The following is a 53,829-nucleotide window of genomic DNA, read 5'->3' on the forward strand; positions in this document are numbered from 1 at the left end:
CGTCGGGCAGGAATTCCTATGATAGTCAAATTCACCCGTATGCCAGACCATTCAGGTACACGCATTTCTAAAGAAAGTGATGATCATGCTCCGCCCATAAAATCCATTCAAGTCAAACATAGTATTATTCTGATTTCCATTGATACATTAAATATGTGGCAACAAGTTGGTTTTTTAGCCGATGTATTTGCTGCATTCAAAATGCATGGGTTTTCTGTGGACCTCCTCTCTTCATCAGAATTTAACGTGACACTTTCATTAGATAGTAATGCCAAACTGCGTGACCGTCAGGCACTAGATGCTTTACTCGCTGATCTGAATTGTTTCGGTCGCGCTAAATTAATTGAACCATGTAGTGCGGTTAGTCTTGTTGGTCATCACATACGTACCGTTCTTCCCCAATTAGGACCTACCCTTGAAGTATTCGATGCCCAGCAAATTTACCTCATGTCCTTAGCCTCAAATGATTTGAATTTAACCTTTGTTGTTGATGAATCACAAGCTGATAAATTATGCCAAAAACTACATAGCCTGCTGATTGAAAATAACCCGCAAAGTTTCTACTATTCAAAAAGTTGGCAGGAAGAGTTCGGCAAACCAGAATTGAAAAAAGTACCCTGGTGGGAAAATGAACGCCAGAAATTGCTAACAATCGCAGCAAACAATTCGCCTTGTTATGTCTATCATAGTCCAACACAGGCCAATAAAGCGGATGAATTATTAAGTTTAAAATCGATTGATCAACTCTATTACGCGATAAAAGCAAACCCACATCCAGCTATCTTGCACACTCTTTATAACAAGGGAATTAGCTTTGAATGTGTTTCTATAGATGAGCTAAAACATGTCTTGAACTTATTTCCCAAAATCGACAAAGAAAGACTGCTTTTTACACCCAACTTTGCCGCAAGAACAGAGTATGAATACGCGCTTGCGCTAGGTTGTCACGTTACTGTTGATAATTTATATCCTTTGGAAAATTGGCCAGAACTCTTCACCGAAAAACGCATTCTATTACGCATCGATCCGGGTTGTGGTGCAGGACATCATAAATATGTTTGTACGGGTGGTAATGAATCCAAGTTTGGCATACCACAGCATGATCTCCCTCAAGTTATTCAGCTGGCTGCCCAACACCACATTAAAGTCATCGGTTTACATGCTCACTCTGGCAGCGGGATTTTAACCCCTGAACTTTGGCAGCAAACCGCATTGATGCTCACAGCATTAACCGAGCAATTCCCAGACGTATCTGTCATTAATCTGGGGGGAGGCCTAGGAATCGTTGAAAAACCTGGACAACAGCCTTTGGATTTGGCAGCCCTGGATGCGTCCTTAATGGCAGTAAAAACCCGTTTTTCTCATTTGAAATTTTGGCTAGAACCTGGACGCTTCTTTGTAGCCGAAAGTGGTGTCATCCTCGCGAAAGTAACCCAGTGCAAAGAAAAAGGCAAAGTCCGCTTTATTGGTATTGAAACTGGGATGAACTCGTTGATGCGGCCTGCTCTCTATGGTGCCTATCATGAAATAGTCAATTTAAGTTGTCTTCACCAGGAAAAGATCGGCTTTGCGCATGTCGTTGGACCAATTTGCGAATCAGGAGATACCTTAGGCTATGATCGCTTGCTACCAGAGACCCAGGAAAATGATGTAATCCTCATTGCTAATGCCGGTGCCTATGGTCATTGCATGAGTTCCAATTATAATCTCAGAGCACCAGCGCAAGAAATTATTTGGGATTAATCATCAAATGCTTAAGGACAGCCAACAACGTCTACAAGCCACGGACCCTCGCCAGTCCTTTATTGTACAAGCACCGGCAGGTTCTGGTAAAACTGAAATACTGACGCAACGCTATTTAAGGTTGTTAGGCAATGTCAACGAGCCCGAACAAATCGTTGCCCTTACCTTTACACGCAAAGCAGCCAGTGAAATGCGAGAGCGCATTATCCTGGCTTTACAGCAAGCTGCTTCCGGTACCTTACCTGCTTCTTCACATCAACAACAGACATACGGTTATGCTGTCGAAGCACTAAACCGCAGCACAGAACGAGGGTGGCAGCTTCTGCAACAATCAGGACGTTTAAGAATTATAACTATCGATTCTTTGTGCCAAACACTCTGTCAGGCAATCCCTCTGCAAGAAAAACAAGTCCCCTATGCACAAATTAGCGAATACCCAGAGCGCCATTATCAAGCAGCAGCAAGAGCCTGTCTTGCGCACGCTCTTAGTGATAAAAATTTACATCACCCCTTAAAATGTTTGTTACAACATTTAGACAACCGTCAGGACAAGCTTTTAGAATTATTGGGGGGACTTACTAATCAATCGCGATCAATGGTTAACCCCTTTATATTTTGCTCGTGAACAAAGCCAAACAAGTTATGAGCAGATGCTTGTCTTTATTGAACAACATGAACTAAACCGTTTTAAACAAAGCACGCCTATCAATTGCCAGGAAGATTTATGTCAGCTTGTTCGTCAATTCGCTAACCTTGAAACAAATCCGGAATCATCCCGCTATTCACTGCGTAACTGGCATAGCTTCACACAACTGGATAGAGAATTAGTAACCAATCTGGCTGCTTTACTTTTAACCTCTCAGGGACATTTGAGAAAAAGTTTTGATCATCATGTCGGCCTGAAGCGCGGGATCTGTGAGGATAGCTTATATAATCATTTAAAAGAAAATAGTAAAGAAATTCTCAGCCAACTTGATAATGCACCTGATTTTCTTGAAGCCTTGTTGCGAGTACAGCATCTACCTGCGCCTCACTATGACCCTGAACAATGGGAAGTCCTACAAGCTTTATTTACTTTACTTCCTTTGTTAGTTGGGCATTTACATTTGATCTTCAGTGAACAAAATGAAGTCGATTTTGCTGCCATTTCCCAACAGGCTTTGCTTGCGCTCGGTAATGAAGAGACCCCTACTGATTTGACACTTCATCTTGATAACATCATCCACCATTTATTAGTCGATGAATTTCAAGATACGTCTATTCAACAGTTTCAATTGTTGACGAAATTAGTCCACGGTTGGCAACCCGATGACGGTAAAACTCTTTTTGTAGTTGGTGATCCTATGCAATCCATTTACCGTTTCCGCCAAGCAGAAGTGGGCCTTTTCCTGAAAGCAAAACAGCAAGGAATAGGTCCTGTTCGATTAACACCCTTGGAGTTGTGTTGTAATTTTCGCTCTACTGCAACCATAGTCAATTGGGTAAATAACCAATTCCGTACTATTTTTCCCCAACTCGATGATATGGAATCCGGTGCCGTTTCCTTTCATTCATCAATGAATGTTCTACCTACTGATGAAAACAGCTACGTCAAAGCCCAACAATTTTCAGATCGCCAGCAAGAAGCACACGCGTTGATAAAATGTGTTGTTACAGAATTACAAGTCAATCCCAACAGTGATATTGCTATTCTGGTACGTTCACGTAATCAGCTCACTGATATCATGCGACTATTGCGCGAACAACAAATTAGTTTTCAGGGTGTAGAGATTGAATTACTAGCTAAGCTTCCTCATTTGCGCGATCTTTGGTCATTAACCCAAGCCTTACTCAGGCCAGCAAATCGGCTGGCCTGGCTGGCATTACTCAGAAGTCCTTGTGCTGGACTATCTTTGGCTGATCTTCATTTACTAGCCAATTTCGACAAGAAAAAATCCATTTATTATGCGTTATCACAGTTAGACGATATAGTTGCACTAAGTGAAGAAGGACGTACACGGGCTCGCTTTGTTTATACTGTGTTACAAGAAACCTTGGCTTGTCGCCATCAACAATCATTCTCTGACTGGGTAGCACAGTCTTTCCGTCAATTGCATGGCGATAAAATTTTAACCGCCACAGAGCAAGCTGACCTGGAACAATTCTGGCTCTTGATTGATCGATGTACTCCCAACGGCCAATTACCTGAATGGGATCATTTTAACAGCGAATTTAATCGATTATATTCTCAACGTACCAGCCCTTCCCGTTTACATGTGATGACGATTCATAAATCCAAAGGACTAGAATTTGATTCTGTAATTTTGCCAGGCTTGAGTTCTAAAGCCAGAAACCAAGATAAGCCTTTGTTACGCTGGTTAAAATTACCCAGTAAAAAACATGGTGAATTATTACTTGTTTCCCCTATAAAAGCTGCGCATCGAGAACAATGCTTGCTTTATGATTATCTGGGTAAATTGGATAGCGAAAAAAATAATTATGAATTACAGCGCTTACTGTATGTTGCAGTTACGCGTGCTAAAAAAGACTATTCCTTTTTGACAGTAGCGAAAAAGAAACCCAAGGAACTTTCCGCAGCTTTTTAAAACATGAAGAATTTCTTGCCCAGGAAGAAAGATTGGAATCCATTATGCCTCCCGATAAATTGCCCGAACTTTATCGGCTGCCTTTAGCTTTCTATCCTGATTTACCATCGATGTCTATCTCCAAAGTACCGACAGCCACTCTTTTGCCTACAGATAGTAATGCACGCCAACTAGGAATAGTTACCCATGAATTACTGCAATGGATTTGTGATCATCATCCCAGCACCGATGAAAATCTACCCTGGTCGCTTGTCATAAATCAACTTAAACAGTTAGGTTTGGATAAAACAGAACAAGACAAAGCGTATGAAATGCTTCGTCAGCAAATCGCCTCTTTGTTTCAAGATCCAATTGGTCAATGGCTAATACAACCTCACACGGAAGAGAAAAATGAATACGAATTGCTGGTTGGCGAACAAGGAACTGTTAGCACCAGAATTATTGACAGAACCTTTATCACTCAAGAGTGTCGTTGGATCATTGATTTCAAAACTGGTAGTGAACAAATGGAGGCCAAAAAACATCACCAACAACAAGTCAATGAGTACGCTCGTCTTTTGGCCGAACTAAGCAGTCAACCTATTAAATGCGGACTCTATTACCTGACTAGCGGTCATTGGATACAATGGGACTATGTCAGTCCTTTAGCAATATCATCTGCCGAGTCAAAATAGTGATCAACCCTCTATAGGACAGTAAAAGGTTAAGGTTACCGAAATAGGCGTTGTTTTAGATAGTAGTATTATCTATAGTTTAAATATATTTGGCAGATAATTGATGTTAAGCAGGAGTTGTTCAATTTAAGGATGATTAATAATTCATACAATAATGGCATCTTAGTCATGATGCCCAAATTATTTGTAATCCTTATCCTAATGGTAATTATATTACCAACATTGGGGATATTGTTTGGCTTTAAATTAGCAATTCCTAGCTGGTCGCATAAATCGGTAATTATTTACCATGCTTTATATTATTGGTCTATTTCGATTATTGCGGCAATAGTTGCTTTACTTGCATTCACTCATTATAGATTAACAAAAGATAATGTAGCGCTTAGTTTAAGTTTCGCTTATTTATTTGCGACCTACTTTAATACCACATTTACCTTGGCTAACGAATGGGTATCTCCCTTAAGTGAAAATATTGAAAATTTACATGCCTATGTTTGGGTTCTTTCAAATATTTTCACAGGAATCCTATTAGCAGTGGGCTTAACGAGTTACTTACTAAAAAATTTAAAGCAACAACACTTGATAGCAAGTTTATTCATTTTAACAATTCTCTTTATTCTTGGCAGCGGTTATTACTGTACATATTGGCTCCCACGTGTAGAAAAATTTCCTCGAATTATATATCCAGGAAAAACCATTATGCACCCTTTTGGTTTAATAAATTTATTCCTGTATCTGTATTTGATATTCGCTATTTATCCTCAGTTAATTAAGAAAAAATTCTCTATCTTGCCTTTTTCTATTCTTTATATTGCGATCGCTCAAATTGTCATATCTTGTTATATGATCTTTGGTTCAACGCATATCTATAATACCGTTTATCTGAGTGCGCTATTAATACAATTGTTAATCTATTTAATTCCCTTTTTCGCATTGATATTAAGTTATCTTTCTAGTTATGATTTCGCTCTTGCAAGCCAAAAAGAATTACAGCAACAAAAAGAGAAATTTGAACAACTATCTACCTATGATCCTCTAACTCATTTACTGAATAGACGGGCGTTTGAAGAAACCACCAATAGAATGATCGAAAATGCTAAACGCTATAATTATAACTTTACTCTTTTATACCTAGACTTAGACAACTTTAAATCCGTTAATGATTCAATAGGACACGATATAGGAGATGCTTTAATTAAAGCAGTTTCCCTACGCTTAAAAAAGCCATACGAATGAGTGATTATTGTGCCAGATTAGGTGGCGATGAATTTGGAATCATTCTTACAGAAGTTAATTTGCAACATGATGCTAATCTCGTAGCACAGAAATTAATTACTATCTTGAATAAACCATTCCGTATCAAGGGCAAACAACTTTATACTGGAGTCAGTATTGGCATTGCTATCTATCCATCAGATGGAAATACCTACCATGATTTATTAAAAAATGCTGATACTGCAATGTATCGAGCTAAAACATCAGGTAAAAATACCTATACACTCTATACAAAAAATTTATCGGAAATTTATTTACATGAATTGGAGATAGCAAACCAATTACGTAACGCTCTTAAGAAAAATGAATTTTACCTTAGATATCAACCTATATATAACTTACCTACCAGACAAATTATTGGTGGCGAAGTGCTTTTGCGTTGGGAAAATAAGCTTTTGGGAAACATTATACCTCAAGATTTTATTCGTATCGCAGAAAAATTGGAAATAATGATTCCTCTTGGTAACTGGGTATTAGAAAATGCTTGTCAACAAATTAAAATTTGGAATGATAAATATAAAAAACCCTTACAATTTTCGATCAACTTATCACCGGTTCAACTATCCACTCCGAATTTTATACAAAAATAAAATCTATATTAAGAAAACATCACATTAAGCCTGACACATTAAATTTGGAATTAACAGAAACTGCTTTGTTAGAAAATCGAGCGAGCATTGAAAAAATATAATCGCTTTAGAGAAAAATGGCCTTCATTTATCTCTTGATGATTTTGGCACAGGGTATTCATCTCTAACACGTTTGAAAAACCTACCGATTAATACCTTAAAGATTGATAAATCATTCGTCATGAATATTGAAAATGAAAGTAATTCTGCAATCATAATTGAAGTCATTATCCATCTGGCAAAAAACTACAAAAAAAGTGATCGCTGAAGGAATCACCACAGAGAGTCAATTAAAATTCTTAATCGCCAATGGATGTCATTACGGCCAAGGTTTTCTATTTAGTAAACCATTATCTGCAAATCAATTTGAATCGTTAGTTTATAGAGCCTCTTCCAGTTAACGAATACTATTTATCTGTTGTGAACAAATGCGATCGATTTTAATTGCTCTTAGTGTTTCCGGATATATTTAACAACTGTACAAGATACCTCATTAAAACTTATAATTCTTTCAATATGCTAACTAATAAATCAACTGAATTAGCCAGTGCTATTTGCTCCTCCCTAGCTAAAGTCTGCAGACTTTCATTCAAGCGGTTATGGAGAAGATAGGGGGAGGAACAAACAAATTCTTTTCCTTTTTCGGTGATATCAATAAAAATAATACGGCGATCTTTTGAATCCCTGGCGCGATTAACGAAACCCTTTTCTTCCAAGCGATCAATAACACCCACCAAGGTACTGGTAGATAAATAAACTCGCTTTGACAATACTGAAAGCGTCATAATGCCTTTTTCATAAATCTCATACAAACATATAATTTGAGGGACAGTAAGCCCATAGCACTTATTTAAACGTCTAGAATGGTGATCCATCTGTTGCATCATTTTGCGCAAGGCAAGCATGATCATTTTTGATCGCTGCTCGGATTGCACATCGAGCTGAGTTTTTTCTAACACATTATTGTCAAAATTGTTCATGAATAAGTCTACTAACTCGTCTAGGGTTGAAATGAGCTGCTTAAACTATTAGTATGAAAAAGTAGTTTGTGTACTAATCATTTCAACAGCTATAGATTTTTAATAAACTATCTATTGTACTCAACTATTCCATACAACTGTAGGAGCCTTTGTAAATATAGTGAGGACAAACAAGTTATCTCCCACAAATCTGAATCGAAGAATTCATGATACCTAGTTTTTTAAATCAAAATAATAAAAAGAAGGATTAACTGATGCAAAATCAACTCTATGAATCCTTATTAGCATTTCCTGAGTCCGAATTCTCTGCTGCACCAACAACGATAGCCTCAGCAGAAGAAAACGAAATTTATTTTCGTAGCGATGGTGTTCTTACCTTGGGAGTAGAAGTTGAATTACAACTCATGGATGCCACTCATTATAATTTATGCTCACGCGCAGAAGAAGTATTAGAAGCCACCACACATCTGGGAAAAGTTAAACCGGAATTTTATTTAAGCACCATAGAAATTAACACGGATAAATGCTATTCAGTACAACATGTTGAAGAGGATCTCTACAAAACATTCACTGACTTACAACCTGTCACAAAAGAACTAAACCTTTTACTTTCAACCACAGGTTCTCACCCTTTCTCCAAATATTCCGACTGGATAATTTCTCCGACCGCTCGCTATCAAGAATTAATTGATCGTAACCAGTGGCTGACGCGTCGCATGAGTGTTTTTGGTTTACATATTCATCTGGGTATGTCCAGTGGTGAAGATTGCATTCGCTTTAATAATTTTTTATGTATTTTTACCTCATTTGCTAGCATTATCTTCAAGTTCTCCTTTTTGGCAAGGAATTGATACCGGACTATCCTCGTGTCGGCCAACTACTTATGAATCATTGCCAACAGCCGGCCAACCCTATCATGTGCAGACATGGCAAGATTTCGAATATCTTTATAAGACACTCAAATCATGTGGCTCGATAAAATCACTAAAAGATTTATGGTGGGATCTGCGACCAAGCCCTAGTTTTGGCACACTGGAAATTCGGGTTTGCGATGGCACAGCTACTCTTTCTGAAACGTTAGCAATTGTTGCATTTATCCATACTCTCGCTCACTGGTTTAATGATAATGGCAGTTGGCTTGAATCAGTGTCCTATCCAACCCACTGGCTATCACGGGAAAATAAGTGGCGAGCTATTCGATATGGTTTGGATGCTGAGTTGGTCATGAATACGGATGGCAAAATAAAGCTGATGAGAAATGACTTAGAAGAATGGATTGAAAAACTGCAGCCTTATATTAATCAACTGAATTACCAACCTTATTTTTCAACCCTGCAAACTATTCTAACTCGTGGTACCAGTTCTGAACGGCAAAGAAAGGTCTTTGCGCAGACTAATTGCTTTAAAGAAGTAACCAAACATAATATCAACGAATTTTTACAGCAAAAACCACTCTATTAAAACAGCCTAAATTTTTATTACCTCCGAATCAAGAATTACCTCTCGTGCGCAAGGAATTTCTATCCTTCGCGAGAGAGGAAAATGAATCATTAATGACATGTCCTTGAGCTGCTGTCGCACTGTATTATCAAGAATCACGGAGTTACATAAACCCGTTGCCATTACGCAATAAAGGCAACACCTCCGACAACGGCCGCTCAGGTAATTCCAGTAAAATCTGTTCTTGCGGACCTACAATTGCCAATAAGTTGATTAAGCTATTGACGCCATGACAAACAGCATCAGTACGAACTGTTTGTGTTCTAAAGTTGGTAATAAAGCCTCCTATCGCTCGCGCAGGATTTTTGACATTGTAAGTATTTTCTTTGGTATAAGCATTTTGCAATAACCAGCGACTTGATAAGGTAATAGCCTGTCTATACTGTTGGCAATCCGTCAAATGGTTTGATTTACAAAACTCGTAAAACACGCCCATGACTTCATTAATCCAACCATTGCCACTAGCTGACATAGCATCCAGATAACGGCCATTGTTATAGATATCATCCATATTGGTAATCTGGCGGGATAAAATTTTACTACCTACACGTTGGATCGTATCCCGATAGACCGGTGTATTATCTACCTTGGCAAAATCAATCAAGGACATCATTACCCAACTTGTAGAGATAGAATTCGCCGGACGGTAATTATCACCGACTAAAGGACCTTGGGTATTCACCAAATCGACAAAGCGTTTAGCAATCTTGGTTGCCCCTGCACGGTAACGCTTATCCTGTGTCACTGCATAAAGTCTCGATAGGGCAGACAAGACTTGTCCAGAATACAGAAATGATTGTTTTTCATTATATTGCCAACTACCACGATCACAACGAGCAATTGGTTTTACCCTGCCATCCTGCTCTACCATCGTCAATAACCAATCCCCTGCTTTTTTAGCTGACTGTATATACTTCGGTTCATCCTTGTAGAGTTGAGCAAGCTCCAACAAGGTAAAAATAGTTTTCGAAGTAGTCCCTACCACAACCACGCACGTTTTCTGATTCGTATTGGGATCAAAGCCATAATAAAAACCACCGGCATTAGGCCCCTCTGTTACCTGATTAGATAGAATAAAATCGGCGATTGGTTTAAATTTCTGTTGTAGTTGGGGATCTTTGTTTAAAGCGTAAAGTTTTAACAGCGTATATAAACTGGATGAAGAATAAATAGTCCTTAATAAACTTTCTTGTTTGTCGTCACGTGCATTATAAAACTTAAAAAACCGTGCAATTGTGGATGCATTGTTTCTAACAAATAGTGTTCACTATTTTCTATTTGCTGCTCAACCGCCTTGGTATCTAACTTTCTAATGGCAACACGACTACCCACCAATTCAAGTCCCTGATCATAATATTCAATAAAGGAATAAATTTTTGCCGGATAATAGTCAAAATCAACTTTAAAACGGTACTCCTTAAGCTGCTCTGGTGTTAATTTATCAGCAGCTTGCTGACTAAGTGCTAAAGCCGTTGCCTTTTTTAAAGTATCCGTTAACCGTGCGCCATGGGCACACCCCTTCCCCACCTGCTTTCCTTGATAATAGGCAGTGATTTTTACACTCCAATCCATTTTTTGATAAGGATTACTCCATGTGGCATCCAAATCATTCAGTTTAGATTGTAAAATTTTTGCGTTTTGCTCAATTGCTGCTGCACGAATAAATTTAATCACTTGATCGCGAAATACTTGATTACTTACCTCAGGAACAAAGCTATGTTTTACTTGTTCATTACGAGGTTCCCAAACAGCATAAAGAGAAAAAGAATATAGAAGGCAAAACAGGAGTGTGGTTATTTTACGCATATTGCTTATCTTCCTGGTGCAATGAAATAGTAGTAATATCGAAGTTAGAGTTTATTAATAAAGGCATTCCATTAGCAATCGGATCTTCTCTTATTATGTGGTGAGTTGCCTCTTTAACTCAGCTGCTTGTTTCATAGTTACCTTAACCTATCCAATGCAATAAATGCGGTGAACTATAATAAAGAAAGCGCAAATCTGAGGTCGTAAAAATGCCTAAGTTAAGCATGAATTATGAATATGCTAAAGTATTCTCTGATGAAATATGGCGATTTTATATTGACTATTATCGGCAAATCACAACAGATGGCAAACAAAAAGGGGCTCAGCTATTTGATGTGGAAGAGCCGGGTTATATGGCTGCTATGCTTAAAGCACATCGGTTACTGAATGACACCTTGCACAAGAAACTCACTCCACAACTTATCGTGCAATTATATAGAGCTGCTTTAGAAGGTGTAAGCAAAACAAACTTAGAGGAATTCGATCGCTTTGATCGTTTTCGATCAAATGACTTTAGTGGTTTTTGGTTAAAACTAAATACCTCTGATGGAAACGAAGGTAATGTTTCGAGAGAGGGATTGCGAGAATTTTTACAAGAAGTGATTGCCAATAAGAATGAAAATAAATTTGAAATTTTGAGTAATGACCGCGTAGATGTACTAGAAGAAGCCTTATTACAGTATGAAAAAATTTTGATAAAAACAAGGGATTGAGAATGCTTTAGATTTTTTAGAAGATAAAATAAAAATACAAAATGCAGGTTTGTTTCACCCAGAATGACGCATAAAGTCATCGAGGAGAAGATTAATCGCTATCTTCTGCAATATGAAGAAAAACTAAAGCGTGTATCCGGCGATCAAAACAAAATGGATGTCATTATTGAACTAGTTCAAAAATAGAACGACTGCATCCTTTTATTGACGGCAATTGCCGAACATTGGTGATGTTAGTTCTAAATAGAGAATTAATTAGGAATGGCTTTAAACCCACGATGCTATGGAACCCAAATCGCTTTGACTTTTTTGCAATTGAACAATTACGCCAAGACATTATCGATGGGTGGATTATTACGAACAAATATCAATCTGGAATAGCTATCTTGAATGCGTACAAAACATTGCATGAGTATGTGGATAAATTATATGCGGCTGCTGATAAGAGTGTATTTCATAAAGATAAAATAATAGAGAAAGCAGGAAGACTGGAAAAATTATTGCAAGATATAAAAGCAAAATCCCCACACGAAGGCCTTGAGCTTATTCAAACGAACTTGAGAACATTTAAAAGCAGTAGAGGGTTAACAACCCGCCTCTTTGGATTGGAAACAACAACTGAAAATTTATTAAAAGACTTAATGAACGCCCTTGAACATATGCCATTATCAAGTATTACAATCGATGTGAATACTTAAGATATCACGCTTAATCCGATCTGCCATCCAAAATAACCTCCTGAAAAATAAAATTTTCATTGCAACTACAGAATAAAACGGTGAGGTTACAGGATCAAGGCTTTCCTTTTCCTTTCTGCCAAAATTATTCACAATTCGAGACTCATATAGACTAAAGTAAACTCTATTTTCTTCCTAATATACCCACCACTCTGTAAGCTATATTTACTGTTTCACTCCGAGTCCTGACTGCTTTTTACATTCATCGAATTAGCAAGCTTCCCGAACTTGCAATCGTAGGCTATCATGCCAACTCGACAAAAAGTGGGTTAAACGGCGATGAATGTAGAAAAAATCATAGTTGACATCCTTGCGGCTACCTCTGACAAGACACTTGGCTTGACGATACCTCAATTAGGTTTGCAGTCCAAACTAACTATAGAAAATAATCAAATTAATTTGACCTTGGCAGCAGGTTTCCCAACCAAATTGTTAGAAGACAGCCTCATACCCCACCTTAGCGAGAGCTTGCAACAAGCGTTGCCAAATTATCAAATTCAGGTCTCAATGGATTTTTATTAGAGCTCATCGTACTCAATTAGCTGGCAAAGGATTACGTGGTGTTAAGAACACCATCGCTATTGCCTCAGGCAAAGGGGGTGTAGGCAAATCCACAGTTACCGTTAATTTAGCAGTTGCTTTGGCTCGTGCCGGAGCGAGAGTCGGTATTCTTGATGCTGATATTTATGGGCCTAGTATTCCCTTAATGCTCGGCAAAACCAAACCGGTAGAAATCAGTGGCAACCATTATTTACCAGTATCTGCGCATGGAATACAGGCTATGTCCATTGGTTATCTCACCGATAATGAGCAAGCCCTAATCTGGCGTGGCCCCATGCTGGCAAAATCACTGTTACAAATGTTAGATATTACTCTTTGGGATGAATTGGATTATTTGTTGATTGACTTGCCTCCTGGAACCGGTGATATTCAGTTAAGTTTGGTACAAAAGATCCCTATAACTGGTGCCGTTGTAGTAACTACTCCGCAAAATGTAGCTACTTTGGATGCACAAAAGGCTATGAAAATGTTTGCTAAAACAGGCATTGACGTTCTTGGTCTAGTAGAAAATATGTCTTTACATATCTGCAGCCAATGTGGTCATCAGGAAGCTATTTTTGGTACGGGGGGCGGACAAAAACTCAGTGAAAGTTTTCAAACAACGTTATTAGGCCAATTGCCTTTGAACAGCCGCATTCGCAGCCAATGTGATGAAGGTTGCCCTATTGCTGCCCAAGGTAATGACGAGTTAGCGAAAACGTTTATCAAGACAGCCATGCAAACAGCAATTACTTTAGCTAAAAACCTTTAAATTATGCAGATAAGTTTCCTCCTATCGTAATTGAATAATAAAATATCAATCTGTGTTTAATATAAACTTAAACGCAACGGCTTTTTTCGTGTTAAACTAAAGATATTTTTACAAATAAGTGATTATCCATGTCTGAAAATTACACAGCTGAAGCGATCGAGGTGTTAAGCGGTCTTGAGCCAGTGCAACGCCGCCCTGGCATGTACACCGACACAACCAGACCCAATCATTTAGCACAAGAGGTGATCGACAATAGTGTTGATGAAGTAATTGCCGGCTTTGCCAATCAAATTATTGTCACGCTACATGAAGATGGCTCCATCGAGGTAGAAGATAATGGCCGTGGTATGCCAGTTGATCTACACCCGCAATTAGGCTTAAGTGGTGTCGAAGTCATTATGACGCGTCTGCATGCCGGTGGTAAATTTTCCGATAAAAATTACAGCTTTTCTGGTGGTTTGCATGGTGTAGGCGTCTCTGTAGTCAATGCCTTATCTGAACGGGTTGAAGTCATCATCAAGCGCAATGGCATTATTTACGGCATGAGCTTTGCCAATGGTGACAAGCTAGAAGAACTCAATGAAATTGGTGTCACCAAAAAACGTGATACTGGGACAATTATTCGTTTCTGGCCTAATGCTAGCTATTTCGATACAACGAAAATGTCTATTAAGCAACTGACTCATGTTCTGCGCGCCAAAGCTGTTCTTTGCCCTGGCTTGTCCATGACCTTTATTAATATGGCAACGAATGAACAAATTCATTGGTGTTATGAGAAAGGTTTGGCAGACTATCTACTGCAATCCTTAAACAGTGATTATTTCCCTGATGAACCCTTCACTGGTGAATTTGCCAGTGAAGAAGCAACTGTGGACTGGGCTTTAGTCTGGTCAGCCACATCTGGCAACAGTAATTTAAATGAAAGTTATGTAAATCTGATTCCTACCGCGCAAGGTGGAACTCATGTTAATGGTCTTCGAGCAGGACTGTATGATGCCCTGGCTGCTTTTTGTGAATTACGTAATTTACTGCCACGTGGAGTGAAATTAACTGCAGATGATCTCTGGGAACCTTGCCAATATGTACTATCAGTGAAAATGAAAGAGCCGCAATTCGCCGGGCAAACCAAAGAGCGTCTAAGTTCCAGACAAACAGCAGCCTTTGTCAGTAACGTGATTAAAGATTCTTTTGCTCTTTGGCTTAACCAGCATCGTAGTCAGGGTGAGATGATTGCTGCTTTTGCCATTGAACGTGCTCAAAAACGTTTACGTCAAGCAAAGCAAGTTGCTCGTAAGCGGGTTAACCAAGGTCCTGCCTTACCAGGTAAATTAGCTGACTGTCTGCAACAAGATTTAAGCCAGGCTGAATTATTCCTGGTTGAAGGTGATTCAGCGGGTGGTTCAGCTAAACAAGCTCGTAACAAAGACTTTCAGGCTATTCTACCTCTACGAGGAAAAATCCTAAATTCCTGGGAAGTAGAATCTAATGAAGTATTAGCTTCACAAGAAATTCATGATATTTCCGTTGCTATTGGCGTTGATCCAGGCTCAACCGATTTGGCTGGCCTGCGTTATGGTAAACTCTGTATTCTTGCTGATGCCGATTCAGACGGAGCACACATTGCTACGCTGCTATGCGCACTCTTCTTACGTCATTTTAAACCACTCGTTCAAGCAGGTCATGTGTATGTTGCCATGCCGCCTTTGTATCGGATTGATGCGGGTAAAATAGTACATTACGCTTTGGATGATGAGGAAAACAAACCATTATCGCGCAGCTTTCCCAAACCACGAAAGCGAGGATTAACGTTCAACGTTTCAAAGGCCTGGGAGAAATGAACCCTATGCAATTGCGAGAAACTACTATGGATCCCAATACCAGACGTCTGGTCCAACTCACTCTTGATGATGAATCTGCCACCATAGCCATGATGGATATGATGCTGGCTAAAAAGCGGGCTTCGGATCGCAAAGCCTGGCTGGAAACCAAAGGAAACCTGGCTGAAGTTTAGCCAGGTTTCGCAGTTTCTTTTAAAAGATCACCACCTTAATACAGGGATTAAGTTGGAATAATCATCCGTCCACAATCGACTTTCTTTTTCCGCAACAAAACGCCATCCGTCATTACGCATGAGGCGAATTGCCAAGGGTTGATTAGTTGTAAGCAAGACCCATTCTGATTGAAATTGTCCTAATTTATTATTACCGGAATGCCCATTATGTAGCACCAACAACTCAAGATCACGCCCAGCTGCGGTCAGCACCGGCAACAGATTGAGATGGCGATTACTGATATTCACCAAAATAACACCATCAGAAGTAATTTTTTGTTGGTAAAGTCTGAATGCCTCTATCGTTAGTAAATGAGTTGGAATGGCATCAGACGAAAACGCATCGACAACTAATAAGTCCGTAGGCTTGTCTTTATCCTGCAATATTAACCGGCCATCTCCTTTAATGAGAGAGACCTGCGGAGGACAATCTCGTAAATAAGTAAAAAATGACTATTTTTTGCTATATCAAGTACTTGCTCATCAATGTCAATAATTTCGACTTGATCCCCTTTGTGAAACTGACAAGCCATCATTCCAGTTCCCAAGCCTAATATAGTAGCGCGCAAAGGCTGATAGGTTTCTTGTAAACGCCGCACTATGGGTAACATGGGACCGTAATAAGCCATAGCCCCATTCCCAGCCCCTTGTGCTCCTTCCAGTTGAAAACCATGCACCGTATTCTGACTCATTAAGACATGGGCTCCAAACTTGGAAACGACTTGTTTCACACCGTAAAAATTACGTTGTTGACTTAAAATTTGTGTTTGTTTAAACCAAGGAGAAAACAGAAAAACAAATAAAATACTCATGCCGGCAAACAAAGTGACTCTATTTTTTGGCCAAACAATGATACAACTTAAGGCTAAAATCTCAGCCAGGTGATACTTCTTAAGCCACAAAACCCACTGTTGCCCCGGCAAACAATAATTCAGCACTAATACGGCAAGAACAATGAAAGGCATCCAACCTAAACGGGTAGATTTAGGTAAAGGCAAACAAAAGAGTGCTAGCAAGAAAACCAAAGGATACTCATAAGCATCATTAAAAATTCTTGGTGCTAACAAGCCATTAAATAAACCGGCTAACACGCCCCCCAAAGCAAGGCAAAAATAAAAACTCGTTAATTGACTGGCCGATGGCCGCATCCTTATTAACTCACCATGACACAATAAAGCAAACATAAAAAAACTGGCTAAATGAAAAATAATTAACTGCCAGGCTTGTAATACACTAGCCCCAAAGATAAATACAAGCACAGGGAAAATAACAAATAGCAAGGTGGAGCGACCTACCCAGGTATGAGAAATAAGTGGCTTTCTGGCAAAAGTTATGACGAAAGACAATAAATAAAGTGCTAAAGGAAATACCCACAGCAAGGGGGTTGCCGCAATATCAGTCGATATATAAAAAGTCACACCCAACATTAAACTACAGGGAATAAAACTATAACTTACCCAACGAAAAACAGATTGCCAGGTGAGCTGACTGTGCTCTTGCGTTGATTTTGAGTGCTGATAAGGGAGTGCAAAAAGTATAAACCCTAACAATAACAAGTAGATAACAAAAACAAATTGCCAGTAACGAAATTGCTGTCCTAAGCCGAGCGTATATTCAATCAGCCAAGGGTAACTCATTAAGGCTAATAAGCTACCTATATTGGAGGCTACATATAAAAATAAGGATCATTGGCATATTTATACCGTGTTTGACTATAAGCAAATTGTAGCAACGGTGCGGAAGCACCAATGACGACTAAAGGTAATCCTAGCTGACTGATTAAATCTTTTAAAATAGAAAACTCAGGTACTGTACCACTCTCCGAAGGAACAAAGGGCTGTAATAAAAAATCAGACTTAGTAAAGCGACTACAAAGTGCAGTGATCTTCCAAACCGCCAATTAGCAAAACGACTAAGCAACCAGGCATAGCCGTAAGCTAACAATAATAGCGCTTGGAAGAACAACATACAGACTGTCCAAACAGCCGGTGTACCACCATAGAGAGGCAACATTGCCTTTGCCACCATAGGCTGGATAATAAATAATAAGGTTGCACTTAAAAATAGACTAGCGGCAAAAAGAAATTGTATCACCTATTCATCCTGCTATTTCTGTACTACCTGAGTTAAGTACTCAGATATTACATTCGAATTCGAATGAGCAAGGATTGTGGCTGATATTTTCAAACTAAGGAAGATATTTTTGGTTTATCATGCAATGAGCAATAAAGAAAACAACTGGCTCTCTGTCCTGTTGCTTTCTTTAGCACACTGCATTCCAAACTATTTGGCACGTGATGCATTTAGCATCCAGCGTGCTTTCTCATGCTCTTCAATATGATTAGAAAGTAAATTAGCAGTACCTTCATCATTATTTTCCTGCGCTAAGGTCATTGCCTGGTTCAGATCTTTTACCAAGGTATCATGATCATTAGCCAGTTCGGTCACCATCTGATTAGCATCAAGACTAGAATCACCATCCTTTATTCTTTTTAATTGCTCAAATTCCTTAAACGTTGCTGGCGCTTTATGCCCCATAATACGAATACGTTCAGCGACTTGATCAGCTGCTTCAGCTAATTGCAAATATTGCATCTCAAATAATTCATGCAACGCTTTAAATTGTGGGCCTGTGACATGCCAATGGTAATTTTGAGTTTTCAAATACAGTGCATAGGTATCTGCCATGATAATTGATAGTTTTTTAACGACATCGCTCATATTAAACTCCTTGTTATTTCTTATGTATTAAACATAGCTGAAAAAGAAGATAATTTAAAATCAATTAGTTAAATCATAACGATTGATATTATTTATCGTTAAAAGCTTCGTCAAGATAAATAACACAATATCCATATACCCTTTCAATAATAGGCTGCAAAATAAGATAATTCATCAATTTCAGCAAATAAAGATAATAATTTGCTAGAATCAGTACGTTTTAATTAATAAAGTCTGAGGCAATATGAACGATCAGTTGCATACCCTGAATATAAATGATTTAGAATCCATTACTGTCAATAATAAAGAGCTCGCTTTGCAAGCTTTAGAGACTGGTAAAGTCATTTACTTACCTCACTATGCTTTTTCTCTTCAGACAGTGGAAACAGAGCAATTACTTACAGAAACTATCTTGGATGGTAAACATAAAAATGTCAGTTTTGATTATCGCAGACATCGCTTAGGCGGTTATCGTCAGCAACATGATGAGACTGTTCTAGCCACCACGCTCACAGCGTTTATGCAACGCTATGCTGAATTTGCGAAGCAATTGGTAGATACCGTATTTCCTCACTATCAACAGGCTCTGCTATGGGGAAGGACCAGTTATCGTCCTGCTGAGATAAAAGGAAGAGTCAGCTCAAAACGTAAAGATGATACTCGTCTGCACGTTGATTCTTTTCCAGCTAGCCCAGTCGACGGTCAACGTATATTGCGCGTCTTTTGTAATATTAATCCGCATGGAGTACCAAGAATCTGGCATCTGGGTGAGCCTTTTGCCAAAGTTCTTAACCGCTTTGCCGCAGAGATTCCAAACTATAGCCCTATCCGCGCTAAATTTTTACATTGGGTGAAAGCAACTAAAACGCTGCGTTCAGCCTATGATCACTATCAGCTCAATTTACATGACACGATGAAGCTTAGTGATGAATATCAACAGACCGTCACTAAACAGCGATTTGATTTTCCTGCCAATAGCACCTGGATAGTCTTTACTGATCAGGTCTCCCATGCTGCTTTAGGCGGTCAATTTTTGCTGGAGCAAACTTTTTATCTACCCGTAGATGCCATGGCAAATCCTTCTTTATCACCTTTAAAACATTGGGAAAGAGAACAAGCTGCCAAACTCGCTTAAAATCTGATAGCCTGCTAGAAATCTGGCAGGTTGTTTTTGTAATAGCAGCCTAATATACTTAGAATGACTGTGGTTTTTAGATAACTATAAGGATGTAGGATGTTATCAGCCAACATGATTCCACGCTATGAGCTTCAACAGATCATCCTCCAGCTTGAACAAGCCATTTGTGAACATTTGCAATGGCATAACACACTCATTCGCGCCCTTGTTTGCCGTTTGCCCGCTGATAATAATAATCTACAAACTGATGGACACAATAAATGCATCTTTGGCCAATGGCTATGCGCATCAGCTCCTAAAGAGATCAACGACTATCCTGGATTTCTAACTATTGATAAAGCACACAAAAAATACATCTTTTGGCTTTACAGATAGTACAAGAAGCAGCAACAGGAAATATCAGCCCTATAAACTATGATCTTTTTAACAGTGCGTTGGAACATTTACAGCTGGAAATTACTACATTAAAAGGAGAGTTAGAGTCCTTATTATATAATCGCGATGCTTTGACTGGGGCTATCTCACAGTTGGGTATCTTACCCATCTTACGAGAACAGCAGGAATTAGCAAAACGTCAGGGTCAAAATTGTTGCATTGCTATGGTTGATCTGGACCATTTTAGTGAGATTAATGAACAACACGGACGCTACATAGGTGATAAGGTATTAGCAGCTATTGCACATTATCTAATTGATAATCTTAGGCCTTATGACAGAGTATTTCGCTATGGCGGTGAAGAGTTCTTATTATGTATTCCTTGCACTGAACTAGCCCCCGGGCAAAAAGTGGTTGAACGTTTACAAAAAGGTCTTGCCACCATAACTATCGATGCAGGTCAACAGGAATCCATCCGTGTTACAGTTTCCATTGGTTTGGCCTTGCTTGATCCTCATCTACCCATTGAGCAATGTATAGATCATAGTAAGCACGCTATGAACGCCGCAAAGGCTGCTGGCAGAAATTGCGTAAAGAGTTGGGACACACCAAACTAATAATAAACACAGGAAAGTATTAAATAACAAGGCCAAAGTACTGCTTGAAACTTACAATACTTTGGCCCATACAAGACACGAGAAATTTTTCAGCTCTTATTTACTTGGAATATGAGGAGTCTCGTATGCATCTACGATTTCAAGATCCATATCAACAGTTTGCTCTGTTTGCTCAAGCTGTTGCTCTGCTTCTTGGAAAAGGCGCATTTTTCTGGCATATTTACCCTCCTCCGTTTTTCTCTTTTTATGGACTTCTGTTGTTTCCTTTGAGACGGTTTCGATCTGAGTAGACGTTTGAGTTGATTCTAATCGTCGTTTACGCTTCTCTGGTTTAGTAGCATCCTCTACAGCCTCTTGATACATAATTCTTGCCGCCTCAGTCGTAACCAGCGCTGCATGAAGGTCCGTCAACTGTTTAATAATATCAATAGATTTCCCCTGTTTTTCGGCTTTAGTATCACGCTTAAACAAAGGAGCAAAGGCTTTTTTATCCGCCTTCCATTGTGCTATTTTTTCTTTTCCTCTTGTACTATTTGCTCCTTTTCTTCTTTCGTCAGTGTTGCTTTCTCGTCTTTAGTCAACGTTCTTTTAAGAGGGGGTTGTTGACTCTTTAAGACACGTTCAAGATACTGCAGATTCTCTTCTACAGAAAGGGCTTCTCTGAAGAGGTTCATATGCTTATTAAGTAATCCTCTTTGAGCAAACGGGGAGCCTGCTTCTCTGTATTCTTTGGTCTTTTTAAATCTTAATTCTTCTTGGGTAATCAGATTCTCGGATATTCTATCCAGTTGCCCTAAAACTTCAGTCAAGACAATGGCCTGTTCTTTCTGTAAAGAATTTTTTATGTTCTTGTTCACAAAACTCATGCAATGAGCGGGTGATTTTTTTGCGATACGAAATGGCTTCGTATACTCGTTAAAAGCTCGAAGCGTTCCTAATGCAAATTTTTCTAAAGAGGGAAGATATTGTTCGATTTCATTACTGTCTTTTGCTATCACTTCCTTTAATTTTTCTTTAAACCATTCTAATCTTACAAGAAATCTTTTACGGCTTTCATCCTGGCCTCGTTTGCTATCCGCACCAGTCAATCGGCGCAACCAGGCCTCACTTTCACAAAATTTACTAAGAAAAGGTTTTATAACGCTGGACAACTCCCAAAGATCCTTTTTCTTGATGAACGGCGGCAATTTATGACTATCTTTACCTAGTTTTTGGGCATCAACGTCCAGTGCAATCAATTTATTAACAATTTTTTCACCAAATTCACGCGCAAAAGCTTCCGATCCAGATAGAGATTGATCAATTTGTGGAAGTCTTGACATTAAATTATGGTAATCTTTTTTATTTGCTTTAGAGAACGGGCATAATTAGTTCTAAGCTGCTTACTGGCGCTTGATTCAATACGACTGACTGGCATGAGTTTACATCCTTAAGAAAAAGCTTTTATAAGTATAGTTTATATACATTAAGGAAATCTTAAGAAAACATTAAGAGATTCTTAAGAAAACATTAAGAGATTTCATTTATCCTTCAATAAGAGCATTACCGCAAATATAGTCTAAAGTGACTTTTTTATGAATTCTGTTATTTAAGCTTATTGGCTAAAGAAGTAATAGGACATTTTTAGTTGTGGTCACTCAATATAAAACACGTAACTCATATACTTTTCCCGTTATTTTAATTTCTTCTATTTTGCTGGGGGGCTTAACCGGCTATTTATTTGGCTCCAGTACTCGTTATTTAAAACCTTTTGGCGATATTTTTCTCAATTTAATTTTTACAGCAATCGTACCACTCATTTTTTCAGTGTGTCCTCTGCCCTTGCACGAACAGGCTCTTTGGGAAAACTAGGCAAAAATTATTTTCTATATGGCTATTGTTTTTCTTTTTACTGGCTTGATAGCAACTATATATACAATGTTTATCGTGAAGCTTTTTCCGCCTGCACAAGATGTTTACTTACAGTTGGCAAACCCTGGGAAGGTGGTTACGGCGAATTTTTCCAATCAAATTGCCGCTATCTTCACCGTTCCAGATTTTTCAAAACTCCTCTCTCACGAAAATATGCTTGCCTTAATTGTCTTTTCAGTTTTAGTGGGGCTGGCTGCTGCCACTACAGGTGAAAAAGGCAAGTTATTCACCATCTTTTTGCAATCAGGTGAAGAAATTTTCATGCGTGTTTTTTCGCTCATTATGTATTACGCACCCCTTGGTTTTTTGCTTATTTCGCCGTTTTAGTTAGCGAACTAGGTCCTAAATTAATGGAAAGCTATGTTCGTATTTCAGTAATCTATTATGTCGCGTCACTGATTTATTTCATCGCTGCTTATACTTTTTACGCCTACCTCGCCGGTAAAACCGGTGGAATAAAAATATTTTGGAAGAACGTATGGCTTCCTGCGACTACAGCCATCGCAACTTGTAGCAGCGCTGCCAGTATTCCTGCTAATTTAATTGCCACAAAATGAATGTTTCCCCAGAAATTTATGAAACAGCCATTCCCCTTGGTACCATCATTCATAAAGATGGCTCTGTTATGGGTGGTGTTTTTAAAATTGCTTTTTGTTTGGCATTTTTCATCTGGATTTTTCCGGAGTCACCGTGCTACTCACTGTACTAGGTGTTTCCCTATTGGTTGGTACTGTGATGGGAGCCATTCCAAGCGGTGGTATGCTTGGTGAATTATTAATCTTGACGATTTATGGATTTCCACCTTCAGTACTGATAGTCATAGCTGCTATTAGCATTATTATCGATCCGTTAGCGACGATGCTGAATGTGACAGGTAATAGCGTAAGTAGTATGATGATCGCACGTTTAGTCGAAGGAAAAAAATGGTTGCTGCAAAAAAATAGCAGTAATTATGTTTAAAAAGCCAATGAACAATAGGATTTCCCATGAATAACCTGCCGAGATGCCCAGAATGTAATTCCGAGTACACTTATGAAGATGGCCTGCTTTTTATTTGTCCAGAATGCACTCATGAATGGTCAAAAGATGCCTCAGAAAAAGAGACTAATCAAGAAGCCGTTATTAAAGATGCTAACGGGAATATACTGCATGATGGTGATACGGTTACTGTCATCAAGGATTTAAAAGTTAAAGGCTCTTCCTTGGTTGTAAAGGTTGGTACTAAAGTTAAAAATATAAGATTAATTGAGGGTGATCACGACATCGATTGCAAAATTGATGGCATTGGCCCTATGCAATTGAAATCACAGTTTGTAAAAAAAGTATAAGCCACTCTTCTCTGCTATGCTGGTTGCCCACTATTGCAACTAGCAAATATCTTATTTTTCAACCATCCTAAATAGTAGGGAAATCAACAACTATATGGAAATAAGATGCAAAACTATTTAATCGAAACAAAACGTTTGGGCTTGCGTTTTATGAGAAACGAAGATTTGGAGCATTTAAAAAGCCTGGATAAAGATCCGGTTGTAAAAGAATTTTTCCCTGAAGGCACACTATCTAATGATGAAATCAAAGCCTATATTAATGACTGTCTTGTCAATTGTAAGACCAAAGGGCTACCCTGCTTTGTTATTTTCAAACTTCAAACCAACGATTTCGTTGGGGAGGCTTATTTTGATCATATTGAGACAGGAGAAACCAAGGTTGGCTATCTTTTTCATAAAAAATATTGGAATAAAGGTTACGCTACAGAAGTGTTAGAAGCATTGCTTGATTGGGCAAAAATCTATATTAGCGCAGACTATATCATTGCTTATGCTGATAAAAATAATAAAAGTTCTCTTCGAGTGATGAAAAAATGTGGTATGGAGTATTATAAGGACGATTATTACTTAGATATGGAATGCCGTTTTTACCGTATTAAAAATCGATAATTAGCCAGCTATGTCCCCTCCGAATCCAAATTCAGGCAGAATAAATTGACAATATTACTCAGCACTTTTTCACAAATTTTGAGTTGTTCAATACTGACAAACTCATTAGGTCGATGCGCCTGCTCAATATCACCAGGCCCACAAACGATAGTAGGGATGTGTGCTTCTTGAAAAATTCCCGCCTCCGTTGAATAAGAAACTTTCAATCGCTCTTTTACACCGGTAACCATACGCACTAATCGCGTAATGGGAGCATCTTCCACTGCGTTAAAACCAGCCGAGTCGGATATTTGATCGAAATAAATCGCTGCATCCGAATGCGTTTTTTCATTTCAGGTAATAATTCATCACGAATATAACTTTCAACTTGACTGCGAAAATTTTCACGTAGAAATTGTGGGATATAGCGCACATCAAAAATAAACTCGCAATTACCTGGAGTAACATTCGCAGCGATTCCACCACTGATAATATTAGTAGAAATAGTTGTAAAAGGAATATCAAAATCCTCATCAAAGGGGCCATTTTGTCTTAGATAGTTAGCAATATTGCTGATATAAGCAATCAAACGGCTTGCGTATTCAACGGCATTACAGCCGCGCGACGCAAGCGATGAATGCGCTGCTAAACCTTTCACCTGACAGTGATAAACTTGCCTTGATTTTTCCCCGATTATTGGCCGCATATTAGATGGTTCACCAATCATGCAAGCTTCTGGCTGCAGACCTATTTTCTGCAAATATTGAACTAACCCTCCAGCACCTATACAGCCAACTTCTTCATCGTAGGTAAACGCTAAATGAATGGGTTTTAAAAGATCTAATTTTTTAAATTCGGGCACAAGAGCAAGCAAAACAGCGATATACCCTTTCATATCGCAGGTCCCCCGACCATAAATTTTGCCTTCTTTTTCTGTTGCTACAAAAGGATCCGTGTCCCAGGGTTGTCCAGCAACCGGAACAACATCCGTATGACCAGAAAATAGAATACCTCCCCGCGTGTCTCCATTTTTTGCCGGGATGGTTGCCAATAAATTGGCCTTGAATTTCTTATCATCGTAGACAACATGGTAAGGAATATCATATAGCTTAAACCAGGCTTCAATTGCCTCAATTAATTGCAGATTAGAATTACTGGAAATGGTGTTAAAGCCAATAAGATGCGAAAGCCATTGTATTGTATTCATAGTATTCCTTAGCATCGATTCACTACAGGTTAAGCCTTAGAGTCTCGTGCTGATCCCGACTGCTAATCTGTTGAAATTCAATATTTAAATTTATACTAAACTAATTTTTTGGTTAGCCAAAGGACTAAATCATCATCCACAGCATAACTACCACCAGGTACAACATAATTATAGTGATAAGTGACTCCCAAACCATCAGGTAGATATCCTCTTTTTATATAGAGTCTTTGCGCCGCTCCATAATCGTCATAAAGCCCGACTCCCAATCCACATCGAGTACTTTTTTAGCAATTTCTTGTTCGGCTCGATCAAGTAAACAAGAGCCAATTCCCTTATTACGATAAGGTGGCAATACATTCAGATCCATAATTTCCGGTATACTTTGATCTCGAAATGATTGGTAGGACGATAGCCATTTTAGAGTGACATAACCGGCAAAATCATCTTGGAAAAAAGCAAGCCAAATAATACGTTCTCCTCTATTTTGTTCAGCTAAATAAGTGATAAACGTTGAAGCAGGTTTTACCCAATGATGTCTGCTGAATTTCTCTACAATGGACTGAATATCAATTTGCATTAGCAATCTGAGCTTAATCTTACATTCATTCTTCATCATGATAGTGGTGCCTATATTTTTGCCATCCTGGATATCTACGGGATGGTTTCAACCTCATTGGTACGCTAGACTTGAGCCAATTTGATTTAAGGATAAAGGTTGATGAACAGATTAAGCAATAAAGTCATCCTGGTTACAGGAGGTGCTTCGGGTATTGGTGAAGCAGCTTGCCGTTTACTTACCAAAGAGGGAGCACTAGTTGCCTTACTCGATATCAATATAGAAAAAGGAGAAAAAATTGTTGCCGAAATCAAGTCTCAGGGCGGACAAGCTAAATTTTGGCCAATGAATGCGGTTCTTGAGAAAGAAGTGCAAACCACCTTTTCTCAGATTATTGAAACCTGGGGTCGAATCAATGTACTGGTCAATAATGTAGGTATTATTGGCGTTAATAAACCCACTCATGAACTCACCGAAGCGGAGTGGGATAAAGTAATGAACATTAATGTAAAAAGTGTTCTCTTCTGCACCAAATATAGTATTCCTCACCTGAGAGAAGCAGGTGGTGGCAGTATTATCAACATGTCTTCTTTACATGGTTTAATTGGTACACCAGATTACCCGGCTAACCATGCTGCAAAAGCAGCAGTTCGCTTAATGACTAAAACAGATGCCATGCTTTATGCGAAAGACAAAATTCGTGTTAACTCCATCCATCCCGGCTACATTTGGACGCCGCTGCTGGAGGAGGTAGCACGTAAATCCGCAATAGGTTATGAGGAATTTATTGCCCAGCACAATACAATTCAACCCATTGGCCATATAGGACAACCAGAAGATATTGCTTATGCCATCGCCTACCTTGCTTCCGACGAATCACGCTTTATGACAGCTAGTGAGCTAGTGATTGATGGTGGTTTATCAGGCGGTCAGCTAATTGCAAGCGGTTAAAAGTAGTATCCTATCGAGCTACGGTTCTTTGTCTTTTTAGCCCTAGACCCAGAAATAGGGATCAGTCATACTAGCTAAGTTCCTTGTGGAACTGCATTGCGTTGGACCCTCTTAATGAGTTATTTAAAGGAATAGTTATGACATTTATCAAAAATATTGGTTTTATTTTTCTAGCGGTCTATTTAATCTTAGTTGCTCTTACTACTTTAGCGCCAGGTATCGCCATTCCAAGTATAGTAGTTGCAATTGTCGCTCTGGTCGCTGCCATTTTTATTCTTATTGGTAAGTAACTCGTGTTCTACACAAGCAACATTAGCCGGGAACTTTACTGTCCCGGCTAATGTTGCTTATCTGAATCTTTTAATCCCAATCACAGCTCAATCTGTTTTTCCTTTACATTGATCTGCAGTTACATAAACAAGATAAGGTTGCTGTCCTTTTCTATCCACACGGTAGATAAGTCCCATATTATGTTTAAAAATAAGGTGGCATCTTTGCTTTTACAAACTGCTTCCCCACTAAATATCTCATTCAATCTCTTCTGCACAAGCGCTGGACTAATTTGCAGAGTGACTTGTTGTATTGGATTTAAATTAACGAATCGATAATAGAAAACCATGTTATTTCCTTCAACAGCTACTTTGTACCACTCTAATTTCTCCCCCCACTTTATGGGTAATTCTTTGTTTTTAGCCTGTATTTTTTGATCAGTTGCTCGCGAAAGTCTTCTTTTATCGCTTCATATTCGTAGATAAGATAACTATCAGTTAATGATTTAAAAATACTCAATGCAATAACAATTTTTGCCATAATTGGCCACAGGCGTGATCCTTTATAGTTTTTTGAACTTCGTCCTACTACAATCCATAAAAACAGGGCATACAGCAGCTCAACCGCTGTCATTACGTAAATGGAAAAAATTTCCCATACCGAAGCAGAACTATAAAAATACTCAATAAGATAAAAAAGACCCTGAAGTAAGATCGTACCACTAACAGCAAATACCCAAAACGTTAACCATAATGGGTACTCTCCCCGCCATAATTTTTTGAGCATGGTCATCCTTTAAGTTCTTGCTTTCAAGAAGATAGCTATTTTAATCTTCTTTCTCGCTAAACGCGTTACCCAATCATTGATTACTATTTAAAACAGCCGTTATTTTTTGCATCGGACAGCATGAATATCATCATACGGGTAATCTGCGAATAACTCTTCATCATCCAAGGCTGTTTCTTTGATACCCTCTTCGCAAGGTACATCCATACGCTTAAGAGTCCAGGCACCATGGGTATAAACCCGCGTATTTACCAATTTTACGATTTGATGCAGGAGAAATATCCGTTGACTGCCCAATCCCCGCATCGCTTAACGCTTTCTCAATTTTAATAGTAGTAGCAATCCAGTGATAACTCTTAAATTCAAAATTAGCATTACAATAAACAACGACTTTCTACCTCACATCGTTTATTCTTTGAGCATCCGTAATAATCAGCTTACTCTTGCAACCTTACCTTTAAAAGACCTAAAATTACACTGCCCAGCGCAGGCCGCAATGATTGGATGATAACCGCTCCATCGCTCTATGATTTACTGCGCCTGGCGCTATTCTACGATAATATTGGGCCACCAAATCTTCAAGTTTTTCTGGTTTAAATACACCTAAACCTCGTTTGCTTGCTGTTTTAAAGCGAGTTGAGATTCCGCCACTTGTTGGCATGACAAGTAATCTTGTGGATATCTTCCATCGGGAGAGTAATAAAAAATCGGCATTTCCCTACTCAGACAACATCTGCTGAAAATTAAGGATTCAACTACAAACAATCCTCGACATAATGCGCTTCCTGATTTCTGCCACTATAAATTTGCGTAATCACTTTACCATCAGTTTCAAAGCGAATAGCACGGTCCTTCGATTTCTCAATAAGGGTCAGATAATGACCGTTTTGATCATAGTGATGGGGTTCCATCTCTAGCTTCCCAGCATATAAGGCCTGTACCTGCGCTTCCGTATCGCCGATTTTGCTCCTTTTGAGGTGGAAAAGGAAGAAGACGTTATATTAATACGTACAATTTTATCCCCCGAAATCATAAAGGATAAATCCTTAATTCCTTTGAGACTGACATAAAAACAACTTTCATCTTCAGCTTGATCGAGATCAGGTTTAGTGGAAGTAAATTTCATACCACTAACCTTCTCAGCTTGTTTTAAGGTCATACCAATTTGGATAGGTCCAAAACCTTCTGGCGATAATTGCCAACCGCTTATAGTTGACGCAAATAAATTACTCGCCAGCCCCAATGATAACAAAAATATAAAAATACGTTGCATCATCAAATCTCCGATTTCTCTGAAAAAATCTTGCCTCAGATTAGTTATTTTCTCTTGTTAGAAATGGTAGCTCAAAAAAACCAACAGTTTTTTATTAATACTATCTTAATCTTTACTTAATTTAAGCCAGCTAGAATAGCGAACTTATTTTTTAGTTAGGTGATAAAGTGAAATTTCTTATAAAGAGCATTGATGAGAGCACGTTTGAATTATCTCTTGATGAAAAATCCACTGTTCTCGATTTAAAATCAAAAATAGTAGACTATTATAAGGAAACATTTGGATCGGAATGTACTGTTAAAGATAGTGACGATCTGCGAGTACTTTTTAACAGGAAAGCCTTACTAACTAATCACGTCAGTTTGGTACAACTATTTGATAGCGAGCAGATAAATCTTTTACACCTTATTGTCCCCAAACGTCATCGCGATCAGCGCTATATTGCTAAAGAAATCAATGAATTTTTTCAGATAGCATTGTCAGCGATCTTAATTTGGTAGGTATTAGGAAAACGCTTGGTTACCTTACTATCACTGAAATTGCTGAGGGCGGCTACAATATTGAAGAATTAAAAAACGCTTTTACGCAAAAAGGAATTACAACTTATATTCATGAAAGAAAAGGCTTTTTTATGCCTATGATAAAATTTCTTTGCAAGCGCTTTTAAATTCCAATCGTACTTGTTTAGAAGCAAATGGTTGGCCTGTAGACGCCGATGAATTTGTTCGGCAATTGACTGATGTTACAGCCAAAGAACCTCAGTTATGGGATCTCATTCATCGAGCATTTACTGATCCTTCTTGTGTTCTAACCACCAACACGACAACTACTTCCGAAATTACAACCATTAATTTGTTAAATCCGTTCCCAAGTAAGTAATAACCTTTTGACTATTCCAGATAATAGTAAACAACCGAAAAAATGGGGACCGAAACGCCCCTTAATACGTTGGCCTAAGGCGTTTTCAACGAAGCAGATCAAGAGGGCTAAATAGCGCCTCTCCCTAAAAGCAAATTCTTAATCTGAATGGCAAATACCTATTTAGCGAATAAGAGCAATTCTGACATAGCCCGAGGACGTCAGTAATCGCGTTATTCCGTTGACTGCTGTCCCTGCAATTTATTAATTGTCTCTTTTAATCCAGCCGGAGAGCCTATTTCATAAAAACGCTCAAACACTTCATAACCATATAATTCTCCCTGAAGAGATAAATCGTGGAAAAATTCAGCCAAATCAAATGATTCCCCTATAGGTAAACGCTCTAAAAGAGATGCAGATAAAATACTTAATCCATAATCGATATATTTCATGTTAGGCGAAGGTTTCTGTTTGTTATATTCAATAATTTTATTGTCATGAAATAAGACATTACTCTTATCCCCCTGATTTTTATTTTTAAATACTGTCATTAAGGCAGGCTTGCCGCTTTCATGAAAACATCGCTCTACAGCTCTGAAATCAACAGGAAGATAGGAATCACCATAAAGAATAAAAAAGCATCCCCTAAAAGCGTTAAGGCTTGTCTTAATGCACCACCCGTGCCGAGAAGATGAGGGCCATCCCAAGAATAACGCACTTGTAAATCGTAGGCAGAACCATCACCCACAATCGCCTCAATTTGCCCACCTAAATGACCTACACAAAGGACCACGTCTCTTATCCCCTGCTGGTGTAAATAACGGAGTTGATGATTAATAAAAAATTCGCCTGCTACTTTTACCAATGATTTAGGAATTTTTTCAGTAACAGGAAGTAAACGAGTCGCTAGCCCGCCGGCTAAAATAGCCACTGGTAAACTCATGTACAGCGTCCTCCCTCTTATTTAAGTCAATTTAGTAACTAACACCTTGATAAATATTTGCAGACAAATAGATATAATGATATCAATGAAACTCCCATCTCATGGGAGTATAGATTTTTGGACAGGCCATTAACAGATGATAAATAAGCAAAAAACAATGCATCGTCTCGCCTTGCGGTGATTGGCGCGGGGCCATCGGGTCTAGCTGTCAGCCTTTTTCTAAAGGATACACCCGAGATCCTGGAAAGTAAAAATCACGTTGGCGGGCATGCTTCATCGTTCTTCACCAACGGCTTTACGTTTGATTATGGCCCACACATTTTATTTTCTCGCGATAAAGATATTTTAGATTTTATTGTTGCCACCTTAGGAGAGAATGTTGCCCGATGTCGGCGTAACAATAAAATCTCCTATAAAGACCGATTGCTCAAATACCCTTTTGAGAATGACTTAAAAGCGCTATCGCTGGAAGACAATTATGACTGTATCCGTCATTTTATTTTTAATCCGTATAAAGAAAAATACGCAAACCCAACCAATATGAAAGAATGGTTTTTAAAGACCTTTGGCGAAGGGATTTGTTCACATTATTTATTTCCCTACAATGAAAAAGTATGGAATATCCCGGTAGAACAACTGTCAATGTCCATGGCCGATCGCATTCCTAATCCTCCTCCTGAAGACATTCTCAAATCATCTCTGGGGTATACAACTGAAGGCTATTTGCATCAACTCTATTATTTCTATCCACAAACCGGTGGCTATCAAGCAATTAGTGAAGCTTGGAAGAAAGCGAGTCTCATTAACTATCAATTTACCGTTGATAGAGTCCAATTCGTTAACGGCAAAATCAGATTATTTGATCTACATGGCAATATGAAAGAGTACGAACAAATTATCAGTACAATGCCTGTTCATGACCTCGTTACCAAGTTAGATATAACGATACCGGATGACATTAGATTAGCTGTCGAAAAATTAATTGTTAACCCTATGTTTGTTGTTTCTTTTGGTGTACGTGGTGTAGATAACCACCAATATACCGCGGTTTATTTTCCAGAAGTGGAATTCCTGGTTAATCGAATCAGTTATCCTTGTACATTTTCTGCAGCGAATGGACCAGAGGGACATTGGAGTTTACAAGCTGAAATCACTTGCGCCAAAAATTCCACAACCTGGACTAGATCAGATACAGATATTTTAATGCACACTAAACTAGGCCTGCAAAAACGGAAACTGTTGCCTCCTGACGACGAAATTGTTTTTGAAAAAATTGACCGTATAGAGCATTCTTATGTTGTTTACGACGTCGGCTATGAAGAAAATGTTGCGAAAGTGAGGTCTTGGTTTGCTTCCCTTGGGATATATTTATTGGGTCGTTTTAGTTATTTTGAGTATATTAACGTCGATATGGCAGTCGACAGAGCAATTAAGCTCGCCGCAACATTAAATGGTGATAAAGTGGATTGTCATCAAACCAAAGTACTCTATTTAAAAGATGCTTTAACTAAACTAACCGGATCTGCTTTATGTCAGATGTAAATTTCATTTTGGATTTTCACAAGAATAAAGATTACCCTTATCTGGAAGAAATTAATGAAGGTATTGTAAAGCAAATACCAGCGGCCAAAAGCTCAGCAGCTATTTTAGATATAGGCGCAGGTAGAGGCCTCTTGGGTGCTGCCTTAGCTCAACTTGGCTATGAAGTGTTTGCTCTGGAATCAAATGCCTTAATTGCTGAAGAAGCAAAGAAGAGAGTCCATCAAGTCATCTGTGCCGATATGCATGAAGTGGCAACTGTACGAGATGTCTTGCAAGGTAAAAATTTAATTACCTTGTTTTTCTGATGTGCTAGAACATGTTTATGATCCCTTACAAATTCTGCGAGATTATCAGGAATTTCTTCAACAAGATGGAAAAATCCTGATCTCACTCCCCAATGTAGCAAATTGGCTCAATCGCTTACGCTTGATCTTTGGGATTTTTAATTATGAAATGACAGGCGTCATGGATCGTACTCATATACGTTTTTTCACTTTTCGCTCTGCTAAGAAAATGGTTCAAGCCAGTGGCTGTCGTATTGAAAAAGTAGACTGCACACCATTCCTTGTAAGAGCTTTTCTACCCATTATTAAATCTCTATTTGCGAGTAACAAACGCGATGACACGAGCTCCATTATTACATCACCTTATTATAAATTTTATTGTAAATTCTTATATCCTATTGAATATTGGATTAGCCGACTGATGCCTGGCTTATTCGCCTTTCGTATTATCTTGGTTGCAAGCAAAATAGCTGGAGAAACAACTGAATGAGCATTACAACAGATCCTACAGGAAAACGTGTTACTGTTGCCATGATTACCAAAAATGAAGAAAAAGCCGTAGGAAGCGTTATTCAAGATATCAAACAGGTTGTCCCTGATGCTGAAATTATTATTGTCGACTCCAGCACCGATCAAACAGCAACGATTGCCGAGGAACTGGGAGCCGGAGTAATTCGCCAAATTCCTCCTCGTGGCTATGGTCCAGCGATGGAACGCGCATTACGGGAAGCAAATCGCGACGTTATTATCACTCTGGATTGTGATAATACTTACCCCAGCAAGAAAATTCCTGAACTTGCTTCACTAATACTCGATCAAGGCTATGACTTGGTTGATGCATCACGACTACGCAAAAAACCACAAGCAATGCCCTGGCCTAACTATTTTGGCAATGTCGCGTTTGCCTGGCTAGCCAGTCTATTATTTTTTAGACATCTCACCGATCTGCACAGTGGAATGCGAGCCTACCGAAAAACCATGATCGATGCTTTACAATTTGACGCTCAAGGAGCAGCCCTCCCTGTTGAGCTACTCTTAAAACCAATCATATCCGGTTATAAAGTACATACCGTGTTTATTGATTATCACGAAAGAATCGGACAGAGTAAAATGAATGCGTTAGATACGAGTTGGTGGACTATAAAGCGCATCATTAAAGTCAGGATGCATTCATAAAATTACCAATGGCGTCTGGTAGCCAAATCCAAGTTAACTTTCTGATTTTTATTATTTTGTTCATATAGAATTTAAATTTTAATCCCCGACAAATTGCAGAATAAACCTTTTGCAATTACAGAAGAAAAGACTTACATTACAATTGAAACCCGTTAACTCCTAGCTGGAGAAATCTTCGATAATTAAATTTTAGCCCTATTTGATCGCATGAAGCCGAAAAATCTTTAATGAAGAAGAACAACAATGGTCTATACCAAACAACATTTGAACGAAACAATAGAAATTCTTAATCAGCTAGATGTTAATGCAATCGAACAAATGGTTACTTGCCTTGCCAACCTCAAAGAAACGGGAGGACGCCTATTCTTCCTAGGTGTTGGAGGAAGTGCAGCCAACTGTTCACATGCAGTCAATGATTTTCGCAAGATAATTGGTATTGAAGCCTACACACCTACTGATAATGTCGCAGAACTTACCGCTCGAACTAACGATGATGGATGGGCAACAACCTTTGTCGAATGGTTAAAAGTCAGCAAACTTTCAACCAAAGATATGGTGTTTGTGTTCTCGGTGGGAGGTGGTAATTTAGCTGAGAATGTCAGTCCAAATCTTGTGATGGCCTTACAATATGCAAAGACAATAGGAACAAAAATAACGGGGATTGTAGGACGAGATGGGGGGTTATACAGCCCAAGTGGCGGATGTTTGCATTATTATTCCAACAATTAACAAGGAAACAATAACACCGCACACCGAAGCGCTACAAGCAGTGGTTTGGCATTTGTTGGCCTCACATCCAAAATTGAAAGACAAGACTAAAATGTCCGCTCGGTTCACCTGAGGAGCTCTTTGTGAGGAAGTATGATGAACGAAAAATTGAGCAATTAAAGGTAAAATATTTTCCGATGGCGCTGACAGAACAAATATCCTGGCAATGCACCACAAGCCTTATATTAAGGGATGGACTACTAATCCAACACTAATGCGCCAGGAAGGTATAATGGATTACCAAGCCTTTGCGCAAGAAATTCTTACTCTTATTCCTGACCAACCTATCTCTTTTGAAGTACTGTCAGATGATTTTAGTGAAATGGAACAACAAGCGCTGCAGATTGCTTCATGGGGCGACAACGTCTATGTCAAGATTCCAATTACCAACACACGGCGTGAAACCTGTCATGCTTTAGTGAAAAGGCTAGCTGCTCAGCACGTTAAATTAAATATAACAGCTGTGATGACCTTGGAACAGGTTCGTCATATTACGTCCGCATTGTCTCCAGAGGTACCTAGTTATATTTCCATATTTGCTGGCCGTATTGCAGATACAGGGTTAGATCCCCTACCCATAATGGCAGAGGCTTTAGGGATCATGAAAGCAAATCCCTTAGCCGAATTAATCTGGGCCAGCCCGCGTGAACTGTTCAACATATTTCAAGCAGATGCTATTGGTTGCCACATTATTACTGTCACTAAAGATATTCTGAAAAAACTACCCTTGATTGGTTATAATTTAGAAGATTACTCTCTCGATACAGTAAAAATGTTTTACAACGATGCGATGGCAGCTGGATTCGAGTTATCCCGTTAGGAGAGGCCATGATTATTGCTCGTAGTCCATTGCGGATTACACTAGGTGGTGGTGGAACGGATTTGCCGTCTTATTACCACGAACATGAGGGATTTTTAATTGCAGGAGCAATTAACAAATACGTCTATGTCACCGCAATGAGACCCTTTAGCAAAGGAATTTATCTCAAGTATTCTGAATTGGAGCATGTCAGCTCTGTGGATGAGATAAAACATCGCATTATTCGAGAGGTTTTACGCTTACCCGAGTTGCATTCGAATCAAATTGAGCTTGCTTCCCTGGCTGATATTCCAGCTGGTACAGGTCTAGGTTCATCCGGCAGTTTTACTACCGCTTTATTAGTCGCACTCTATGCTCATAATCACAAATTGATTTATCCTCAAGAATTAGCCGAATTGGCCTGCCGTATTGAAATAGAGGGTTTGGGAGAACCCATTGGTAAACAGGACCAATATATCGCTGCTTACGGTGGTTTAACTTGTTTTACCTTTCATAAAAATGATCAAGTAACAGCAAGCTCTCTAACTATTTCGAAAGATATGTTGTTTGATTTAGAAGATAATCTTTTACTTTTTTACGGGTTATTCAAGAAGCGCGGGGAGTATTCTCCAAGATCAAAAAGATAAAACCCAAGAAGGCGATGATAAAATGCTACAAAATTTACATTTTATCAAAAAATTGGGTTATCAAATCAAAGATGCTTTGGAGCAAGGCAATGGCCTTCGCTTCGGTGAGTTGATGCATGAACACTGGGAGTATAAAAAGCAGCGTTCGACCGGTATGAGCAGTGAACAAATTAATGCATGGTACGAACTTGGCATGAAAAATGGTGCTGTTGGTGGGAAATTAGTCGGTGCTGGCGGCGGTGGTTTTTTAATGTTTTATGCTACTGATCGGAATAAACTGCGTCACGCAATGCGTCGAGCAGGTTTGGAAGAGGTTCGCTTTAGTTTTGATTTTGAGGGAACAAAAGTGGTACTTTCATGAGCCAAAGCACACAATTTGCTTTTACGACTGAAAAATGGCTTTGCCGTTGGGCAATAATTACCTATGTTCTTATGGTGTACGCTTTTTACCCAGCTTTTCATTTATCATTCAACGCCGTACCTCAAAGTTTATACCAATATTTAACAGAGAGTTTTTTATCTGGGCATTTAAATTTACTCGTATCACCTTCACCTGAATTACTTCAGTTAGCAGATCCTTATGATCCGATCCAAAATAGTCACTTTCGATTACATGACGCCTCTCTTTATAAAGGCAAATATTATCTTTATTTTGGCCCCCTCCCAGTTGTCGTGTTTTATCTGCCCTTTAAGTTATTAACAGGTTACTACCCTTCGGGCGGCTTGGCCTCATTCGTTTTCCTTTCATCAGGATTTATAGTTAGTTTTTATTGCTAATAAAAATTAAAGAACGCTATTTTCCTCGTGTTTCGGAACTTCAGTTAGTCTTAATGGCCTCACTATTAGGATTCGCTAACGGCGCTCCTTTTTTAATGTCCAGGCCTATAACCTACGAAGTTGCAATTGCTGCTGCTTATTGCTTCATGAGTTTCGCTTTATTTTTCCTCTATAGGATTTTTCAGCAATATAAAACAAACGATATTGTTCTGTTCAGTCTTTGCTTATCCTTGTGTGTAGCTGCAAGACCACATTTTGTTTTAGTTTGTTTTTTATACTACCCGCACTTTTAATTTATCTGTTCAGGCTCACTACCAAAAACCGGTTCACATTGGTCATGGCCTTATTTATTCCAGCAGCGATTGTTGGGACTCTTTTAGCACTCTACAACTACTTGAGATTTGGCTCCATTTTCGATTTTGGTCATATTTGGCAACTTTCATGCAACAACATAAAGGCGTTGCATCTTGAATTAGCTGCCTTGGGAAAAATTCCTCGTAATCTTGCTTATAGTTTTTATTTCTATTTCTTACAGCCATTCACAGCAGGTCTTACTTTTCCCTATTTAGGACTGCGCTGGCATAAGTGTTGGTACCACATTGATAATGACTATTATCTTGAAGCAGTTGCCGGCGTGTTAACGACTACCCCGTTTATTCTTTTAATTTTGGCCTTGCCCAAACTGCTTAGAATCTATTTCAAAGAAAACAAAACAGAGATAATTCCTTTACTTCATTTTTTGCGCGTTACTTTTTTATTCCTCTTATTATTGTCATTTTTCTGCTTTTCCTCCCCTTCGCTGTGCAGCGCTATCAGGTAGATTTCATTCCCTATTGGATTATGCTTGCAATTATTACGCTTTGGTTATACGAAGATTATGCAGGCCATTCAACGTGGTTTAAATTAGTCAAAGTTCTTTTTGTCATCTCTGCAATCATTAGTGTTTATATGGGTATCAGTTTCGGCCTGGCCTACTGGATTTTGGTGTAGCATAACCTGCATCTTTTTCTTTATTGTTTCGTTGATGTCTTGTACTAAAAGCAAAATCTACCAATTATGCCAACAGCTCTAATTCCTTAATCATCGCCAAAACGGATGCTTCCATTGCCTGAGCCGAGTTTCGTTGACAACGCCATCCTAAGGAATGCATTTTCTCGCTATTTAAACGCACGACAGGAACATCGCCTTTCCATCCTCTATCACCACCAGAAAATCGAAAATTGACTGGCTCTTTTATCGCCATACATTTCACAACAATTTTAGCAATATCATGGACACTTATATAATCGCCAGTAGCCACATTATATACTTCATATGTTTGCGTTAATTGGCTATTTGCCAGTAAAACTGCAGCAATGACATCTTGAATATGGATATACGATTTGCTTTGTGTGCCATCGCCTAAAATTTCCAGGATACTCGGATCGTTTCTAAGCTTTCTTATAAAATCATACCCCACTCCATGTGTTTGACGCGGCCCTACTACATTCGCAAAGCGGAAAACGCAAGCGGTCATATCAAACATATGACAATAACTGCAAATAAACGCTTCACTGCCTAATTTACTTGCTCCGTAGGTAGAAATAGGATACATACCGCCTTGATTCTCAGGACTTTCTATATCGACTTCACCATAGACTCCGCTACCAGAGGTGTAGATAATGCGCTTCACCTTTGCCAATCGTGCTGCTTCTAACACTTGGAAAGTAAGATAAATGCCATCTGTAAAATCGATACCTGGCTCCTTGACTGCTCGAGCAATATCTGGATTAGCAGCAAAATGCATAACAACCTCATGGCCTGCGATTGCCTTATTCAGTTTGTCGCTCTCTTTAACATCACCGTTAATCACTGAAAAACGCGAATCACCCTTATGCTGTTGATAATGCCATGCTTTACCAGAGGAAAAATTATCATACACAGTTACTTTTTGAGTTGTTTTCTCCGCTAACAATGCATCGACAAAATGAGAACCTATAAAACCTGCTCCACCGACAAGAAAATATGTTTTGAAAAGCATTTTTATCCCTGAATTTAATCGGCTAATCTTTGTCAGTACTATAAAATATTATTTTTATAATCAAAGAGTTCTCGCCAAGATAAATTGGATGAAACTGTATACACAGACTCTTATTGACATAAATTTTAGATTAAGTTTGCTCTTCTTAAAGACAAGAAAATGTATGTATACCCCATTGATCACTCCTTGCTGTTTCAAACCACCTCTGCTCCTTTAGCAATAGCTAGGAAAATTATTTTGGCCAGTATTTTACTGTCAGAAAACTTGAGCTCATTGAAGCTGCTATTCATTGTTGTTTTGGCGATAACATTTGTAAAGGAAATTTCGGCCATCCATGATACCTGTTGACGACACTGTCCCAGGTAGAATCTGTATAGAAGGAATTGCTCAAATTACAGCGCTTGAAAGTGCAGTTCAAGCAAAAGACATCAGCTCTCTACAAGCTGAAAATAGATGGCATATATTTAGACAATAGATTCAAAGAAGAAGGAAGATGAGACGAGCCTGGATTCCACATTGGTTATTTAATCACTTTTTCAATGTACGCCAAGAGTTTTTGACTCCTGGCAGGACTCAAAGTAATTATGGAGGGCATTACATTCCTATGTTCGCAGCCAGAAAAGCGTCGGCTCTACGATCTGGTAGATGAGTTGCCATTGTAATAAGTTGTGATGTAAAATTGAGCAAGTTAAATGTTAATGAAGCAGTAAGACTGGTTAGTACGACTGGAGTCATTGCTAGTCCTAAAACAGCGGCTCCGACACAAGCCGAAGTAAACGCAAAAAGCTGTCCTGAAACATATATTTGCTGTCAGTGTTGTCATCTGTGCAAGAAAAGAAGCATCACGTTTAGGCTCGCTGATTAACATTTTGTGTACAACCATAGCTGGAACAATTAAGAGCGCGCCTCCAAGAGCACAAGCCCCAGCCATTGTGGCTATAGTTCCCAAAGTAGGTATGGAACTTTCAGCAGCAGATAATAAAAGGGAACCAAAAACACCTTTTCTTGCACCACCGAGCGCCCCAAGCGCAACATCACCTGCTAATTGCAGCTTGGTTCTATCCTTAAAAAAGTCAGTCATTTTTAGTTTTCTTCGTTGAACAAATTTAGGTGCGATTGTAATCAAATTAAATAGTCAATATCAAGCTCATTAACTCGTCATATTCTGGACTAAATCCAAGCTACTACAGATATTGCCCTTACAAATAATAGGATATCTCCGTTATTAGAGTCATATCTCTATCTCACTGCAAGGCACTGTACTTCTAATACTTTATTTTCATTATTACCACGACTTAATAAGTCCAAGCACGGATAGGGACAGTCACCTTCCCTACTCGTGCTTGAGTCACGAATTTCCTCAATTAATATCCGTTCTATAAGGGATGAGAATAGGAGATTTTTTTGCACTAGCTCTATGGCAGATACGTCAATGCCAAGTGCATCCCAAACTTGCAGAATACACTGATCAACAAAGGTCTTTTCTTCCTCTATCTTACTCGAGGAATACTTTTCTTGAAGAGCGCTATAATTTTCTTCATCTTCCGATAAGATCGCTCTTAGTTTATCATGCAAGCGATTAAATATAGCAAACCACTCATTGAGCACAAACAATAATACTATAGAACCAAGGGCACCGAAGGTGTTTGTATTACCTTTAATATAACTTACCACATCACCAAGTAAGTTAATTTTTGAAACAGCATCGTAGTTAGGCGATGCCAAAAGTGCATGGATATAAATCATACAAGGTCCAGGCATACCAGCTCGAACTTGCGTCATTACTCCCATTTTTTCTAATTTTTTAAGTCTGTCATCAGCATTAACCTCTTTCATTTCTTTAAGAATTGTCAGCGAAGCTAATAGATGCGCAATAGCAGGTACGCCAGCTTCAATGGATGAAGGTAGATACAGATTTTTAAAGGATTCTAAAACAGGATTTAATAACCTCTTGATACAACTTAACTCATCTTCAGCGTCCCAACTAATCTCAGGCAACTCTGGAGCATAACTCCCCTGTGTTATGGATTGCATGTACTCATATACTGCGTTAGACAAAGCAATCTCTTTTTCACGGAGCGTGCCTTCTCTTGCTTGTAACGACTTTGAATAAAAAAATTTTGCAAACATTCACTTCTCCAATTACTGATTCTATTATCCCCGTGAATTTTATAATTTTAATTCACCATCCAAGCTAACCTATAAATATTTTTGTACAGTCGTAGTCATGGTGGTACTCGGTTCTTGTCCCTCTGACATACCCACAAAAGCTTCCTCTAGATAGTTCATCCAAGAATCTTTTTTATCCCAGGCAGAGTCTGGACATAAAAGCTCAGCATCATAACCGTCCATGGGCAATCGGCTTAACTCCTCTAATGCAGCTTGCCCCTGCTGAAATGCTTGTTGTACAGCGTCTTCTTTTGCATTTTCTAACATATCACCTAATGCTGCCATATGAGGTGGGCATAGATATTTACAATGATTAATCTCAAGATATCGTGCTTCCAATATAGAGTAGGAACCTGTTGCCATAGAATATCGGGCATCACGCAAGCCACGCATTAGTATTTGCGTACTTTCAGTACGTGGTATAATGCTACAAGGGAATTCACGCAGAGCACATGCTTTTTTCCATCTCTTACACTCAATACTACCTGGAATCGCGCCAATCAGAAGAACCGGGTAATCTTTCCTAGAGCCAAGCTCAATCTTTTTAGCAATATTTTCTAGAAAAGCCTCCCCATGCCCATCTGGCGCATCTTTACTGCAATAAATAACAATTAATTTATCTTGGCCTGTCTTACCAGTATCGTGCATGTTTGACTCATAGTCCTCACCAATATGTAACTTCCATTTTTCTCGTACTTTAGGATCTTTAATCGAGTGTTTTGTTAAAGCTGGTAATATCGGAAAACCTCCCTTGGCTCTAACCCCAGGTTGCAATGCATATACATAGCGATATTTCTGTCTTTCTTGCAATGCCGTCACAAAACCATTGACATTAATACTCATGCCAGGCACACAACTTAGTACTACTTTACAGTCTTGAGGGATTTCGAGTGCCGTCTTTAAATATTGTGCAGTGATAGGCTTTTGGGCATGAGCCCATCCGGCCATTACAAATACATCCAAGTTTCTTGTCAGTTCCGTGAAGTCTTGCCAGCGTGCTTTGTCTTCACTTAAATTTTCAGGTATTTGGACGAAATGATCTTCCACCAAGTTATATTCCTTTTTGGTCATTAGTAATTCTGTAGGCATATAACATGTAAAAGAGTTGATGATTCTAAGCTCATCGTTGCTTAAAGAGCTAATCCCTTTCTTCACCTTTGTTCGTAGTTGCACTAATGATCTAGGCGCAGTCTCTAAAGAGAATTTTTTAGGCTTTGATTCCACGCTCCTATAGTAATCGATACTCCGATCCTTTAAAACATATAAAGGATAGTTGTCCTCACACTCTGATTTTTGCTCCGAAATATAACAGTTTCTTTGCTTCAAGTTCGGCACATTCTCATTCTCATTTAGCGTAAGTTCTAACGCCCCGCCGTTACCTTTCTTATATAAATAATACTTGTCTTGATATTTAATATACCAGGTTACAGTACCATCCAAGGTATTGAGTGAGTTTCCTGTAATATTTTTTGAGCTAATATACCTGCATTTTACGCCAGTAACACTTTTTTCAAATGAGCTTTCAGCAGTTAAGAACCGCCAAACTTGCCCTTTGAGCTCTCTGTCTTCCAAATTCTTTATCCATTTTGCTTCAATTTTTTCAGCTCTTGCTTCCGATGCTATATCATAGCTAAGACATAAATGGACTTCGGTGTCCTTTTCCAAATTTTGAAGCAGATAGGATTGAAGAATATTTAAAAGAGCCTCATCTCCACCAGTATCATTTTCAAGCCGAGTATAAAGTAATATTCTCATGTGTATCTGTTCCTAAATTAATTTTTAGATAACCAACATGACCGAATACTTTACATAGTGATTATTAATGTTTTATTAAGTAATTAATCTTCTGTAATGTAACTACCTAAAAATATTAGAAATTTTCTTACTCTTGATGAGTGACTACTCAACTAACAAACAGCAAAAGCCAACTAAAAGTTTTCTGAATCAGTGACAATGCCCACGAATTTAGAGACAGGTTGAAAGCACTTGTTAACACGATGGGATGTAACCAAAAATGCTTTCAAAAACCACAAAAATAAGACTCTCTCCTGAGCCTTAAGAACAAAGAAGATCAACCTTTAGGTTCAATCGGCATTAGCGGAGCCAATCCGGAATTGGATGGCCGCTGTGCACAAGCCGCTCTCGATGCAATCCAAGACTACTTAAAAGAATGGCTCGGGATTATAAAATATGCCATATAAATAAAATATGCCATATAAAATATACCAATTAACCTAGTGAAAATTAAAAACTATTTAATATAATGAATATCAAGTAAAAGTGGGTATCTTGATGAAGTACTTTAAATTATGAATCAGAACTATTCTGTGGTACTTCTCTTGAAGCTTCTTATGAGAGCATGTAGAACTTTTCAGCAAGCTTCATCTGGCCAACTTGGATCGCGATCGTTGATAAAAAACTGGCCTATGTATTCATTGGCCTGGGAAGTCTTTACTTCAATAATCTTTATGCCATCATACAACCAACAATAAATTATTCAAGTGGTGTGGGCACCCCCATTACTACTTCAACCGCAGATAGTCTGGATAAGGGCAGTTGGTCGTTTAGCGGCCGATCAGAATATTATCGCTTTAAACCTCTGTCAGATCAGATCTTGTTAGCTGATCCTATATCAGAAAGCCAACAGGCCCTTTTAGTCAATTATTTAATGATCAACTATGGTATAACAGATCACCTCACGCTTGGCACAACGTTACCTCACACTCGTCATTATCAATTACGTGCGGCCGTTCCTGATGAGGAAGGTTTTTTTCTGAAGCCGCTAATCTGGGAAACATATCCGGTATAGCTGATGCAAATCTTTTTGCGTTTTTGGCATGTGCTCGATGATAACCAATTTCCCTTATCAACTGCCCTTATTTTTGGTGTCAATGCTCCCATCGGTAGAACAAATGTAATGACTAACTATGGTGTACCTTTTGCAACTTCGGATCAACCCGGTACCGGTTCCTGGGACCCTTTTGTCAGTTTGGTTTTTTCTAAAAAATGGGGGGATCTTTCTCTCAACGCTGACTGTACTTATACGCACACAACGAAAGGGGCCCAAGCAACTACCTTAGGCAAGGTAGTAGATTATGATTTTGCGATAGTTTATCCCTTAATTGCTCAAAATAATAAAGACAAAACGGTCAACTACACGATTGATGGCATTGTTGAGTTAAACGGTGAATATTTCACCCAAGATACAATTGCCGGAATAAACGATCCTAATAGCGGAGGCAATAGCCTCTTTTTCTCACCAGGATTCCGAGTCAACATAGCAGACAAGCTCTCTTTCTATCTTGGTGTCGGCTTTCCTATTGCTGAAACACTGCGCGGGACACAAGTAAACTCGAAATATGGAATAATTAGCGGCATTGATCTAGTTTTATAACGGTATTGCTTTCCCTGCCCCAAATCCTAGATCTCTTTCTAAATTCACTAAAGAGGTCTAATGGACCACTTTTAATTCCTGCTCGCCAAAACCAAGCTCATTAACAACCTTGGTTTGCTCACGAATCATGAGGAGAAAGGGAATAAACCCGAGAGATAACACGAAAGATAATTGATATAAACCAACCCATCCCAACCACATTTGCAACATAGCAGCAACAGGGCCCGAGAAAACACGTGGTAGTGTTGATAATGCCACTAAGAGAGAAAACTGGGTTGCAGTAAAAGATTGATTTACCAGACGCATAAAAAAGGCAACCAGAGCAGTCGAACCCATGCCTGCAGCAAAATTATCACAAACGACTGCCGTCGCAAATAAGGGTAAATTTTTGCCGCATATTGCCAGAGCAATAAATAATACATTCGTAATTGCCTGGATTAAACCAAAAACAAGTAAGGCACGAAATAATGACCAGCGTATTAATAGTAAACCAGCAGCCAATCCGCCTAACAAGATGGAACTAATACCCATCATTTTATTAACGTAACCAATAGTATCCAACGAAAAACCAATCCCTTGAATCAAGAAGGGCATCACAATACCACTTGTCGTTGTTGTAAATGCCTCCCCTAATTTGTAAAACAAGATAAAAAACAATAAGGGGATAATACCGCGCCTTTTGCCAAGCTCTTTGAGTGGTGCGACAAAGGATTCCACAAAATTGATTTTATTTTCGATATGTTTTGAAGGCTCACTACTCCACAAAATCGCCATGACGCCAAACAACATGAGAAACCCCATCAGGCGATAAGTAAAAGCCCAACCAAAATGCTTGGCTATGATTAAGGCAAAACCACCAGCAATAAGTAGAGCAAAGCGATAACCAAAAACAGCTAATGAGGCGCCTATCCCGTGTTCAACTACAGGTAAATATTCAACTCGATGCGCATCAATAGCTACATCTTGGGTAGCCGAAAAACAAGCCAATATAAATGCAATAATCGCCATAAGTTCTGGCGAGGTATTAGGTGAAAACCACGCCATCCCATTAAAGCCAATCAATAAAGCAAATTGCATAGTCAAGATCCAACTTCGCCGCTTTCCTAGTGACGAAAGTGAATATCGATCAAGTAATGGTCCCCAAGCAATACGATAAGCATAGGGCAAACTAACCAGACTCAGCATACCAGTTGCCAAGACTGACATACCCGTATCAGCAAACCAGGCTTGCAAAGTACTACTGATTAGCGCTAAAGGAAGCCCTGAAGAAAAGCCCAATAAGAAAACAATCAATAGGCGTTTGTTCATGCTTTAAAATACTCAAAGGTGAAAGCCAATTCACCCTCTATACTAACGCATCGAGGGTGAATTGCATCGATTAAGCTTCAGACTTCTTGACAGAAATCAGGTGAATTTTGAAAATCAATGTTTCATTAGGTCCAATTGGGCCACCCACACTACGTGGACCATAAGCAAGATTAGCAGGAACATAGACTTCCCAAGTAGAGCCAGCAGGCATCAACTGCAATGCTTCAGTCCAGCCAGGAATAACCTGTGATACTTTGAAAGTAGCAGGCTTACCCGTTTTTTCAGTGCTATCAAAAACTTGGCCATCAATTAACTTACCAGTGTATTCAACAGTGACAGTGTCATCTTTCGCGGGCTTTGCACCACTACCCGTTTGGATTACTTTGTATTGCAATCCACTTGGCAAACTGACTACACCTTCTTTAGCCTTGTTTTGGCTCATGAATGCTTCACCTTTAGCTTTGTTCTCTTCAGCTTTTTTGGTGAATTCAGCATTTCGCTTTGCCATTAGGTCTTTTTGAAACTTATTTAAAACATCTTTCATTTGTTGTTCAGTCAGCAACAGTTGACCACCACTCATGCCGTCTTGTAATCCCTTAGCCATAGCAGCAGGACTGATGTCGATACCTTGCTTCTTAAAATTCTTACCTAAATCAGCGCCAATGCTATAAGACAACTTATCCATGTCACTATTTAATGATGTTGTAGTTGCCGCATCAGCTGCAGCAATTGTCGTTGACATTGCCATACCTATGACAGCCGCAGCGACCAGTCTCATCTTCATAAACAATCCCCTTTTTGTCTGTCGTCAGAATAGAACTTTGCAAAAATGCCCATCCATTCTGCCTAAATTCTAATGAAATTACCAGTAACCGTTTAGGCAATCTAACACTATTAATGGTGAATTTTCTCTTTGATGCCGATTTATGTTGTTTGTGTGCAATTTTCCTTCTAAAATTGTCATTATTTGGCATGAGTTTTAAACATGAGTATTAGCTTATTTGATTTGTTTTCCATCGGTATTGGCCCATCGAGCTCACATACCGTCGGCCCAATGCTCGCCGCCAATGCTTTTTGGGTTTATTAGAAAATAAAGAGACATTAAATAATACAATACGAATAAAAATCGAACTTTATGGCTCTCTAGCCTTAACAGGCAAAGGCCATGGTACGGATAAGGCGATCTTAAACGGTTTGGAAGGAAAAATGCCCGAAACCGTGATCCCAGAAACGATGATTCCGCGAATGAAGGACATTATCGCATCTCAACAACTCTGTCTTGCTGGCAAAAAAATATCCCTTTCACCGAAAGCAGTGATTTTTGTTTTTGCAAAAAGAACTGTTACCATAAACACAGTAATGGAATGCGTTTTTCAGCGTATGATCATACGGGAAAAACCTTATTGCGTCAGGTGTATTACTCCATAGGCGGCGGCTTCATTACGACGGAAGAAGATTTTGATCATCCTGCTGCTAATAATAGCCTGCCCCCCTACCCATTCACTACGGCACGGCAACTATTAAAGCTATGCCGAGATAATAGATTGACTATTGCCGAATTAATGATGGCGAACGAACTCACCTGGCGAAATAGAGAAGAAATCCAGGAAGGGATCTTTGCCATTGCCAAAGTAATGGGTGAGTGTATCGAAAATGGCTGTCATCATCCTGGGATTTTACCTGGCGGCTTGCAGGTGAAGCGCCGTGCTCCTGATTTATATCAAAAACTTATTGAGCACAAAGGAATTCCCAGTGTATTTGAGCAATCAGACATTATGAACAAACTCAACTTGTACGCAATGGCTGTCAATGAAGAAAACGCAGCCGGTGGAAGAATTGTTACAGCGCCAACCAATGGTGCAGCAGGTATTATTCCAGCGGTCATGAAATATTGCCAGGAAGCGCATGATCGCTTAAACAAAGAAGATATCTATACTTATTTTCTTACCGCAGCAGCCATCGGTATTCTTTACAAGGAAGGTGCGTCTATTTCGGGTGCTGAAGTAGGTTGTCAGGGTGAAGTCGGTGTTGCCTCGTCCATGGCAGCAGCAGGCTTGACTGCCGTATTGGGTGGTACCATTGAGCAAATTGAAAACGCCGCTGAAATTGCTATGGAACACCATCTCGGGATGACCTGTGATCCTGTTCTTGGCTTAGTCCAAATTCCTTGCATAGAGCGCAATGCCATGGGCGCAGTCAAAGCAGTTAATGCCTCTCGTATGGCACTTATTGGTGACGGCCAACATAAAATTTCACTCGATAAAGTGATAAAAACCATGAAGGAGACTGGTAAAGACATGCAGAGCATTTACAAAGAAACCTCGATGGGTGGATTAGCTGTTAATCATCCTGAATGTTAAGGTAGACAGGTACACGAATGAGTGGCTCCACGTCCAGGCATTTCCTCTTCTATCTGCAACAACTTGGTTGATATGGTATATTTTAAGTAATGGTCTTCCGATGCAATCGCATTTGCAATGTCAAAGTACCTTTTAGCGTGCACGTAATCACTGGCCTCCAGGAAAAATCACCGCACTCGTAATTTAGTTGCAAGTACTTATCCCTAATCCAATTATCATTGGATTTGGACTCGAATATTTTTTAAATTTACTCAGCTCAGAGGTTACATTAATTAGTTTTTGCTCTGGCCCCAAAGAATCAAATATTTTTGATCGAACAATAACTTTCCATCGCGAAATCCTCTTACTCTAAGCAATTCCAGCAGAGGGACCACGCTTTGGTTCATCTAATTTTTGTTGTTGCTGAGCTGCTTGCGCAGCAGTATAAATTCTACCTAAAGCATTATCACCTAAGTTAACACCTACCTTATTAAAAAGAGTTTTTAATTTTACTAGATCTTGGTCCTTATTAGCAGAAAATGGCTTTTCTAAAAAACCCTTAATATCATTAAATTTTTCTGCCGTATTTGTTTTCCAATACCCCCAGGCTCTAGTTCCTTTAATATGAGCATCTGCCGGAATTTCAGCAACGGCATAAGCAGGTAATATTGAACGATAATTATCTTGTTTTTGCTCTTTTTTCAACAGCAAATTTTTCTAGATCATTTAGTCCATATTTACCTGATTGAAACCCTTCACTATATTTAGCCTTTCCCAAATAATCCAATTGGCTCTTAGCCGCATTTTGCTGAGCGTCATGTAAAGCAAAATGGAAGGGCTTCAATAATTCATCTCCATGGGCATTTACCCTTGTAACTAGCACTTTATTATTGTTTTTTGACCATTCTAAAGCGGCGTCTTTTTCAGCTTTAGGTGTAGCGTCTAATAAATTTCTAATTGTTACTTGCTGCTTCTGCAGTTGTTCTCTTATACTGATTGCCTCATGTACAGTAGCCATATAAGCATTAAAAGCAGCATCTGACGCGCCATGATTTCTTGCATGTTGACTAGAAAATTTTCCATTCTCTTTTATCCAGGAAATGTCCTTTTCAACATCAATTAAGTCCTGTTTAAGTTGCACCATCCGTGCTTGTTCAGTAGCTAATGCAGCTGTCTTTTCAGTTATCTCTTTATTAATTTTTCCGCCTCAGCAGAGCCTGATTCTGCTGTCTTAAGCTTGTTCTTAGCATCATCTATTTTCTTTCCCAAGCTTTCAATTTTTTCAGACAAAGGAACTTCTTGAAGTCTTAAATCTTGACGTCTATCATACAAACCTTTTTCCTTGGCTATAAACGCACCAATTTCTCCTTGTTGCGCCTCTAATTTCTTATAAACTTCATCCAGTTTTTTTATTGTTTTATTATATTGTTTGTATGCATCTAAAAGAGCAGGCATGATAAAATCTCCGCCAGTTAACTAATTAAATTATAGCCAACTTTACACTCACTTATTATTTGTTTTTAATATGGATTTTTTTCAAAAATATAATTATTAGTTAATAAAAAATCGTGTGATTTTAATATTTGATTGATACTTTTTTGATAAGTTATGACCTCGAATTAGTGTACTGTTTTTTTCTTATAAATAACTAGCAAATTTCTGACAGACCAATTAAGCCTGCTTGATTAATACGCTCACGCCCTTTTGATAAAGAATTTTTTGTTAATAACAAGCTAGTAATCAATAGCCACATTGCAACAAGAATTTGCACGAAAGCCTGCAGGGGATTAGCTCCCAAATACCCCATTACCACCACCGCCAATGCAGCTGAGGACATATTAATGAAGCTCATCATGGCAGAAGCGCTAGCTATATCAGGTAAAGCGTTAGAGGCGATCAATGAGCCACCAGCAAAGAGCAAACCACCAAATAAATACAGACTTAGAGTACTAAGAAAGAACCAGAGCGCGGATGATGAATTGTTATGTAACATCACAAATAAACTGATTGTACCCAAGGCACAACCAATTAGCCCAAGAACAATAACCTGCATGGCTGGGAATCGATTTAATAGGAATTTTGCCCCCAATCCACCCAAGAGCATGCCTAACATATTAGCAAGATTCCAATAACCGTATTCTGCCGCTGAAAGATAAAGTAAATCATTCGCAATTTGCGGCCCTGCTGCTGAAAAACAATAACTAATTACCGAACAAAACCCAACTACTAAAGCAAATAAAACCAGTGTGTGCGATGATAGAGCCTGTTTATACGCAAGAATCATTGTCTTTAAATTAATTGCCTGCTTATTTTTTAGTGTTTCTTTAAATAACCAAGTACCCGCTAGCATAAGAGTACCCTGGATGAGTAAGAGCAGAAAACAATCTGTCCAATGCCAATATTCTGTAATAAGCCCCCCTAACGTTACCGCTAAACCTACACCCAATGTAAATGACAAAATCGTGTATGCCATCGCTGTTTTTCGTTGCGACTCAGCTAACCATTCGTTAATTAGCATCAAGGTACAAGCCAATCCACTTGCACTTCCTAAGGCACTTACCAAACGACCCATAATTAACAAGCCATAAGAATGAGTTATCAAGCAAAGAAAGCATAATAAAATCCCGATTAGATTAATGCTTAATCCTACTCGTAAAGCAACTAGTCTACCCCAACGATTGGCCAGTGGTGCATAGATTAACTGACCAAGAACATAGCCTAGTAAAAACGCCGAAACGACCCACTCTATTTCGCCAGCCTGTAGACCAAATTGTAATTGGATCTGGGGTAAAGCTGGAGTCAAAATTGCTGCAGAGAATGAAGCAATAGAAATATAACTTAGTAGCCAAGCAATTCGGGGATTAGAAACCATGATTAATCCTTCTACTCATCAATTTAGACATTATATTGATTAATTATTTTTCAATAAACGGGGGTATTAGTTAATTATTGTTAACCAATAGTTAATTATTGATGATTAATTCATAGACTGGAATCGGTGTAGTGCCATAAAAAGAATCACTTATTGCATAACCAATCACTGCCGCTAACTGGCCATTGATAAAAACCAAAGGGATCTGATCACGTAGCCAAGGAGGGATCTGCCATTCTTGTAATAATTTTTTTAGTTGCTTGCTTTGCCCATGCCAATGAAATACTTCCCCTCCTTGGCGAAATCGAATTTCAATTTTGCTTTGTGGTGGAACAATTAGACCTTTGTCTTTAACGTTCGTACATAAAACACCTAACTCACCTAAATCGAGAGGCTCGGGAAATGAAGTCCAGGCTATTACCAATGAAGAAAACTTAACTTGTCGTTTTAGCAAATACAAATTCTGTTGATAACGTCGAACATTGACATCGGCCCAGCTAATTTGCGGATTAGCATCTTGTCTGGCATGAATCACTTCGTTGATCAACCGATTGAATGTTACTGTATTTGGCAATCTCACCTGATTAGTCTTAAACCACAAGCGTAAAATATTGGTAATACGAGCTGGAGATAAATGAGAAAAAACAGGGATAGCTAACTGGTTGCTTACCTGTACAAGTGCGGGACAATCTATTCTAGCCAAATCATCTAAATTAGCTTGCGCTTGCTGGCAGTGAACTGACGTGCGTGCCAAATTATTAATAATTCCCGGCCATCGTGCCGACAGTAAAGGCAAGACTTGGTGCCTAATATAATTCCTGGAAAAACTAATATCCTGGTTACTTTCATCATCTATCCATTGCAACTGATTCAATCGAGCATAGTTTTCCAAGGTTTGACGTGAATAGTGTAAAAAAGGCCGTAGCAAATTCCCTTGCATGAATGCTTTCTCAACAACCATTGCTGATAAGCCTTCAATGCCAGCACCACGAAAAAGTTGTAATAGCAAGGTTTCTGCCTGATCATTCAAATGATGCCCTAATACTAAACAATCGGATTTTTCAAGCAATTGGGCAAACACCTGATACCTCGCCTTTCTTGCCACTTCTTCGATATTACTCTGGCGCGCAAACTCAACAGATTTGATAATCAAAGGGATTTGAAGTGCTGCGCACAACTGTTGGCAATGCTCCTGCCAAACCAATGCATTAGGACTCAGTCCATGATTAACATGGACTGCTGTCAATTTAGGGAATAGTGTAGGCTCTACGGCTAAGCATTGTAACAATACGGTAGAATCGAGTCCTCCACTAAAACCGACAAAAATACGACGGTAATGCGTGAATTGCGTTAACCAATTGATTGTTAGCAAAGATTGTGTCAACAAGCCCCCATTGCCATAAATTTGTCGTAGCGTTGGTTCAAAAGATCTTCTACAGAAAGACTTTTCAACGAACGTAATTCATCAATAAGAATTTCCTTTAACCGAGCAGTCATCTCAAGCACATTACGGTGAGCCCCTCCCAACGGTTCAGGAATTACTCTATCGACTAAACCTGAATCAAGAATTTTATCGGCAGTAATCCCCATAGCCCTAGCGGCTTCACTTGCTTTAGCAGCATCTTTCCACAGAATCGAAGCACAACCTTCAGGGGAAATAACGGAGTATATCCCATATTGCAACATGAGCACTCGATTACCCACGCCAATAGCCAAGGCGCCACCTGAACCTGCTTCACCGGTCACGGTACAAATGACTGGTGATTTAAGTTTGGCCATCTCTAATAAATTTCTCGCAATAGCTTCTGATTGGTTGCGTTCTTCAGCGCCAATACCAGGATAAGCGCCAGCGGTATCAATAAAAGTAAAAATAGGAAGCTTGAATTTTTCCGCCATTTTCATTAAACGTAGCGCTTTGCGATATTCTTCCGGCCGCGCCATACCAAAGTTACGATAAACTTTTTCTTTGGTACGTTTACCTTTCTGATGTCCTAAAACCATAACAGCTTCGCCGTTTAAACGAGCTACGCCACCAATAATTGCAGGCGCAGAAGAATAATGCCTGTCGCCATGTAATTCTTGAAAATCAGTGAAAATGTGCTCAATATAATCGGTAGTTTGCGGACGCAATGGATGTCTAGCCATTTGCGCAACCTGCCAAGGCTCCAGATTGGAAAAAATATTTGCAGTTAATTCTTCACACTTTGC

General features: G+C 39.0%; 64 protein-coding genes and 6 pseudogenes. 39 read left to right on the forward strand and 31 right to left on the reverse strand.

From position 1 onward, the window contains the following. From BN58_RS14840 to BN58_RS37935, 7 genes and pseudogenes are all read left to right on the forward strand, one after another. Positions 1 to 1,743 (forward strand): bifunctional aspartate kinase/diaminopimelate decarboxylase (locus tag BN58_RS14840; RefSeq protein ID WP_019217491.1); only part of this gene is annotated, 1,743 nt, incomplete at its 5' end. Between the two features lie 7 nt (positions 1,744 to 1,750). Beyond that, entirely contained in the window at positions 1,751 to 2,368 is a 618-nt protein-coding gene (locus tag BN58_RS34735) for a UvrD-helicase domain-containing protein (RefSeq protein WP_232220672.1), read from the forward strand. Positions 2,369 to 2,393: 25 nt separating this feature from the next. Beyond that, complete coding sequence (locus BN58_RS34740; protein ID WP_232220673.1) at positions 2,394 to 4,328, forward strand: UvrD-helicase domain-containing protein; 1,935 nt, start codon at positions 2,394 to 2,396, stop codon at positions 4,326 to 4,328. A gap of 44 nt (positions 4,329 to 4,372) precedes the next feature. Next, positions 4,373 to 5,002: a PD-(D/E)XK nuclease family protein gene (locus BN58_RS34745; protein ID WP_232220674.1), complete on the forward strand. Its 630-nt coding sequence runs from the start codon at positions 4,373 to 4,375 to the stop codon at positions 5,000 to 5,002. Between the two features lie 843 nt (positions 5,003 to 5,845). Then, a pseudogene (locus BN58_RS36390) lies at positions 5,846 to 6,441 on the forward strand (diguanylate cyclase domain-containing protein); the annotation flags it as partial. A gap of 21 nt (positions 6,442 to 6,462) precedes the next feature. Beyond that, positions 6,463 to 6,867: an EAL domain-containing protein gene (locus BN58_RS36395; protein ID WP_269570349.1), complete on the forward strand. Its 405-nt coding sequence runs from the start codon at positions 6,463 to 6,465 to the stop codon at positions 6,865 to 6,867. Positions 6,868 to 6,967: 100 nt separating this feature from the next. Continuing rightward, positions 6,968 to 7,307: pseudogene (locus tag BN58_RS37935) on the forward strand (EAL domain-containing protein). Between the two features lie 99 nt (positions 7,308 to 7,406). Here the strand turns inward: BN58_RS37935 and BN58_RS14865 are convergent. Further along, positions 7,407 to 7,886 (reverse strand): MarR family winged helix-turn-helix transcriptional regulator, encoded by a 480-nt coding sequence (locus tag BN58_RS14865; protein ID WP_019217495.1) that lies wholly within the window; start codon positions 7,884 to 7,886, stop codon positions 7,407 to 7,409. 254 nt (positions 7,887 to 8,140) lie between these two features. Between BN58_RS14865 and BN58_RS36400 the strand changes: the two genes are divergently transcribed. Further along, positions 8,141 to 8,737 carry a carboxylate-amine ligase gene (locus BN58_RS36400; protein ID WP_269570344.1) on the forward strand — a complete coding sequence of 199 codons (597 nt, stop codon included), beginning with the start codon at positions 8,141 to 8,143 and terminating at the stop codon, positions 8,735 to 8,737. Beyond that, complete coding sequence (locus tag BN58_RS25975) at positions 8,646 to 9,347, forward strand: carboxylate-amine ligase (RefSeq protein ID WP_269570350.1); 702 nt, start codon at positions 8,646 to 8,648, stop codon at positions 9,345 to 9,347. Before BN58_RS36400 ends, BN58_RS25975 begins: the two co-directional genes overlap by 92 nt. Before the next feature lie 142 nt (positions 9,348 to 9,489). On the opposite strand, the gene BN58_RS14875 is transcribed toward BN58_RS25975, so the two are convergent. Both BN58_RS14875 and BN58_RS14880 read right to left on the reverse strand, forming a co-directional pair. Beyond that, on the reverse strand, positions 9,490 to 10,377 hold the full coding sequence (locus BN58_RS14875) for a glycoside hydrolase family 76 protein (RefSeq protein ID WP_019217496.1): 888 nt from the start codon (positions 10,375 to 10,377) through the stop codon (positions 9,490 to 9,492). Between the two features lie 185 nt (positions 10,378 to 10,562). Continuing rightward, positions 10,563 to 11,192, reverse strand: coding sequence for an amidohydrolase family protein (locus tag BN58_RS14880; RefSeq protein WP_019217497.1), 630 nt, complete (start codon positions 11,190 to 11,192; stop codon positions 10,563 to 10,565). A gap of 209 nt (positions 11,193 to 11,401) precedes the next feature. Between BN58_RS14880 and BN58_RS14885 the strand changes: the two genes are divergently transcribed. The 5 genes and pseudogenes from BN58_RS14885 to parE all read left to right on the forward strand — a co-directional run bounded on the left by BN58_RS14885 (position 11,402) and on the right by parE (position 15,965). Then, positions 11,402 to 11,905, forward strand: coding sequence for a hypothetical protein (locus BN58_RS14885; protein ID WP_019217498.1), 504 nt, complete (start codon positions 11,402 to 11,404; stop codon positions 11,903 to 11,905). A 63-nt stretch (positions 11,906 to 11,968) separates the two neighbouring features. Then, positions 11,969 to 12,091, forward strand: a complete 123-nt coding sequence (locus BN58_RS36405) for a hypothetical protein (protein ID WP_019217499.1) — start codon at positions 11,969 to 11,971, stop codon at positions 12,089 to 12,091. A 44-nt stretch (positions 12,092 to 12,135) separates the two neighbouring features. Next, complete coding sequence (locus BN58_RS14895) at positions 12,136 to 12,603, forward strand: hypothetical protein (RefSeq protein ID WP_156812553.1); 468 nt, start codon at positions 12,136 to 12,138, stop codon at positions 12,601 to 12,603. 318 nt (positions 12,604 to 12,921) lie between these two features. Next, positions 12,922 to 13,992, forward strand: a pseudogene (gene apbC / locus BN58_RS25980) (iron-sulfur cluster carrier protein ApbC). A 90-nt stretch (positions 13,993 to 14,082) separates the two neighbouring features. Next, positions 14,083 to 15,965, forward strand: a pseudogene (gene parE, locus BN58_RS25985) (DNA topoisomerase IV subunit B). Between the two features lie 27 nt (positions 15,966 to 15,992). Here parE and BN58_RS34760 read toward each other — a convergent pair. The 4 genes from BN58_RS34760 to BN58_RS14915 form a co-directional block, all read right to left on the reverse strand. Then, the gene (locus BN58_RS34760; RefSeq protein WP_019217502.1) at positions 15,993 to 16,388 is read right to left on the reverse strand and encodes a polyamine aminopropyltransferase; all 396 of its coding nucleotides are present in this window, start codon (positions 16,386 to 16,388) and stop codon (positions 15,993 to 15,995) included. Positions 16,389 to 16,390: 2 nt separating this feature from the next. Then, the gene (locus tag BN58_RS34765) at positions 16,391 to 17,641 is read right to left on the reverse strand and encodes a hypothetical protein (RefSeq protein WP_232220676.1); all 1,251 of its coding nucleotides are present in this window, start codon (positions 17,639 to 17,641) and stop codon (positions 16,391 to 16,393) included. A 29-nt stretch (positions 17,642 to 17,670) separates the two neighbouring features. Then, the gene (locus BN58_RS34770) at positions 17,671 to 17,904 is read right to left on the reverse strand and encodes a hypothetical protein (RefSeq protein WP_019217503.1); all 234 of its coding nucleotides are present in this window, start codon (positions 17,902 to 17,904) and stop codon (positions 17,671 to 17,673) included. A 383-nt stretch (positions 17,905 to 18,287) separates the two neighbouring features. Then, a complete protein-coding gene (locus tag BN58_RS14915) occupies positions 18,288 to 18,725 on the reverse strand; it encodes a Dps family protein (RefSeq protein WP_019217504.1) in 438 nt (145 codons plus the stop codon). Between the two features lie 244 nt (positions 18,726 to 18,969). Here BN58_RS14915 and BN58_RS14920 point away from each other — a divergent pair, with 244 nt between their 5' ends. The 3 genes from BN58_RS14920 to BN58_RS14930 all read left to right on the forward strand — a co-directional run bounded on the left by BN58_RS14920 (position 18,970) and on the right by BN58_RS14930 (position 20,855). After that, complete coding sequence (locus tag BN58_RS14920) at positions 18,970 to 19,860, forward strand: Kdo hydroxylase family protein (RefSeq protein WP_019217505.1); 891 nt, start codon at positions 18,970 to 18,972, stop codon at positions 19,858 to 19,860. Between the two features lie 99 nt (positions 19,861 to 19,959). Then, positions 19,960 to 20,238: a hypothetical protein gene (locus BN58_RS31880; protein WP_019217506.1), complete on the forward strand. Its 279-nt coding sequence runs from the start codon at positions 19,960 to 19,962 to the stop codon at positions 20,236 to 20,238. Then, positions 20,223 to 20,855: a diguanylate cyclase gene (locus BN58_RS14930; RefSeq protein WP_019217507.1), complete on the forward strand. Its 633-nt coding sequence runs from the start codon at positions 20,223 to 20,225 to the stop codon at positions 20,853 to 20,855. Before BN58_RS31880 ends, BN58_RS14930 begins: the two co-directional genes overlap by 16 nt. A 96-nt stretch (positions 20,856 to 20,951) precedes the next feature. Here the strand turns inward: BN58_RS14930 and BN58_RS14935 are convergent, their stop codons facing one another. Further along, positions 20,952 to 21,326, reverse strand: a complete 375-nt coding sequence (locus BN58_RS14935; protein ID WP_019217508.1) for a hypothetical protein — start codon at positions 21,324 to 21,326, stop codon at positions 20,952 to 20,954. Positions 21,327 to 21,361: 35 nt separating this feature from the next. Then, on the reverse strand, positions 21,362 to 22,177 hold the full coding sequence (locus BN58_RS14940) for a hypothetical protein (protein ID WP_019217509.1): 816 nt from the start codon (positions 22,175 to 22,177) through the stop codon (positions 21,362 to 21,364). 307 nt (positions 22,178 to 22,484) lie between these two features. Between BN58_RS14940 and BN58_RS37160 the strand changes: the two are divergent. The 5 genes and pseudogenes from BN58_RS37160 to BN58_RS14975 all read left to right on the forward strand — a co-directional run bounded on the left by BN58_RS37160 (position 22,485) and on the right by BN58_RS14975 (position 24,703). Further along, a pseudogene (locus tag BN58_RS37160) lies at positions 22,485 to 23,093 on the forward strand (dicarboxylate/amino acid:cation symporter). 23 nt (positions 23,094 to 23,116) lie between these two features. Continuing rightward, positions 23,117 to 23,323, forward strand: a complete 207-nt coding sequence (locus BN58_RS37940; RefSeq protein WP_026069523.1) for a cation:dicarboxylate symporter family transporter — start codon at positions 23,117 to 23,119, stop codon at positions 23,321 to 23,323. 94 nt (positions 23,324 to 23,417) lie between these two features. Then, complete coding sequence (locus BN58_RS36420) at positions 23,418 to 23,726, forward strand: cation:dicarboxylate symporter family transporter (protein WP_156812554.1); 309 nt, start codon at positions 23,418 to 23,420, stop codon at positions 23,724 to 23,726. A gap of 26 nt (positions 23,727 to 23,752) precedes the next feature. Further along, positions 23,753 to 24,094, forward strand: coding sequence for a zinc ribbon domain-containing protein YjdM (locus BN58_RS14970; RefSeq protein ID WP_019217510.1), 342 nt, complete (start codon positions 23,753 to 23,755; stop codon positions 24,092 to 24,094). 105 nt (positions 24,095 to 24,199) lie between these two features. Then, on the forward strand, positions 24,200 to 24,703 hold the full coding sequence (locus BN58_RS14975) for a GNAT family N-acetyltransferase (protein ID WP_019217511.1): 504 nt from the start codon (positions 24,200 to 24,202) through the stop codon (positions 24,701 to 24,703). 8 nt (positions 24,704 to 24,711) lie between these two features. On the opposite strand, the gene BN58_RS34780 is transcribed toward BN58_RS14975, so the two are convergent. From BN58_RS34780 to BN58_RS26005, 3 genes are all read right to left on the reverse strand, one after another. Further along, positions 24,712 to 24,966 (reverse strand): M20/M25/M40 family metallo-hydrolase, encoded by a 255-nt coding sequence (locus BN58_RS34780; RefSeq protein ID WP_232220677.1) that lies wholly within the window; start codon positions 24,964 to 24,966, stop codon positions 24,712 to 24,714. Continuing rightward, on the reverse strand, positions 24,939 to 25,889 hold the full coding sequence (locus tag BN58_RS26000) for a M20/M25/M40 family metallo-hydrolase (RefSeq protein WP_232220678.1): 951 nt from the start codon (positions 25,887 to 25,889) through the stop codon (positions 24,939 to 24,941). The genes BN58_RS34780 and BN58_RS26000 overlap by 28 nt, the downstream gene beginning before the upstream one ends. Positions 25,890 to 26,103: 214 nt before the next feature. Next, complete coding sequence (locus tag BN58_RS26005) at positions 26,104 to 26,466, reverse strand: GNAT family N-acetyltransferase (RefSeq protein WP_232220679.1); 363 nt, start codon at positions 26,464 to 26,466, stop codon at positions 26,104 to 26,106. Positions 26,467 to 26,607: 141 nt separating this feature from the next. Between BN58_RS26005 and BN58_RS14990 the strand changes: the two genes are divergently transcribed. Together BN58_RS14990 and BN58_RS31890 are read left to right on the forward strand one after the other, a co-directional pair. Beyond that, positions 26,608 to 27,396, forward strand: coding sequence for an SDR family NAD(P)-dependent oxidoreductase (locus BN58_RS14990; RefSeq protein ID WP_019217513.1), 789 nt, complete (start codon positions 26,608 to 26,610; stop codon positions 27,394 to 27,396). A 137-nt stretch (positions 27,397 to 27,533) separates the two neighbouring features. Continuing rightward, entirely contained in the window at positions 27,534 to 27,686 is a 153-nt protein-coding gene (locus BN58_RS31890; RefSeq protein ID WP_019217514.1) for a hypothetical protein, read from the forward strand. A 379-nt stretch (positions 27,687 to 28,065) separates the two neighbouring features. On the opposite strand, the gene BN58_RS15005 is transcribed toward BN58_RS31890, so the two are convergent. From BN58_RS15005 to BN58_RS15025, 5 genes are all read right to left on the reverse strand, one after another. Further along, positions 28,066 to 28,452, reverse strand: a complete 387-nt coding sequence (locus BN58_RS15005) for a hypothetical protein (protein ID WP_019217516.1) — start codon at positions 28,450 to 28,452, stop codon at positions 28,066 to 28,068. 99 nt (positions 28,453 to 28,551) lie between these two features. After that, positions 28,552 to 28,758 carry a hypothetical protein gene (locus BN58_RS15010; protein ID WP_019217517.1) on the reverse strand — a complete coding sequence of 69 codons (207 nt, stop codon included), beginning with the start codon at positions 28,756 to 28,758 and terminating at the stop codon, positions 28,552 to 28,554. Between the two features lie 166 nt (positions 28,759 to 28,924). Continuing rightward, positions 28,925 to 29,113 (reverse strand): hypothetical protein, encoded by a 189-nt coding sequence (locus BN58_RS15015; RefSeq protein ID WP_019217518.1) that lies wholly within the window; start codon positions 29,111 to 29,113, stop codon positions 28,925 to 28,927. Between the two features lie 94 nt (positions 29,114 to 29,207). Next, entirely contained in the window at positions 29,208 to 29,363 is a 156-nt protein-coding gene (locus BN58_RS31100) for a hypothetical protein (protein ID WP_019217519.1), read from the reverse strand. 2 nt (positions 29,364 to 29,365) lie between these two features. Continuing rightward, the gene (locus tag BN58_RS15025; protein ID WP_019217520.1) at positions 29,366 to 29,728 is read right to left on the reverse strand and encodes a hypothetical protein; all 363 of its coding nucleotides are present in this window, start codon (positions 29,726 to 29,728) and stop codon (positions 29,366 to 29,368) included. Between the two features lie 164 nt (positions 29,729 to 29,892). On the opposite strand from BN58_RS15025, the gene BN58_RS15030 reads away from it, so the two are divergent. Both BN58_RS15030 and BN58_RS15040 read left to right on the forward strand, forming a co-directional pair. Next, the gene (locus tag BN58_RS15030) at positions 29,893 to 30,225 is read left to right on the forward strand and encodes a hypothetical protein (RefSeq protein ID WP_019217521.1); all 333 of its coding nucleotides are present in this window, start codon (positions 29,893 to 29,895) and stop codon (positions 30,223 to 30,225) included. A gap of 151 nt (positions 30,226 to 30,376) precedes the next feature. Then, positions 30,377 to 30,604 carry a hypothetical protein gene (locus BN58_RS15040; RefSeq protein ID WP_019217523.1) on the forward strand — a complete coding sequence of 76 codons (228 nt, stop codon included), beginning with the start codon at positions 30,377 to 30,379 and terminating at the stop codon, positions 30,602 to 30,604. A gap of 212 nt (positions 30,605 to 30,816) precedes the next feature. Here the strand turns inward: BN58_RS15040 and BN58_RS31895 are convergent, their stop codons facing one another. Continuing rightward, entirely contained in the window at positions 30,817 to 31,134 is a 318-nt protein-coding gene (locus BN58_RS31895; protein WP_198009916.1) for a glycosyltransferase family protein, read from the reverse strand. A 35-nt stretch (positions 31,135 to 31,169) separates the two neighbouring features. Then, on the reverse strand, positions 31,170 to 31,526 hold the full coding sequence (locus tag BN58_RS31900) for a sugar phosphate nucleotidyltransferase (protein WP_198009917.1): 357 nt from the start codon (positions 31,524 to 31,526) through the stop codon (positions 31,170 to 31,172). 177 nt (positions 31,527 to 31,703) lie between these two features. Here BN58_RS31900 and BN58_RS15050 point away from each other — a divergent pair, with 177 nt between their 5' ends. From BN58_RS15050 to BN58_RS15095, 10 genes are all read left to right on the forward strand, one after another. Continuing rightward, complete coding sequence (locus BN58_RS15050; protein ID WP_019217524.1) at positions 31,704 to 33,068, forward strand: protoporphyrinogen/coproporphyrinogen oxidase; 1,365 nt, start codon at positions 31,704 to 31,706, stop codon at positions 33,066 to 33,068. Beyond that, positions 33,056 to 33,373 (forward strand): methyltransferase, encoded by a 318-nt coding sequence (locus tag BN58_RS15055; RefSeq protein ID WP_019217525.1) that lies wholly within the window; start codon positions 33,056 to 33,058, stop codon positions 33,371 to 33,373. Before BN58_RS15050 ends, BN58_RS15055 begins: the two co-directional genes overlap by 13 nt. A gap of 1 nt (position 33,374) precedes the next feature. Beyond that, positions 33,375 to 33,842, forward strand: coding sequence for a methyltransferase domain-containing protein (locus BN58_RS15060; protein WP_019217526.1), 468 nt, complete (start codon positions 33,375 to 33,377; stop codon positions 33,840 to 33,842). Next, positions 33,839 to 34,528 (forward strand): glycosyltransferase family 2 protein, encoded by a 690-nt coding sequence (locus BN58_RS15065; protein ID WP_019217527.1) that lies wholly within the window; start codon positions 33,839 to 33,841, stop codon positions 34,526 to 34,528. The genes BN58_RS15060 and BN58_RS15065 overlap by 4 nt, the downstream gene beginning before the upstream one ends. 243 nt (positions 34,529 to 34,771) lie before the next feature. Then, a complete protein-coding gene (locus tag BN58_RS26015) occupies positions 34,772 to 35,257 on the forward strand; it encodes an SIS domain-containing protein (RefSeq protein ID WP_232220680.1) in 486 nt (161 codons plus the stop codon). Between the two features lie 166 nt (positions 35,258 to 35,423). Further along, entirely contained in the window at positions 35,424 to 36,116 is a 693-nt protein-coding gene (locus BN58_RS15075; RefSeq protein ID WP_083852226.1) for a transaldolase, read from the forward strand. 8 nt (positions 36,117 to 36,124) lie between these two features. Next, positions 36,125 to 36,742, forward strand: a complete 618-nt coding sequence (locus BN58_RS31905; protein WP_198009918.1) for a GHMP family kinase ATP-binding protein — start codon at positions 36,125 to 36,127, stop codon at positions 36,740 to 36,742. Positions 36,743 to 36,764: 22 nt separating this feature from the next. Next, the gene (locus BN58_RS31910; protein ID WP_198009919.1) at positions 36,765 to 37,103 is read left to right on the forward strand and encodes a hypothetical protein; all 339 of its coding nucleotides are present in this window, start codon (positions 36,765 to 36,767) and stop codon (positions 37,101 to 37,103) included. Continuing rightward, positions 37,100 to 37,519 (forward strand): hypothetical protein, encoded by a 420-nt coding sequence (locus tag BN58_RS15085; protein WP_019217529.1) that lies wholly within the window; start codon positions 37,100 to 37,102, stop codon positions 37,517 to 37,519. Before BN58_RS31910 ends, BN58_RS15085 begins: the two co-directional genes overlap by 4 nt. A 337-nt stretch (positions 37,520 to 37,856) precedes the next feature. After that, the gene (locus BN58_RS15095) at positions 37,857 to 38,339 is read left to right on the forward strand and encodes a hypothetical protein (RefSeq protein ID WP_019217531.1); all 483 of its coding nucleotides are present in this window, start codon (positions 37,857 to 37,859) and stop codon (positions 38,337 to 38,339) included. Positions 38,340 to 38,573: 234 nt separating this feature from the next. On the opposite strand, the gene BN58_RS15105 is transcribed toward BN58_RS15095, so the two are convergent. The 4 genes from BN58_RS15105 to BN58_RS15130 all read right to left on the reverse strand — a co-directional run bounded on the left by BN58_RS15105 (position 38,574) and on the right by BN58_RS15130 (position 43,463). Then, the gene (locus BN58_RS15105; protein ID WP_019217533.1) at positions 38,574 to 39,539 is read right to left on the reverse strand and encodes an NAD-dependent epimerase/dehydratase family protein; all 966 of its coding nucleotides are present in this window, start codon (positions 39,537 to 39,539) and stop codon (positions 38,574 to 38,576) included. A gap of 688 nt (positions 39,540 to 40,227) precedes the next feature. Continuing rightward, positions 40,228 to 40,620, reverse strand: a complete 393-nt coding sequence (locus tag BN58_RS15120) for a hypothetical protein (protein ID WP_019217537.1) — start codon at positions 40,618 to 40,620, stop codon at positions 40,228 to 40,230. 158 nt (positions 40,621 to 40,778) lie between these two features. Then, a complete protein-coding gene (locus tag BN58_RS15125) occupies positions 40,779 to 41,669 on the reverse strand; it encodes a hypothetical protein (RefSeq protein ID WP_019217538.1) in 891 nt (296 codons plus the stop codon). A gap of 69 nt (positions 41,670 to 41,738) precedes the next feature. Further along, complete coding sequence (locus tag BN58_RS15130; protein WP_019217539.1) at positions 41,739 to 43,463, reverse strand: hypothetical protein; 1,725 nt, start codon at positions 43,461 to 43,463, stop codon at positions 41,739 to 41,741. 751 nt (positions 43,464 to 44,214) lie between these two features. Here BN58_RS15130 and BN58_RS15135 point away from each other — a divergent pair. Together BN58_RS15135 and BN58_RS28875 are read left to right on the forward strand one after the other, a co-directional pair. Next, on the forward strand, positions 44,215 to 44,517 hold the full coding sequence (locus BN58_RS15135) for a hypothetical protein (RefSeq protein ID WP_019217540.1): 303 nt from the start codon (positions 44,215 to 44,217) through the stop codon (positions 44,515 to 44,517). Between the two features lie 3 nt (positions 44,518 to 44,520). Continuing rightward, positions 44,521 to 45,102, forward strand: coding sequence for a hypothetical protein (locus tag BN58_RS28875; protein ID WP_019217541.1), 582 nt, complete (start codon positions 44,521 to 44,523; stop codon positions 45,100 to 45,102). 57 nt (positions 45,103 to 45,159) lie between these two features. Here BN58_RS28875 and BN58_RS15145 read toward each other — a convergent pair whose 3' ends face one another. Next, the gene (locus BN58_RS15145) at positions 45,160 to 46,410 is read right to left on the reverse strand and encodes an AmpG family muropeptide MFS transporter (protein WP_019217542.1); all 1,251 of its coding nucleotides are present in this window, start codon (positions 46,408 to 46,410) and stop codon (positions 45,160 to 45,162) included. A gap of 70 nt (positions 46,411 to 46,480) precedes the next feature. After that, on the reverse strand, positions 46,481 to 47,194 hold the full coding sequence (locus BN58_RS15150) for an FKBP-type peptidyl-prolyl cis-trans isomerase N-terminal domain-containing protein (protein WP_019217543.1): 714 nt from the start codon (positions 47,192 to 47,194) through the stop codon (positions 46,481 to 46,483). 201 nt (positions 47,195 to 47,395) lie between these two features. Between BN58_RS15150 and BN58_RS26030 the strand changes: the two are divergent. Then, positions 47,396 to 48,770 (forward strand): annotated as a pseudogene (locus BN58_RS26030) (L-serine ammonia-lyase). A 348-nt stretch (positions 48,771 to 49,118) separates the two neighbouring features. Here BN58_RS26030 and BN58_RS15165 read toward each other — a convergent pair. From BN58_RS15165 to BN58_RS15190, 6 genes are all read right to left on the reverse strand, one after another. Beyond that, the gene (locus BN58_RS15165; RefSeq protein WP_019217545.1) at positions 49,119 to 49,454 is read right to left on the reverse strand and encodes a hypothetical protein; all 336 of its coding nucleotides are present in this window, start codon (positions 49,452 to 49,454) and stop codon (positions 49,119 to 49,121) included. Further along, positions 49,429 to 49,893, reverse strand: coding sequence for a hypothetical protein (locus tag BN58_RS15170; RefSeq protein WP_019217546.1), 465 nt, complete (start codon positions 49,891 to 49,893; stop codon positions 49,429 to 49,431). Before BN58_RS15170 ends, BN58_RS15165 begins: the two co-directional genes overlap by 26 nt. Before the next feature lie 38 nt (positions 49,894 to 49,931). Further along, positions 49,932 to 50,204 carry a hypothetical protein gene (locus tag BN58_RS15175; RefSeq protein WP_019217547.1) on the reverse strand — a complete coding sequence of 91 codons (273 nt, stop codon included), beginning with the start codon at positions 50,202 to 50,204 and terminating at the stop codon, positions 49,932 to 49,934. A gap of 193 nt (positions 50,205 to 50,397) precedes the next feature. Next, the gene (locus tag BN58_RS15180) at positions 50,398 to 51,621 is read right to left on the reverse strand and encodes an MFS transporter (protein WP_019217548.1); all 1,224 of its coding nucleotides are present in this window, start codon (positions 51,619 to 51,621) and stop codon (positions 50,398 to 50,400) included. A 91-nt stretch (positions 51,622 to 51,712) separates the two neighbouring features. Next, entirely contained in the window at positions 51,713 to 53,005 is a 1,293-nt protein-coding gene (gene tilS, locus BN58_RS15185) for a tRNA lysidine(34) synthetase TilS (protein WP_019217549.1), read from the reverse strand. Beyond that, positions 53,002 to 53,829 (reverse strand): acetyl-CoA carboxylase carboxyltransferase subunit alpha (locus tag BN58_RS15190; protein WP_019217550.1); only part of this gene is annotated, 828 nt, incomplete at its 5' end. The genes BN58_RS15190 and tilS, both read right to left, overlap by 4 nt.

The organism is Legionella tunisiensis, assembly GCF_000308315.1.
Classification (GTDB): domain Bacteria; phylum Pseudomonadota; class Gammaproteobacteria; order Legionellales; family Legionellaceae; genus Tatlockia; species Tatlockia tunisiensis.

What these genes read in the sequence shown, in the direction of transcription:
- BN58_RS34740 (WP_232220673.1), top strand. Translation starts at nt 2,394, where the DNA reads ATGCTTGTCTTTATTGAACAACATGAACTAAACCGTTTTAAACAAAGC.
- BN58_RS31880 (WP_019217506.1), top strand. Translation starts at nt 19,960, where the DNA reads ATGTTATCAGCCAACATGATTCCACGCTATGAGCTTCAACAGATCATC.
- BN58_RS14940 (WP_019217509.1), bottom strand. Translation starts at nt 22,177, where the DNA reads ATGTCAAGACTTCCACAAATTGATCAATCTCTATCTGGATCGGAAGCT.
- BN58_RS34735 (WP_232220672.1), top strand. Translation starts at nt 1,751, where the DNA reads ATGCTTAAGGACAGCCAACAACGTCTACAAGCCACGGACCCTCGCCAG.
- BN58_RS15095 (WP_019217531.1), top strand. Translation starts at nt 37,857, where the DNA reads ATGGCCTTATTTATTCCAGCAGCGATTGTTGGGACTCTTTTAGCACTC.
- BN58_RS14975 (WP_019217511.1), top strand. Translation starts at nt 24,200, where the DNA reads ATGCAAAACTATTTAATCGAAACAAAACGTTTGGGCTTGCGTTTTATG.
- BN58_RS15125 (WP_019217538.1), bottom strand. Translation starts at nt 41,669, where the DNA reads ATGTTTGCAAAATTTTTTTATTCAAAGTCGTTACAAGCAAGAGAAGGC.
- BN58_RS31900 (WP_198009917.1), bottom strand. Translation starts at nt 31,526, where the DNA reads ATGAGTTTACCAGTGGCTATTTTAGCCGGCGGGCTAGCGACTCGTTTA.
- BN58_RS15180 (WP_019217548.1), bottom strand. Translation starts at nt 51,621, where the DNA reads ATGGTTTCTAATCCCCGAATTGCTTGGCTACTAAGTTATATTTCTATT.
- BN58_RS34765 (WP_232220676.1), bottom strand. Translation starts at nt 17,641, where the DNA reads ATGAGTTACCCTTGGCTGATTGAATATACGCTCGGCTTAGGACAGCAA.
- BN58_RS31905 (WP_198009918.1), top strand. Translation starts at nt 36,125, where the DNA reads ATGATTATTGCTCGTAGTCCATTGCGGATTACACTAGGTGGTGGTGGA.
- BN58_RS14970 (WP_019217510.1), top strand. Translation starts at nt 23,753, where the DNA reads ATGAATAACCTGCCGAGATGCCCAGAATGTAATTCCGAGTACACTTAT.
- BN58_RS36400 (WP_269570344.1), top strand. Translation starts at nt 8,141, where the DNA reads ATGCAAAATCAACTCTATGAATCCTTATTAGCATTTCCTGAGTCCGAA.
- BN58_RS15105 (WP_019217533.1), bottom strand. Translation starts at nt 39,539, where the DNA reads ATGCTTTTCAAAACATATTTTCTTGTCGGTGGAGCAGGTTTTATAGGT.
- BN58_RS14895 (WP_156812553.1), top strand. Translation starts at nt 12,136, where the DNA reads ATGTTAGTTCTAAATAGAGAATTAATTAGGAATGGCTTTAAACCCACG.
- BN58_RS15025 (WP_019217520.1), bottom strand. Translation starts at nt 29,728, where the DNA reads ATGATGCAACGTATTTTTATATTTTTGTTATCATTGGGGCTGGCGAGT.
- BN58_RS15010 (WP_019217517.1), bottom strand. Translation starts at nt 28,758, where the DNA reads ATGCGGGGATTGGGCAGTCAACGGATATTTCTCCTGCATCAAATCGTA.
- BN58_RS15015 (WP_019217518.1), bottom strand. Translation starts at nt 29,113, where the DNA reads ATGCCAACAAGTGGCGGAATCTCAACTCGCTTTAAAACAGCAAGCAAA.
- BN58_RS36405 (WP_019217499.1), top strand. Translation starts at nt 11,969, where the DNA reads ATGACGCATAAAGTCATCGAGGAGAAGATTAATCGCTATCTTCTGCAA.
- BN58_RS34745 (WP_232220674.1), top strand. Translation starts at nt 4,373, where the DNA reads ATGCCTCCCGATAAATTGCCCGAACTTTATCGGCTGCCTTTAGCTTTC.
- BN58_RS15120 (WP_019217537.1), bottom strand. Translation starts at nt 40,620, where the DNA reads ATGACTGACTTTTTTAAGGATAGAACCAAGCTGCAATTAGCAGGTGAT.
- BN58_RS36395 (WP_269570349.1), top strand. Translation starts at nt 6,463, where the DNA reads ATGTATCGAGCTAAAACATCAGGTAAAAATACCTATACACTCTATACA.
- BN58_RS15055 (WP_019217525.1), top strand. Translation starts at nt 33,056, where the DNA reads ATGTCAGATGTAAATTTCATTTTGGATTTTCACAAGAATAAAGATTAC.
- BN58_RS15170 (WP_019217546.1), bottom strand. Translation starts at nt 49,893, where the DNA reads ATGGTGCAACTTAAACAGGACTTAATTGATGTTGAAAAGGACATTTCC.
- BN58_RS15005 (WP_019217516.1), bottom strand. Translation starts at nt 28,452, where the DNA reads ATGCTCAAAAAATTATGGCGGGGAGAGTACCCATTATGGTTAACGTTT.
- BN58_RS26015 (WP_232220680.1), top strand. Translation starts at nt 34,772, where the DNA reads ATGGTCTATACCAAACAACATTTGAACGAAACAATAGAAATTCTTAAT.
- BN58_RS28875 (WP_019217541.1), top strand. Translation starts at nt 44,521, where the DNA reads ATGCAAATCTTTTTGCGTTTTTGGCATGTGCTCGATGATAACCAATTT.
- BN58_RS14885 (WP_019217498.1), top strand. Translation starts at nt 11,402, where the DNA reads ATGCCTAAGTTAAGCATGAATTATGAATATGCTAAAGTATTCTCTGAT.
- BN58_RS14880 (WP_019217497.1), bottom strand. Translation starts at nt 11,192, where the DNA reads ATGCGTAAAATAACCACACTCCTGTTTTGCCTTCTATATTCTTTTTCT.
- BN58_RS15145 (WP_019217542.1), bottom strand. Translation starts at nt 46,410, where the DNA reads ATGAACAAACGCCTATTGATTGTTTTCTTATTGGGCTTTTCTTCAGGG.
- BN58_RS26000 (WP_232220678.1), bottom strand. Translation starts at nt 25,889, where the DNA reads ATGAATACAATACAATGGCTTTCGCATCTTATTGGCTTTAACACCATT.
- BN58_RS15065 (WP_019217527.1), top strand. Translation starts at nt 33,839, where the DNA reads ATGAGCATTACAACAGATCCTACAGGAAAACGTGTTACTGTTGCCATG.
- BN58_RS37940 (WP_026069523.1), top strand. Translation starts at nt 23,117, where the DNA reads ATGGAAAGCTATGTTCGTATTTCAGTAATCTATTATGTCGCGTCACTG.
- BN58_RS15150 (WP_019217543.1), bottom strand. Translation starts at nt 47,194, where the DNA reads ATGAAGATGAGACTGGTCGCTGCGGCTGTCATAGGTATGGCAATGTCA.
- BN58_RS14990 (WP_019217513.1), top strand. Translation starts at nt 26,608, where the DNA reads ATGAACAGATTAAGCAATAAAGTCATCCTGGTTACAGGAGGTGCTTCG.
- BN58_RS14915 (WP_019217504.1), bottom strand. Translation starts at nt 18,725, where the DNA reads ATGAGCGATGTCGTTAAAAAACTATCAATTATCATGGCAGATACCTAT.
- BN58_RS15085 (WP_019217529.1), top strand. Translation starts at nt 37,100, where the DNA reads ATGAGCCAAAGCACACAATTTGCTTTTACGACTGAAAAATGGCTTTGC.
- BN58_RS15130 (WP_019217539.1), bottom strand. Translation starts at nt 43,463, where the DNA reads ATGAGAATATTACTTTATACTCGGCTTGAAAATGATACTGGTGGAGAT.
- BN58_RS31890 (WP_019217514.1), top strand. Translation starts at nt 27,534, where the DNA reads ATGACATTTATCAAAAATATTGGTTTTATTTTTCTAGCGGTCTATTTA.
- BN58_RS14865 (WP_019217495.1), bottom strand. Translation starts at nt 7,886, where the DNA reads ATGAACAATTTTGACAATAATGTGTTAGAAAAAACTCAGCTCGATGTG.
- BN58_RS15175 (WP_019217547.1), bottom strand. Translation starts at nt 50,204, where the DNA reads ATGCCTGCTCTTTTAGATGCATACAAACAATATAATAAAACAATAAAA.
- BN58_RS14920 (WP_019217505.1), top strand. Translation starts at nt 18,970, where the DNA reads ATGAACGATCAGTTGCATACCCTGAATATAAATGATTTAGAATCCATT.
- BN58_RS26005 (WP_232220679.1), bottom strand. Translation starts at nt 26,466, where the DNA reads ATGCAAATTGATATTCAGTCCATTGTAGAGAAATTCAGCAGACATCAT.
- BN58_RS31895 (WP_198009916.1), bottom strand. Translation starts at nt 31,134, where the DNA reads ATGACAGTATTTAAAAATAAAAATCAGGGGGATAAGAGTAATGTCTTA.
- BN58_RS31910 (WP_198009919.1), top strand. Translation starts at nt 36,765, where the DNA reads ATGCTACAAAATTTACATTTTATCAAAAAATTGGGTTATCAAATCAAA.
- BN58_RS31100 (WP_019217519.1), bottom strand. Translation starts at nt 29,363, where the DNA reads ATGGAACCCCATCACTATGATCAAAACGGTCATTATCTGACCCTTATT.